Consider the following 55,151-nt stretch of genomic DNA (forward strand, 5'->3'; position numbering starts at 1 on the left):
CCCCAAGACCACTTCCGTGCCCGATTCCTTCTTCACGGCAACCCTCGCCGAGGCCGATCCCGAGATCGCCGCCGCGATCAAGGGCGAACTCGGCCGGCAGCGCCATGAGATCGAGCTGATCGCCTCGGAAAACATCGTCAGCCGCGCCGTGCTGGAGGCGCAGGGCTCGGTGATGACCAACAAATACGCGGAAGGTTATCCGGGCGCGCGCTACTACGGTGGTTGCGAATGGGTCGATGTCGCCGAGACGCTGGCGATCGAGCGCGCCAAGAAGCTGTTCGGCGCCGGCTTCGCCAACGTCCAGCCGAACTCCGGCAGCCAGATGAACCAGGCGGCGTTTCTGGCGCTGCTGCAGCCCGGCGACACCTTCATGGGTCTCGACCTCGCCGCCGGCGGTCATCTCACCCACGGCTCGCCGGTCAACATGTCCGGCAAGTGGTTCAAGGCCGCGCACTACACCGTGCGCCGCGAGGACCAGATCATCGACATGGACGAAGTCCAGAAGCAGGCCGAGCAGGTCAAGCCGAAGCTGATCATCGCCGGCGGCTCGGCCTATTCGCGCGCCTGGGACTTCAAGCGCTTCCGCGAGATCGCCGACTCCGTTGGCGCGTATCTCCTGGTCGACATGGCGCATTTCGCAGGCCTCGTCGCCGGCGGCGTGCATGCCTCGCCGGTGCCGCACGCCCACGTCACCACCACCACGACGCACAAGTCGCTGCGCGGTCCGCGCGGCGGCCTGATCCTGACCAATGACGAGACGCTCGCCAAGAAGCTGAACTCGGCGATCTTCCCGGGCTTGCAGGGCGGCCCGCTGATGCACGTCATCGCCGCCAAGGCGGTGGCGTTCGCCGAAGCACTGCGGCCGGACTTCAAGGTCTACGCCAAGAACGTGGTCGAGAACGCCAAGGCGCTGGCGGAGACGCTGCGCGGCCACGGCCTCGACATCGTCTCCGGCGGCACGGACAACCATCTGATGCTGGTCGACCTCAGGCCGAAGGGCCTGAAGGGCAACATCTCCGAGAAGGCGCTGGTGCGCGCCGCGATCACCTGTAACAAGAACGGCATCCCGTTCGATCCCGAGAAGCCGTTCGTGACCTCGGGTCTTCGCTTGGGCACCCCGGCGGCGACCACGCGCGGCTTCGGCGTCGCCGAGTTCAAGCAGGTCGGGGGCATGATCGCCGAAGTGCTGAACGCGCTGGCGCAGTCGCCGGACGGCAAGGCGCCGCTGGTCGAGGCCGCGATCAAGGAGCGCGTCAAGGCGCTGACCGATCGCTTCCCGATCTACTAAGAGGTAAAGGTCCCGTCGGATGCGCTGCCCGAGCTGCAATTCTCTCGATACGCAGGTCAAGGACTCGCGTCCGACCGAGGACTCCGCCGTCATTCGCAGGCGGCGTGTGTGCATGGCCTGCAACTTCCGCTTCACGACCTTCGAGCGGGTGCAACTGCGCGAGCTCACCGTGATCAAGCGCAACGGCCGCCGCGTGCCCTTCGACCGCGACAAGCTGGTGCGCTCGCTGCAGATCTCCTTGCGCAAGCGCCCGGTGGAGTCCGAGCGGGTGGAGAAGATGGTCTCCACCATCGTTCGCGAGCTCGAAAGCGGCGGCGAGGCGGAGGTCTCCTCGGAGGCGATCGGCGAGATCGTGATGGAGCATCTGCGCCAGCTCGACGACGTCGCCTATGTGCGCTTCGCCTCGGTCTATCGCAATTTCCGCGAGGCCAAGGATTTCGAGGCAGTGCTCGACGAGTTGACCGGCGAAGAGGATCCGCGGCTCGCAACGTTGCGAAAATGATCTTTCGCATTCTCGAAGACCAGTTCGCGCAGAAATCCAAAGAGGCCAAGGCCGCCGATCTGCGCTTCATGCAGCTTGCGCTGGCGCTCGGCCGCCGCGGGCTCGGGCGCACCTGGCCCAATCCGGCGGTCGGCGCCGTGATCGTCAAGGATGGCGTGATCGTCGGCCGCGGCTGGACCCAGCCAGGCGGCCGACCGCATGCCGAAGTCGAGGCGCTAAGGCGCGCCGGTGCTGCCGCGCGCGGCGCCACGCTCTATGTCACGCTCGAGCCGTGCTCGCATTTCGGCCGCTCGCCGCCCTGTGCGGACGCCGTGGTCGCAGCCGGGCTCGCCCGCGTGGTGTCGGCGATCGAGGACCCCAATCCTGACGTCGGCGGGAAGGGGCACGCGAAGCTGCGCGCCGCCGGCATCGCGGTCGATGTCGGGCTGTGCCAGGCGGAGGCCGCGCACGACCATGCCGGACATTTCCGTCGCATCACGGACAAGCGCCCGCATGTGATCCTCAAGCTCGCGGTGTCCGCCGACGACAAGATCGCAGCTCACGGGCACAAACCCGTCGCGATATCAGGCGAGGCGGCGCGGACCCGCGTGCATCTGCTGCGCGCGCAGTGCGATGCGATCCTGGTCGGCATCGGTACCGTCAAGGCCGACGATCCGCTTCTGACCTGCCGGTTGCCGGGCATGGCGGCGCGCTCGCCGGTGCGCGTGGTGCTGGATCGTGCGCTGCGGATCTCGGGCGACAGCCGAATGGTGCATTCCGCGCGCGAGACGCCGCTCTGGGTGATGACGTCTGACTTGGCGGAGGCGCCTGCCGCGGTGAAGCTTGGCGCAGCCGGTGCGCAGGTGATCCGCGTCGCCGCCGGCACGTCTGCGGGGCTCGATCTGCCCGCCGTCTTGCATGCGCTGGCGGAGAAGGGGATCACGCGGCTCTTGGTCGAGGGCGGGTCTCGCGTGGCAAATTCTTTCGTGGCGGCGGACCTTGTCGACGAAATCTGGCTGTTGCGGGGGCCTGACGCGATCGGCGCCGACGGCGTTCCCGCGCTGGACGCAATGCCGCTCGACGCAATCACGCAGTCGCCCGCCTTCGGCCTTCGTGCTAGCGAATCCCTCGGCAAAGACAGTCTCAATATCTATGAGCGTGCGTAATGTTTACCGGAATTGTCACCGATATCGGTGAGATCGTAAGCCTGAAGCCGGTGGCGCAGGGGCAGCTGCATCGGTTGCGGATTGCCTGCGACTACGACCAGACCACGATTGCCGACGGCGCCTCGATCGCCTGCAACGGCGTCTGCCTCACCGTGGTCGCCTCCGGCACCGCCGACGGCAAGACCTGGTTCGACGTCGACGCCGCGGCCGAGACGCTCGGCATGACCACCGCCAAGCATTGGGGGCAGGGCGGCAAGCTCAACCTCGAGCGCGCGCTCAAGATCGGCGATGAGCTCGGCGGTCACATCGTGGCCGGGCATGCCGACGGCATCGCCACCATCGTCAAGCGCGACGATCTGCCGGATATGGCGCGCTTTGAGCTCAGAACCACCCGCGAACTGGCGCGTTTTATCGCGGCGAAGGGGTCGATCACGCTGGACGGCGTGTCGCTGACCGTGAACACGGTCGACGACGTCACGTTTTCGGTGCTGATCATCCCGCATACGCTCAGCGTCACGACCCTGAGCGGCTGGAAGGCCGGCAGCGAGGTCAATATCGAGGTCGATCTGATGGCCCGCTACGCCGCGCGGCTGTCGGAGATGAAATAGCCTCGATCCGGGCATTGCGCCCAAGACCGACGTCCTTATGTGCCAATTCGGTCCGGGCGACTTCCGGCCGGATATCCCATGCATTGCGGACGAAGCCGACCTGAAAAATCAGGCCGATCGCGGTGACATCCGGGCCAGTATTGCCCTTGGCTTTACCGCCTGCTGCGCCTAAAACGCTGCACAAATCCTCCCCAAGTTCCGATTGGTTATTGCAATGGCTGACGCGCGGCGCGCACCCCTGAAGGACCAGACCGACATCACAGGCGCTCGCGTTCTGATCGTCGAGGCCCGGTTTTACGACGACATCCAGGATGCGCTGCTGGAAGGCGCGCTGGCGGAGCTGAAGAGCGCCGGCGCCAGCCACGACGTGATCACGGTGCCCGGCGCGCTGGAGATTCCCGCCGCGATCGCGATTGCGATCGATGCGGCCGAAACGAACGGCAAGCCCTATGACGCGGCGATCGCGCTCGGCTGCGTGGTGCGCGGCGACACCATCCATTTCGAGATCGTCTCGCAGGAATCCTCACGCGGCTTGATGGATCTGGCCCTGAGCCGGAAATTCCCGCTCGGCAACGGCATCCTCACCGTCAACACCGAGGCGCAGGCTTGGGCGCGGGCGCGCGCCAGCGAGCTGAACAAGGGCGGCGACGCCGCGCGGGCGGCGATCGCGATGCTGCGGATCAAACGCCGTCTGGCAAAGGCCTGACCATGGCTGACTCCAACAAATCCGGCAAAGCCCCTGAAAGAAAGGCCAACCGGCGCGGCGCGGCGCGGCTCGCCGCCGTGCAGGCGCTCTACCAGATGGACATCGGCGGCGCCGGCATCAACGACATCTTCGCCGAGTTCGAGAGCCATTGGCTCGGCAACGAGGTCGAGGGCGACAAATATCTGCCGGCGGAAGCTGCGTTCTTCCGCGACGTCGTCTCCGGCGTGGTGCGCGACCAGGCCAAGCTCGATCCCTTGATCGACGAGGCGCTGTCGAAGGGCTGGCCGCTGAAGCGGATCGACGCGATCCTGCGCGCGGTATTGCGGGCGGGCTCCTATGAGCTCGAGCATCGCAAGGACGTGCCTGGCCGCGTGGTGGTTTCCGAATATGTCGACGTCGCGCATGCCTTTGTCGAGAAGGACGAGACCGGCATGGTCAACGCCGTGCTCGACCAGATCGCGCGTCAGTTCCGCGGCGACGAGTTTGTGCGGAACTGAGTGGAGACATATGATTGCTTGACCGTCACCCTGAGGAGGCCGCGTAGCGGCCGTCTCGAAGGGCGACGGCCCGGCTGGGGCCGTGCATCCTTCGAGGCTCGCTCCGCTCGCACCTCAGGATGACGGGTATCGTGTCGCAGAGCGATAAACACACCTCCGGCGAAGACTCCCTGATCGCGCGCTATTTCAAGCCGCTGGCGACCGATCCGGGCGCGTTTGGCCTCGACGATGATGCCGCCGCGCTGCGGGCGGCCGGCGAGGACATCGTCGTCACCACCGATGCCATCGTCGAGGGCGTGCATTTCCTCCCCGATGATCCGCCCGACACGCTGGCGCGCAAGGCGCTGCGGGTGAACCTGTCCGACATCGCGGCCAAGGGGGCTGTGCCGGCCGGCTTCGTGCTGACGCTGGCCGTGCGCAAGGCCGATGAGAGCTGGCTGAAGCCGTTCGCCCGCGCGCTTGGTGAGGACGCTGCCGATTTCGGCTGTCCGCTGCTCGGCGGCGATACCGTCTCCACGCCAGGGCCGCTGATGATCTCGATCACCGCGTTCGGCCGGCTGCCGCAGGGCAAGATGGTGCATCGCGCCGGCGCGCAGGCGGGCGACCGCATGTTCGTCACCGGCACGATCGGCGATGCCGCGCTCGGTCTCGACGTGCTCCAAGGAGGTCCGGTCGCGGCGGCGCTGGCAGACGATGCCTCCGGGCGGGATTTTCTCGCCGCCCGCTACCGTGTTCCGCAGCCGCGCAACGCACTTGCCCATGCCGTCCGCGCCCATGCCAGCGCGGCGATGGATGTGTCCGACGGTCTCGCCGGCGATCTGGCCAAGCTTTGCGCAGCCAGCGGTGTGACGGCCGTGATCAACGTGCCGAGCGTCCCGTTGTCATCAGCGGCCGCGGGGCTCGTCGCACGCAAGGCGATCGGGATCGAGACCCTGGTCGCCGGCGGCGACGACTACGAATTGCTGTGCGCGGTGCCTGGCGATCGCGCAGACGCCTTCCTGCGCGAGGCACGCCAGGCCAAGGTCACCGTGACTGCCATCGGCGGCCTGATTGCCGGTTCGTCGCCACCAAGCTTCCTCGACGGGCAGGGCAGGGAACTGAAATTGCAGCAGCTGTCCTACAGCCATTTCTAGAATTCCCGGCGGACGGCGCCGATTTTCCTTCTAAATAGCTGCCGATATCGGCGTTTTCGGCCGCAGGTGGCGTTGCACAGCGGTAACGATTTTGGCAAGGTCGCGCCCGATTTGAGGCAATCCGTTTTTGGGGAGGGTTGTCCTCGCAAAATAAGCGCCTGCCGCCCCCTAGCGGCACAAGAAGGCGCGGGGGTTACATCAAGGATCTGAGGCAACATTCAATGACAGCTTTATGGTTGATTGTGCTCTGCGGGGCGCTTTCCATCGTCTACGCGATCTGGGCGACCCAGTCGGTCCTGAACGCGGATGCGGGTAATCCGCGCATGCAGGAAATCGCAGGCGCGGTGCGCGAGGGTGCACAAGCCTATCTGCGACGGCAGTACACCACGATCGGCATGGTCGGTATCGTGATCTTCGTGCTGCTGGCCTACTTCCTCGGCCTGCTGGTGGCCCTCGGATTTGCGATCGGCGCGATCCTGTCGGGCGCGGCCGGCTTCATCGGCATGAACGTCTCGGTGCGCGCCAACGTCCGCACCGCGCAGGCGGCGACCACTTCGCTCGCCGGCGGCCTCGAGCTCGCCTTCAAGGCGGGCGCGATCACCGGCCTGCTGGTCGCCGGTCTCGCGCTGCTCGGCGTCACCATCTACTTCATGGTGCTGGTCAAGTTCATGGGTCTGGAAGCGGGCAGCCGCACCGTGGTCGACGCCATGGTGGCGCTCGGCTTCGGCGCCTCGCTGATCTCGATCTTCGCCCGTCTCGGCGGCGGCATCTTCACCAAGGGTGCTGATGTCGGCGGCGACCTCGTCGGCAAGGTCGAGGCCGGCATCCCCGAGGACGATCCGCGCAACCCGGCCACGATTGCCGACAACGTCGGCGACAATGTCGGCGACTGCGCCGGCATGGCGGCCGACCTGTTCGAGACCTATGCGGTGACCGCGGTCGCCACCATGGTGCTCGCGGCGATCTTCTTCGCCAAGACCTCGATCCTGGTGAACATGATGACGCTGCCGCTCGCGATCGGCGGCGTCTGCATCATCACCTCGATCATCGGCACCTTCTTCGTCAAGCTCGGCGCCAGCCAGTCGATCATGGGCGCCCTGTACAAGGGCCTGATCGCCACCGGCATCCTGTCGCTGGTTGGCGTAGCGGCTGTCATCAACTGGTTGATCGGCTTCGGCCCGCTCGAAGGCGCCAAGTTTACCGGCATGGCGCTGTTCGAGTGCGGCGTGGTCGGTCTCGTCGTCACCGGCCTGATCATCTGGATCACCGAATACTACACCGGCACCGACTATCGCCCGGTGAAGTCGATTGCGGCGGCCTCGGTTACCGGTCACGGCACCAACGTGATCCAGGGCCTCGCGGTCTCGATGGAAGCGACCGCGATGCCCGCGATCGTCATCATCGCCGGCATCCTGGTCACCTACAGCCTGGCCGGCCTGTTCGGCATCGCGATCGCGACCGCCACCATGCTGGCGCTGGCCGGCATGATCGTCGCGCTCGACGCCTTTGGCCCGGTCACCGACAACGCCGGCGGCATCGCCGAGATGGCGGGCCTGCCCAAGGAGGTGCGCAAGTCGACCGACGCGCTCGACGCGGTCGGCAACACCACCAAGGCGGTGACCAAGGGCTACGCGATCGGCTCCGCCGGTCTCGGCGCGCTGGTGCTGTTTGCTGCCTACAACGAGGACCTCAAATTCTTCATCAGCGACCCCAGCGCCCATGCCTACTTCCAGGGCGTCAAGCCGGACTTCTCTCTGAACAACCCGTACGTCGTGGTTGGCCTGCTGTTCGGCGGCCTGCTGCCGTATCTGTTCGGTGCGATGGGCATGACCGCTGTCGGCCGCGCCGCCGGTGCGATCGTCGAGGAAGTGCGCCGTCAGTTCCGCGAGAAGCCCGGCATCATGCAGGGCACCGACAAGCCGGACTACGGCAAGGCGGTCGACCTGCTGACCCGGGCGGCGATCAAGGAAATGATCATCCCCTCGCTGCTGCCGGTGCTGTCGCCGATCGTCGTCTACTTCCTGATCTACTTCATTGCGGGCGGCGGTGCGGACGGCAAGTCGGCGGCGTTCTCGGCGGTCGGCGCCATGCTGCTCGGCGTCATCGTCACCGGTCTCTTCGTCGCGATCTCGATGACCTCGGGTGGCGGCGCATGGGACAACGCCAAGAAGTACATCGAGGACGGCCACTACGGCGGCAAGGGCAGTGATGCCCACAAGTCCGCGGTGACCGGCGACACCGTCGGCGATCCCTACAAGGACACGGCTGGCCCGGCGGTCAACCCGATGATCAAGATCACCAACATCGTGGCGCTGCTGCTGCTGGCGATCCTCGCGCACTGAGCGCGCGACATAGACGAATGCAAAACCCCGCGGTGCGAGCCGCGGGGTTTTTGTTTCAAGGGGGGCAGGAAATATCGCACCGTCATTGCGAGCGGAGCGAAGCAATCCATCGCTTCACAAGCGGGGACATGGATTGCTTCGTCGCTGTCGCTCCTCGCAATGACAGTGTATGCCGCCAACGATATCCGCCAAGAACCAGACGCCAACCAAACGGAGATCAATCGATGTCGCTCTCATCCGCCCGGAACTATGCGCTGCGCGCCGCCAAGTCGCAGGATCAGAAGGAAGCCATCGAGCTGCTGTCGCAGGCGATCATGGAGCTGGCGATGTCGATCGAAGCCACCGACGCCAAGGTCAAGAAGATCAACAAGTCGTCGTAGCATTGAAGGCGGCTGCTACTTGACCTCCATCTGCAAGCCTTCCTTCTCGATGATGGCGGCGAACTTCTTCGTCTCGGCGTCGACGAAATCGGAAAACTGCTGCGGCGTGCCGTAGTCGGCGCGCGCGCCCATGCCGGCGATGTTCTTCCTGACGTCGTCGCGTTCCAGCATCGTCTTGATCTGGCGGTTCAGCTCGTCGACCACGGGCGCGGGCGCGGTCTTCGGCAGGAACACGCCGAACCAGGACGCGACGTCGAATTTTGCGAGTTCCGGCGCGCCCTCGCGCATCACAGGCAGATTGGGCGCGGACTCGCTGCGATCCGTCGTGGTGACGCAGAGCCCGTTCAGCTTGCCGTCCAGCACCTGCGGCAGCGACGGATAGAGATTGTCGAACAGGATCTGGATGTCGCCGGCGAGCCCGGCCTGCAATGCCGGGCCGGCGCCACGGAACGGGACGTGCGTCATCTTCAGCCCGGTCAGTTGCAGGAACCAGGCGCCGGTGAGGTGAGGGCTCTGTCCGGTGCCGGACGAGCCGTAGGTGAGCTTGTCGGGGTTCTTCTTCAGAAAGGCGATCAGTTCGGGGATCGACTTGATCCCGGTCGATGGATGCGCCGAGACGATGTTCGGGATCCGGATCATGTTGGAGACCGCCTGCAACTGGTCGGCCTTGTAGGTCAGATTGCGAAAGATGCTGAAGGCGATCGCGTTCGGGCCGGGATTGCCGATCAGGATGGTGTGGCCGTCGCCCTTGCTGCGCGCGACCTCTGATATGCCGATGGTGCCGCCGGCGCCGGAGCGATTCTCCACCACCACCGACTGGCCCCAGAGCGGCTGCAAATGGGCGGTCAGCAGCCGCCCCATCACGTCGGTCGAGCCGCCGGCTGCCGCCGGCACGATGATCCGGACCGTCTCGGTCGGCCGCCAGTCGCCGGCCCCCAGGCTCGCGCGCGGCAGGATCGATGCGGCCGCCAACGCGGCCGTGCCGGACATTACCGTACGACGGGAAAAACTCTTGGCTCTCACGCGCTTACCCCCTGCTCAGGCTCTTGTTTGTGAGCAAGCCTAGGGGACCGCTTGCCCATCGGGCAAGCGCGACAACTTGGCGCAGTTTTTTCGCGCTAAAGCGCGATGCGTTGCGCGCGCTAATTGAAGCTCAGCAGCTTGAACAGCGGTGTCAGGTAGGACATTTCCTGGCCCGACGTCGGCGTGGACCGGCTGACGAAGTCGAAGATCTTGCCGTCCTTGAGGCCGTAATTGGCGAGGCGGCGCACCTGCCGGTTCTTGTCGAAATAGACCGCGATGACGCGCTGGTCGACCACCCGCTGATTCATGAAGGCGACCGGGCGTGAGGTCCGCTGCGAAATGTAATAGAACACCTCGCCGTCCAGCGTTGCGACCGTCGAGGGCGTGCCAAGCACGATCAGCACCTGATCCTGGCTCGCGCCGATCGGAATCTGCTCGAGCGCTCCGTCGGGCAGGATGTAGCCCTTCTGGAATTGCTCACCGGCGCACCCGCCGAGCGCGGTGCCGCAGACGAGGCCAACGACCGCGATGGCGCGGAAGCGCATGAAGAACCCGCGCGCGGAAGCCACGCGAGACGGTTTGGGAAGAGTGTGGTTCATCGGCGGAACTGATCCGTCCCCTTGCATCGGCCGGAGCATTGACGTACCGGGCAGCTCAATGGATTGCAATCATGCCGAGCTCCAATGGGTGAGCCCTCAACAGGCGTCCTTTGGGGGGCCGGCAGCCGGAACCCGCTATGCTTTGGCCGTTCAATCACTTCAAAAGACCCCGGGTGCCCGCGCGCAGCACCATTGAGACCATCTATGGCATGATCGTGACGCAGGCGCGAGAACCGTTGTTTTACCGTGACTTGGGCGTCCCGGACACGGTTAACGGCCGTTTTGACCTGCTTCTGATGCATCTATGGCTGGTGTTGCGGCTACTAAAATCCGTCGATGGTGGCGCGGCGCTGGCGCAGGCCCTGTTCGATCATTTCTGCATCGATATGGACGACAATCTCAGGGAAATGGGCGTCGGTGACCTCACGGTGCCGAAGCGCATGCAGGCATTCGGCGAGGCCTTTTACGGCCGCACCGCGGCCTATGATCTGGCGCTGACCGACAGCGACGAGGCCCTGGCCGAGTCGTTCTGCAAGAACATCCTCAATGGTCAGAACATCGACAAGGCCCGCGGACTGGCCGCCTATGCCCGGGAGGCACTGGCCGAATTGGCGCGCGCCGACCGCGCGGCGCTGACCCAGGGTGAATGGCGCTTTCCGGCGCCACAGCAAGCGGGGAGCGCGGCATGAGCGGCGGCAGCACAGGGCGGCCCGAGCGCGAGCGCGATCCGTGGCGGGTGCTCGTCAACGTCGCGCAGATTCCCGAGACCGGCCTGCATCGTGCGATCGTAGCCGACGAGGCGACGCGCAAGGCGATGGCCGACGTCGCGGAGCTGCGGGAAGTCATCTCCGCGCAGGCGGAGTTCGATCTGCAGCCCAAGCGTGATGGCAGCTATCATGTCACCGGCCGGGTTCAGGCGAGGGTCGGGCAGACCTGCGTGGTGACGCTCGATCCGATCGAGAACGAGATCGATGAGCCGATCGATGTGGTGTTCGCGCCGCCCGAGCAGATCCCGCAAATGGCCGACCTGGTCGACGACGCCGAGGAGAGTGACGAGGAGACCCCGGATCCGCCAGAGCCGATCGTCGGCGGCTTCATCGACATCGGCCGGCTCGCCACCGATGCGCTTTTCCTTGGCATCGATCCGTATCCGCGCAAGGTGGATGCGGTCTTTGAACAAGAGGTTGAAGCGCCTGACCCGGAAAATCATCCCTTCGCCGCCTTGAAGGCGCTGAAGGACAAGGCGGACGGCAAGAAGCCAAAGGGCAGCTGAAGGCAGCCGAGGGGCAGCCGGCGTCACATTTGCGGGGATGGCTTGCCTGCGGCGCTGCGCGAATGGCATTCGCGATCACTTCAAATAAGTGTCACAATACATTGAAATACAATGTATTTCTGATATATCTTAATGCGTTGCGTGACGGTTCGGCCACTGCCTCGTTTGTGGTCAAGAGGTTGTGTCGGACCGCGGACACGCTATTGTCGCGGCCCGGCCGGGACCCCAGTTGGTGTTTCGCCGGGCGCCGTTGACGGCGGTGACTTCAAGCTCGCGGTCTTCGTCTGAAGGGCTGCGGGAGAGCAGGCTTCCGGGACGTTCATGCCTCATAAGGTTCGAATCGCGCTTGACGCCATGGGGGGCGACGTCGGCGCATCCGTCGTCATTCCCGGCGCCGCGATCTCGTTGAGCCGTCATCCCGACAGCGAATTCCTGCTGGTCGGGGACCAGGCCCAGATCGAGCCGGAGCTCGCGAAACATCCCGCGCTGAGGGCGGTATCGAAGGTGATCCATACCGACGTCGCCGTGAAGAATGACGAGAAGCCGAGCCAGGCGCTGCGGCGGACCCGCCGTGCGTCCTCGATGTGGCTGGCGATCGACGCGGTGAAGCATGGCGAGGCCGATGTCGCCGTCTCCGCCGGCAATACCGGCGCGCTGATGGCGATGGGTGGGCTCAATCTGCGGACACTGCCCGGCGTCGACCGCCCGGCGCTCGCCGCGGTGTGGCCGACGCTGCGCGGCGATTCGGTGGTGCTCGATCTCGGCGCCTCGATCGGCGGCGACGCCCGCCATCTGGCGACGCTGGCGGTGATGGGCAGCGCCATGGCGAGCGTGCTGTTCAACCTCGAACGGCCGACCGTCGGCCTGCTCAATATCGGCTCCGAGGAGATCAAGGGCCACGGCGAAATTCGCGAGGCGGCCGAGATGCTGCGCGCGATGAACTCGAACCAGTTCAACTATATCGGTTTCGTCGAGGGCGACGCGATCGGCAAGGGGCTCGCCGACGTCATCGTGTCGGAAGGGTTCAGCGGCAATATCGCGCTCAAGGCCGCCGAGGGAACCGCGCGCCAGATGTTCACGCTGCTGCGCGAAGCGATGTCGTCGAGCTGGCTGGCGCGGATCGGCTACCTGTTTGCCCGCAGCGCGTTCCAGAAGCTGCGCGACAAGCTCGATCCCAACAAGTCGAATGGCGGCCTGCTGCTCGGCCTGAACGGCGTGGTGGTCAAGAGCCATGGCGGCATCAACGCGGAAGGCTTTGCCTATGCGGTGGATGTTGGCTATGAGATGGCCCACTACGATCTCCTCACCAAGATCAATCAGATGCTCAACCGCGACGGCAGCGCCCTGGTGCAGGCGCAGACCGCGCAGGAGGCTGTCTCGTGACTGCGATACGTTCGGTAGTGCTCGGCTGCGGCTCATATTTGCCGGAGCGGGTTTTGACCAATGCCGAACTGGCTCAGCGAATCGACACGTCGGATGACTGGATCGTGCAGCGCACCGGCATCAGCGAGCGGCACATCGCCGCCGATGACGAGTTCACCTCGCATCTTGCGATCAACGCGGCGCGCGCAGCGCTCGCCGATGCCAAGATCGACGCCCAGTCGATCGACCTGATCGTGCTGGCGACCTCGACGCCCGACAACACGTTCCCGGCGACCGCGGTCGCGGTCCAGCACGCGCTCGGCATCAACCACGGCGTCGCCTTCGATCTGCAGGCGGTGTGCTCCGGCTTCGTCTTTGCGCTGACCACCGCCGACAATTTCCTGCGCGCCGGCCATCACAAGCGGGCGCTGGTGATCGGCGCCGAAACCTTCTCGCGCATCCTCGACTGGAACGACCGCGGCACCTGCGTGCTGTTCGGCGATGGCGCCGGCGCCGTCGTGCTGGAGGCGCAGCAGCAGTCCGGCACGACCGACGATCGCGGCGTGCTGACGACGCATCTGCGCTCCGACGGGCGCCACAAGTCGAAGCTGTTCGTCGATGGCGGCCCCGGCTCGACCAAGACGGTCGGCTACCTCCGGATGGAGGGCCGTGAGGTGTTCAAGCACGCCGTCGGCATGATCACCGATGTGATTGTCGATGCGTTCAACGCCACCGGCTTCACGGCGGACGACATCAACTGGTTCATTCCGCACCAGGCCAACAAGCGAATCATCGATGCGTCGGCCCACAAGCTGCATATTGCGCCGCAGAAAGTGGTCTTGACGGTCGACAAGCACGGCAACACCTCGGCGGCCTCGATCCCGCTCGCGCTGTCGGTCGCGGTGAAGGACGGACGCGTCAAGAAGGGCGATCTGGTGCTGTTCGAGGCGATGGGTGGCGGCTTCACCTGGGGCTCGGCGCTCGTGCGCTGGTGAGCGCTTCGCTTAAAAATACGGATATTTCGTCAGGTTCTTTTCCAGCGTGCATGCTGGTCGCTGTTGACCATTGCGCGCTAAGCTTTTAATTTCAGTCAAGAAATTGTTCGCCGAGAGTGCGGGGCAGGCGATGACGACGGGAACCGGAAAAACAGTGACGCGCGTCGATTTGTGCGAGGCGGTCTACCAAAAGGTAGGTCTGTCGCGCACGGAATCGTCGGCGTTTGTCGAGTTGGTGCTGAAGGAGATCACCGATTGCCTGGAAAAGGGCGAGACGGTGAAGCTGTCCTCGTTCGGCTCCTTCATGGTGCGCAAGAAGGGCCAGCGTATCGGCCGCAATCCAAAGACCGGCACCGAGGTGCCGATCTCGCCGCGGCGTGTGATGGTGTTCAAGCCGTCGGCGATCCTGAAGCAGCGGATCAACGGCCACGTCGTCACCAATGGCGACGGCAGCAAGGCCGAGTAGGGCGTTTTCAAGCGAAGTGGATACCCGGTTCGCGTGAAGAAGACGCGCCAGCACCAGAGTCTGGAGTCCCGTTCCGATTCAACTGGAACGGACGAGGCTCCAGGCATTGAAGCCAGAGGAGCTTGCATTTGGACAAGGCGCCGGATGCGTTCCGTACCATCAGCGAAGTCGCGGACGAGCTCGATATTCCCCAGCATGTGCTGAGATTCTGGGAAACGCGCTTCGCGCAGATCAAGCCGATGAAGCGCAGCGGCGGACGCCGCTATTATCGTCCCGACGACGTCGACCTGCTGAAGGGCATCCGCCGGCTGCTCTACGGCGAGGGCTACACCATCCGCGGCGTGCAGCGGATCCTGAAGGAGCACGGCATCAAGTCGGTGCAGGGCATCGCCGACCAGACCGCGGCGGTCTCGTTCGGCGCGGTCGAGGAAGCGGTCGGCAACAGCATGGCCGAGCCCGACGACCTCGAGAGCAATGACGGCCTCGATTTCGACGGCGAGGAGGGCGACGGCGACGAGAAGGGCATCGACTACCGATTCGTCGATCCCGACGAGGATCCGATCCTGTCGACCTACAAGGCGCATGCCCAGCCGGGCAAGGCCTCCGTTGCGCCGCCGGTGCGTCCCTCCGTCCCGGCAGTGGACCGGGAGCGCCTCGAACGCGTGCTGCAGGAACTGGTCGCCTGCCGGCAGATGATCGATACGGCGATGAAGGACGGCTGATCCCGGGAACCGGTGCCCGGATTGCAGCCCTTAAAGGCCTGCTGCGCCTTGCGCGAACGCAGGATCGCAGCTAATGGAACGGCATCGGAGCGTGGCGCAGCCCGGTTAGCGCACTAGTCTGGGAGACTAGGGGTCGGAGGTTCAAATCCTCTCGCTCCGACCATTTTTCAAAGCATTCGGCTTTTCAAAACACGCAGCGGCGTTGATTTCGGCCCGATGCGGCCCGCCGCCTAGGTCTCGAAATCCATCGCGGCGATCAGGCACGCCTTTTCCAGGCGGTTGTTGAGCATCGCGAGCTTGCCGGTGAATTCGGCCAGCTCGTGCTCGCTGAATTCCTCGAACACGGTTTTCTTGAACGCCTTGTGCTGCTCGGCGAGGCCCGCCAGATGCTTTCGGGTCTTGTCGGTCAGCGACAGGCGGACCACACGCGCGTCGGCCGGGGAGGGCGAGCGACGCAGCAACTCCTTCTGCTCGAGCAGCTTCGACTGCGTGGTCACGAACGACGGATCGACATGCAGCAGCTTCGACACCACGTTGATCGGCACGCCATCGTCCTTGTCGAGATCCGAGATCGCGATGAGGATCATCCATTGCGGACCGCTGACGCCGAGCGCCTTGCCCCAGAGCTGGCGGACCCGTTCGAGATGCGAATTGATGGACGAGATCTCGAGCGTAAAGCGCTTGATGATGTCGAGATGCTCGATGGCGCGCAAACGCGCCTGATCCTTCCTGGTCACTGACACAGCTTCCCCTTCCCTAGGTGCCGACTCAGCTTTGTGCTGATTTATTTCTTGTTTCCCGCGTCGACGGGACGTTTTTTCTAGTAAGTCGCTCAGGAAGGCAAGTGAACGTAAAGCAATTATGATGCGTATGTGACGATTGGGCTATTTGGGGTGCGACAAATTTGCCCATGTGCGTGAGGTGGTTACATCGAGCGTTGCTGGCGGGACACAGTGTGGCCGCATTCGCATTCCTGACTTTATAAACTATTTTGTTTGGCGAACGTGCCAATGCATATTGAACCCGGCGGTAGGGGAATCTCGATCGTCCCGTTGCGGTGATCGTTCAAGTCCGCCGCACTCCAGAGATTGATCTGCGGGTGCGGGGTTTGGGGAAAACGGTCTTGGACAATGCGGGAGGATCACGGGGCGCTCGCGACCCGGACTCTACGCATATGAGCAACTTGGAGGTTTAATATGACATTGGCGAAGAGCCTTATTCTGGGCTCGGCCGCCGCGCTGGTCGCGGTCGGCGGGGCACAGGCGGCCGATCTTCCCGTTAAGGCCAAAGCGGTCGAATACGTGAAGGTTTGCTCCCTTTATGGTCCGGGCTTCTACTACATCCCCGGCACCGATACCTGCATCAAGCTGGGCGGCTTCGTTCGTGCCGACGTCGTTGTGAACGGCAACAGCGTCTACGGCCCGAACGTCAACGGCGCCAGCGGTGCGAACAACCGCTTCACCAACGGCTACACCTGGCGTTCGCGTGAAGACCTCAACATCGACACCCGCACCGCGACCGAGTACGGCGTGGTCCGCACCTACTTCGACGCGGTGTTCACCTGGACCTCGGACAGCTACGGTCCGGGCTCGGCTGCCGGTTCGACGATCTACTCGCCGATCGGCACGTCGTCTGCGCCGAACAACGCTGGTTCGGGCAACGTCGCTGCCGGTTCGGTCGGCGTCTACTACGCCTTCATCCAGTTCGCTGGCTTCACCATGGGTAAGGCGGTCTCGCAGTTCGCCGCTCCGTGGAACGGCTATCCGGGCAACAACTACGACGGTCTCGTCGGTGGCGTGAGCACCACCAACGGCATCAACCAGTTCACCTACACCGCGCAGTTCGGCAACGGCGTGTCGCTCGCCCTGTCGGCGCAGGACCAGGTTGCCTACATGCAGGCTGGCGTGAACAACCTGTCGGTTGCCGGCGCTTACGGCTCCAGCGACTATGCCGGCACCATCGCGCCGGACTTCGTCGCTTCGCTCAAGGTCGACCAGGCTTGGGGTATCTTCCAGGCGTCGATCGCGGCGCATGACAACCACGCAGCCTACTACGGCGCCACTGAGAACACCGGTCATCCGGACGACAAGTGGGGTTGGGCTGGTGCACTGGCCCTGTCGATCAAGAACATCCCGACCGGACCCGGCGACACCATCAACATCCAGGGCGTCTACACCGACGGTGCGACCCGTTACAATATCCAGGAACTGGCCAGCCAGTTCAGCTCGGTCGCCATCTACGGCGGTTCGGGCCTCCCGGGCGTTTATGGCAGCGTCGGCTTCGGCACTGCGCCTGACACGGTGTTCGGCCCCGGCGGCCAGCAGCAGACCGTCAAGACCTGGGGTATGCGCGGTGCGTACACCCACAACTGGGATCCCTACTGGAACACCAGCTTGTACGGTGCTTACGCTGCGATCATGTACAACGACACGTCCAAGGCCCTCATCTGCGGCGTTGGTGGTGTCGGCGGTACCTTCCGCGCTGCCTTCGCCGGCGGCGCTGGCGTGACCAGCTGCAACCCCGACTACAACATCGCGCAGATCGGCGTGATCACGCGTTGGACCCCGGTCAAGAACCTGACCTTCTCGGCCGACGTGACCTACATCAATCTCGATCAGAAGTATGCCGGCACGATCACCACGTCGGCTGCCTCGGTCGGCAAGCCCTCGGCGGTCTACGAGCTGAAGGATCAGAACACTGTCCAGATGCTCTTCCGCGCTCAGCGCAACTGGTAATACCGGTTGATCTGATCACGATCGAACAGAACCCCGGCAGGCAACTGCCGGGGTTTTTTCTTGGACCGGAATAGGTGGTCGTGGACGATTGGCTGCGACATTTCGGTCTACGCGAAGAACGAAGACGAGCCATGCGATTCATCGGCGGCAAACTTATTTACTTAGCTGATCTACTAAACTATATACACCGAGGCCAACACATTGAATGATGGCTCTTAGCTTATGCTAAGCCTCCCAAACCTCCGGCAATGCCCTGCCGGAGGTTTTTGATTCATGGCCACGAAACCGGCGCTGGAGATCGCGATGCGCGTGGTGCCGCCCGCCGCGTCGATTCGACGCCGTCAAGATTTGACGGAATCGGTCCGCAGTGCATTCTCGTCATTCATGGGACGCTTCAAGAACAGCCGTCTGGCTCGGATGAGCAGCGGCCATTACTGCCTGATCCGGGATCTCGGGCTGGTGAAGGGCGGCAAGGGATTGCGGCACCATGAGGTGGTCATCGACTTCTCGTGGCGCGGTCTGCTCAAGCTCGTCGTGAGCGCCGGCACCGCCGTCCTGCGCCGGCGCGCGCCGGTGCGGATCGAAACCGCCGAATAGCGCAGATCAATCCCGGGAGTTGAGCCGATCATTCGTGGCGCCACGCGCTGCGCGACCAGGTCTTCAGGCGGCGTGATCTCGATCAGGTCAAAGCCTGCCCACGGCGAGGGCGTGTTGCGCCAGACCGCTGCAGCGCTGGTCTGATCTGATCAGCGCGAGCGGTCGGCGCAGATGCCGTTGCGCGGCTTCGGCGGCGTGAGCTCGGCGGCCGCGGCTGCATTGGAAATTCCGGCCGCGATCGCCATCAGCGTCGTCGCGACCAATCTGTTCACGATGTGCATGATCGTCTCCGGTTGTCGATGTCAGATTGTTCGCAACGCGGAATGATTTCGTTACGTCATCCTCTGCCTCGATCTGCCACACGCGGCTCAACTGCGCGTGAGCAGCGGGCGCCGTTGCTGGGCGATAATTCGGTGATGTACAGTGCCGCAGTCAAACGGCCGGGACTGCGATCCGCGCTCCAGCCGAAAGCAAGAAAAAGCAGGGAAGGAACGGATCTCTCATGAAGGATTTCGCCGGAAAGATTGCCGTCATCACGGGTGGCGGCACGGGCATGGGGCGTGAGCTCGCACGGCAGCTCGTTGCCGAGGGATGCAATGTCGCGATGTGCGACGTCTCGGCCGAGGCGATGGCCGAGACCAAGCGGCTCTGCGAGGTCGAGAAGCTGCCGCAGGGCCTGCGCATCACCACCCACATTGCCGACGTCTCGATCGAGGATCACTACAAGCGCTTCCGCGACGAGCTGATCGAGCAGCAGGCGACCGACAAGATCCACTTGCTGTTCAACAACGCCGGCATCGGCGGTGGCGGCAGCCTGTTCACCAACACCCGCGAGCAGTGGGAGCGCACCTTCAACATCTGCTGGGGCGGCGTCTATCTCGGGGTCCGCACCTTCCTCCCGCTGCTGGTGAAGGCCGATGAGGCGCACATCGTCAACACGTCGAGCGTCAACGGCTTCTGGGCCTCGGTCGGCCTCGGCGTGTCGCACACCGCCTACAGCGCGGCGAAATTCGCGGTGAAGGGATTCACCGAGGCGATGATCAACGATCTCCGCCTCAACGCGCCGCATGTCAAATGCTCGGTGGTGATGCCTGGTCACATCGGCACTTCGATCGTGTCGAACTCGCGTAAGGTGCAGAACGGCTCCGAGCAGCTCAATCCCGACGAGCTCAAGCAGGCTCGCCAGCGTCTGCAAGGGCAGGGCATCGACGTCGCCAAGATGTCGGATGCCGATATCCAGCAGCTCGCGCTCGATCGTGCCCGCATCTTCCACGACGAGGCGCCGACCTCGGCCGCCGCCGCCGCCAAGATCATCCTCGACGGCGTCAAGGCGGATCGCTGGCGCATCCTGGTCGGCGACGATGCGCATATGCTCGACGAGCGTGTGCGCAACACGCCGGAGCAGGCCTACACGCCTGAGTTCTATCAGGACCTCGTGGCGGCGACCGGCTGGAAGGTCGGCTGATCACGCAGGACCCGTCATGCCCGCGCAACGGCGCCGTTGTCGCTGGAGGAGCGCGGAACGCGCGTCTCGAAGCATGCACGGCCCGGCTAGCGGCCGTCGATCCTTCGAGACGGCCGCGTTGCGGCCGCCTCGGGATGACGGGATCGGCGCTTCCAGTGTTGCTACCAAGCTACCCGCGCATCGCGCGCTGGCGGGACCCTGTCTGATAGGCGAGGCGGTAATGCCCTGAGCAATAGGGCATGCCGCCGAGCGGGGTGTTGCCGCAGAAGCAGAAATCATCGGCGCCCGGGCTGCTGATCGGCCAGCGGCAGCGCTGCTCGCTCAATTCGAACAGCGAGCAGCTGTTGACGCTGACAACAGGCGCATCGTCGGGCTCCCGCTCGTAGACCGCCCGTAGCAGCTGGAGCTGCTGCTTCGCGGTCGCCCGTTGCGCGGTGTGCGCGGTGGCTTTCTTCCGCCGCGCGCGGCGTTCGTCTGGCGTCGTGCGCACGAGGTTCAGCCGCGACAGCTTGCCGATCACCGCATTACGGCTGACGCCGATATTGACGGCGATGTCGCGGCAGGAGAGGCCGGCTTCAAAGTAGATCTTGAGTTGGTCGACGCGCTCCGGCGTCCAGGTTGGTTCGATCGCAATCATCTGACGGTTCCACGTTCTGTGTTGAACCGCCGCGTCGACGCGTGCGCCGTCAGGGCGCGCGACCGTTGTCGCGGATTGCAAGCAACCCGTCCTTGATGGCGAGTCGAATGCCTTCCTCGATCAGTGTCCGTGCGACGCCCGGGACGCTCGTACCGTGGGTGCCCTGTCTCACCAGCTTCTCGAGGTAACCAATGGTCGAGAGCGCCAGTGTGACCGGGACGCGGTCGGTTTCGGCCTTTTCCGTAGCCATGAAGAAACGCTTAACCCTGAACGCTCGTACTGAAAAGTATCTATTTAGAGTCTATTTAGGGATGTGGCAGTTCGTCAAGCCATCGGCCGAAAAATGCGAACAGCCGCGCCGGAGATCGATTCCGGCGCGGCGTTTGGACTGGAATATTTAAGTATATTAATAGGTTAGGCGCGTAACTCGACCTTGACCGGGAACTTCTTGAGAAGCCGCTCAGCCGTTTCGGCCTTGTCCACAGGCGCGGTCACGCTCAGGTACAGGCCCCGGGACGGGTCGGTGATGGCCTCGACACTGACCTCGCCGGACAGTCCTTCCCGCGCCAGCAGCTCGCGCGCGGCCTCGCCGGCGGCGATCTCGCGCAGCTTTGGCTTGAAGATCTTGCCGACCGGCGTGACCGGCATCTCCGGGATCACCGACACCACGCGTGGCCGCGCCGGCGGCTCCAGTATGTTGTCCTGCACGAAGGCGGCGAGCGCCTGCGGATCGATCTGCGCGCCGGGCTGCGCCGAGACGAACAGCATCGGCACTTCGCCGGCATAGCTGTCGGGACGTCCGACCGCCGCGGCCAGCGCGACGCCCGGAAACGCCAGCGCGGCGTCCTCGATCGCGCGCGGGTCGATGTTGTGGCCGCCGCGGATGATGACGTCCTTGGCGCGGCCCATGATGTAAACGAAGCCGTCGGCATCGATCCGGCAGATGTCGCCGGTGCGCAGCCAGCCGTCGCGGAACGCCTCTTCGGTCTGCTTCTTGTCGACGTAACCGGCGAACACCTGCGGGCCTCTGGTCAGGAGCTCGCCGACCGGCGAGGGCCACGGCCCGGTGTGCAGCTTGCCGCCCTCGAGGATGGCGAGCTCGACCAGCGGATTGCGGGTGCCGACGCTCTCGGCGCGTGGTTTCACGCCGTGCACGTCATGGGTGATGGCGCCGGCAAGCTCGGTCATGCCGTAGAGCTGCTGGATGCAGTCGCCGCCCCAGGTCGCGAGATAGCGCCGTTCGATTTCCGGCGGGCAGATCGAGGCGCCGGTGGCGGTGACGCGCAGGGTCGAGATGTCGCTGTCCGCGACCGGGATGTCGGCCAGTGCGCCGAGCGTGGTCGGCACGTTGCCCGAGATATTGACGCGGTATTTCTCGATGATCTTCCAGAAATGCGTGATCAGCGCCGGATCGCGCGCGCCGGCGGGGCCGGGGATGAAGATCGTCGTGCCGGCCGCCAGGCAATTGGCCGTCGTGCAGAACAGGCCGCCGACATGGAACAGCGGCATCGTGATCATCGCGCGTTCGCCACGGTGGAAGTCGAGCGCTATCCGCGAGGATAGAGTGGAGGCAACCATCGCGCGGTTGGTGAGCCGCGCCACCTTGGGATGACCGGTGGTGCCCCCGGTCGGCAGCATCACCGCGACACGGTCGGCCTCGCTCATGTCGCTCGACTTGCCGTAGTCGTCGCGCCAGGCCGGGTCAGGCCGCAGCACCTCGCCGTCGAAGGAAATGCTGCCGTCGAGCGGCGCGATCACGATGCACTTGAGCGACGGCACCTCGCGCTGCAGTCCCTCGACCCGCTCATAGAGCCCGCCCGGCATTCCCGGCGGCGGCGCGATCAGCAGCTTCGCATTGATGGCATTGAGCTGGGCTGTGATCGCTTCCCGCGTGAACAGCAGGTTAAGCGGCTCGGCGACGCCGCAGGCGGCGGCGCCGAAGATCGCGACGATGCTGGCCGGACAGGCGGGCAGCAGGATCGCCACCGCATCATCCTTGTCGATGCCTTGGCCGCGGAAATAGGTTTCGGCCGCCTTGATCGAGCCCATCAGCTGATCGTTCGAAATCACGACCGGGTTGGGATCGAGCGGCGATCGCAAATAGATCGCGGCTTCGGCGTCCGGCGCCCCCTGCGGGCCGCGGGCGATGAGATCGAGGATCCGCGGGCAGGCGGCGAGCGTCTCCTGCATCTCCTTGTCGCGCGCAGCCTCGTCGGCCGGCGAAAGCCTGTCCTTCAGCATATCCGTCCCCGTCCATTTTTGTTTCGTTGGGACGGAGATTGTATCGAGCCGCGCTTGCCGAACACAAGTGCGGCTTATCGACCGGCTGTCAGCCGTGAACCACCGATTTGGCGATCATGCAGTGAATACCCTTGGAGCCGTTGACCGTCTGGGTGACCCGCAGGTCGGCGGCCAGGCTGCACAGCGTGTAAGCGTCCTCGCGGGAGAGATTCCGCTTCTCGCCGAGCAGCACGATCATGTCGCGCAGCGCCCGCACCACGCATTGGTCGAGATCGGGATCCATCGCCATGGTCATGTAGTGATCTGCGGTCTCTGCGCGCGGGTAGGCGAGCTTGAGGTCCTTGCGCAAGGTCAGGCGGAAGCGGCCGGTGAGCGCGGTCTCGATCGCGGTGACGCAGACCTCGCCGTCGCCCTGCACGCCATGGCCGTCGCCACAGGAGAACAGCGCGCCCGGCACGAACACCGGCAGATACAGCTTGGCTCCGGCGCCGAGCTCCTTGTTGTCGAGGTTGCCGCCCATCGCGCGCGGGATCAGCGAGGAGATGCGGCCCCAGGCCGGCGGCGGCGACACGCCCATCACGCCGAAGAACGGCTTCAGCGGCAGATCGAGCCCCCAGGGCATGCGGCCGACCATGCGCGTGCGATCGAGCGGGATATTGAGGATGCGGGTCTCGTGGAAATCGTCGGGCAGGGTGCCTGACAGCGGCTTGATCAGATTGTAGCCCCAGTCCTGGCGAAGCTGGACGTCGAGAATATCGACCTCGAGCACGTCGCCGGGCTCGGCGCCGCTCACTGCGATCGGGCCGGTCAGGATGTGCCCGGGCACCATCCGCTCGCTCTTCGCATGGATGTCGTCGAGCTCCGGCGGGATATGGAATTTGCTTCGGTCCGGCACCACGTCGGCGCCACCGCTGACGGTCTCGATCGTGACCTCGTCGCCGCTCGCGATCGTGAGGACCGGCTTCAGCTTTGCTTCAAAGAAGCCCCAATGGCAGGTTTCGGGACTGGACTTCAGGTGATGATGGGTCATGTGACGTCTTTTGATTAGTTTCCCAGCAGCGTATGACCCTGTAGCAGAACTTCGCAGAGGCTTCCCTTGTTTTTTGTGCTCTCCAAGACGCTCGGCATCATGCTGCTGCCGATCAATTTCCTGATCGGGATCGGCGTGATCGGCGCCGTGCTGCTGCTGACGCGGTTTGCGCGTCTCGGCCGCAGGTTGATGGTTGTCTCGCTGCTGCTGCTCGCGATCTGCGGCTTCTCGCCGCTCGGCAATGTCCTGATATCAACGCTGGAGCAGCGCTTCCCGCCATGGGATGCCTCGCGCGGCGCGCCCGACGGCATCATCGTGCTCGGCGGTTCGATCGATGCCGATCTGTCGGTGGCGCATGGCACACCTGTCGTGCGCAGCGCGGCCGATCGCGTCATCGCAGCCGCCGCGCTTGCGCGCAGATATCCGAATGCGCGCCTCGTGTTCACCGGCGGCAGTGCCAACCTGATCTCGAATGATGCGCGCGAGGCCGACTATGCCGCCGAGATGTTCGAGAGTCTCGGGATTGCCAAATCGCGGCTGATCATCGAACGCCGCTCGCGCAACACGGTGGAGAACGCCGAGTTCTCCAAGGCGTTGGTCGATCCCAAGTCGGGCGAGCGCTGGCTGCTCGTCACCTCGGCCTATCACATGCCGCGCTCGATCGGGCTGTTCCGCAAGGCGGGATTCAACGTCGAGGCCTATCCGGTCGATTGGCGCGTCGGCAATGTCATGAGCTTCGCGACGCTTGCGATCGAGGGCCTGTCGCGCACCGATCTCGGCACACGGGAGTGGATCGGGCTGCTGGCGTATCATCTGGCCGGAAAAACCGACGATTTGCTGCCGGGACCGGTCGCACGCTGAGCCGTCACGTGCTTGTCGCTTCGCCCCGACAATCCGGCTAACATCGACACAACAGGCGGCGCCAAGCTGCCGATCACGGGAGTTCACGCCATGCAACAGCAGACACCGCCGGAACAGTTCGACCTCGGCGCAATCGTCGCCGATCTGAACAATCTGCTGCGGCTGAAGACCACGGTCATCGGCATCAAGATGTTTGCCCGCGTCGAGGAGATGGAGGCGATCCCGAAGATCCGCCGTCCGTCGGCGGTTCACACCACGGACCAGATCGTCAGCATGGCCTCGCGGCTCGGCTGGACCGTCGGCATCACCGGCGACGACCTGGTCGGCGCGCAATGCCGCGCGGTGATCGGGCTCGCGCCGCAGGACGAGAAGTGGCTGGCCGGCGAGAACTATGTCGGCGTCTGGCACGGCACGGCCGAAGACGCGCGCAAGCGCCAGGAGGCGCTCGACGTGGTGCCTTACGGTCAGTATCAGGCGATGGCGGTGAGTCCGCTGACCAGCGGCCGTCTCAACCCGCCGGACATCTGCCTCGTCTATGCAACGCCGGGGCAGATGATCATCCTGATCAACGGGCTGCAGTATACCGGCTACAAGAAGTTCGAATGGGGCGTGGTCGGCGAGACCGCTTGCGCTGACTCGTGGGGGCGGGCGCTGAAGACCGGCGAGCCGAGCCTGTCGCTGCCGTGCTTCGCCGAGCGCCGCTATGGCGGCGTGCCCGACGAGGAGATGCTGATGGCGCTGCCGCCGGCCTATCTGGTGAAGGCGATCGCAGGCATGAAGCAGCTCGCCAAGAACGGCCTGCGCTATCCGATCGCACCCTATGGGATCCAGGCCGACGTACGCGCCGGCATGGGGGTGTCTTACAAGAAGTAGGGGCATCTTCCGTCATTGCGAGGAGCGGAGCGACGACGCAATCCATCGCTCCGCACACGCGGTGAAATGGATTGCTTCGCCGCGCTCGCAATGACAAAACGGGGCAATTTCGTTGTGTGGGAGCCTGATCCATGTCCTCGTCGAAACTCGACATCGTCGTCTACGGTGCGACCGGCTTCACCGGCCAGCTCGTCGCCGAATATCTCGCGGCGCATTATCGCGACGGCAGCCTGAAATGGGCGATGGCCGGGCGCAGCAAGGACAAGCTTGCCTCGGTTCGCGATGCGATCGGCGCGCCCGCCGACACGCCCTTGATCCTCGCCGATGCCAGCGACGCCGCATCGCTGAAGGCGATGCTGGCGCAGACCAAATCTGTCATTTCGACGGTTGGCCCGTATCAGCTCTATGGCAACGAGCTGATCGCCGCCTGCGTGGAAAGCGGCACTGACTATTTCGATCTTTGCGGCGAGCCGGTCTGGATGCGCCAGATGATCGACAAGCATGAAGCCGCGGCAAAGGCCAGCGGCGCGCGCATCGTGTTCTCCTGCGGCTTCGACTCGGTGCCGTTCGAGCTCGGCGCGTTCTTCGTGCAGGAGGAAGCCAAGCGCGTGTTCGGTGCGCCCGCCGCGCGCGTCAAGGGCCGCGTGCGCGACATGCGCGGCACGCTGTCCGGCGGCACGGCCGCGAGCGCCAAGGCAACCTTCGATGCGGTCGCCAAGGACTTGAGCCTGGTCGCAATCCTCAACAATCCCTTCGCGCTGACGCCGGGCTTCGAGGGTGCGAAGCAGCCGCGCGGCAGCAAGCCGGCCTACGAGGAGGATCTGCAATCCTGGACTGCGCCGTTCATGATGGCGCTGATCAACACGCGCAACGTCCACCGCTCCAACATGCTGATGGGCTTTCCGTACGGGAAGGACTTCATCTACGACGAGATGGTCCTGACCGGCCCGGGCGAGAAGGGCGAGGCCAATGCAAAGAAGGTGATGGCGCTGAATTCCGAGAAGACTGGTCCCAGCGCACCGAAGCCGGGCGAGGGGCCGTCAAAGGAAGAGCGCGAGAACGGCCGCTACGATCTGCTCTATCTCGCGGTCGCGCCCGACGGCCGCATGGTCCGCGCCGGCATCAAGGGCGATCGCGATCCCGGCTACGGCTCGACCTCGAAGATGATTTCGGAATGCGCGATCTGCCTGTTGCGCGACACGCCCGACGTCGCCCCCGGCTTCTGGACGCCGGGAGCCGCGATGCAGGGTAAGCTGATCAAGCGCCTGGTCGATCACGCCGGGCTGACGTTTGAAGTCGAGAAGTAGCTTTCTTACCTCGCCCCGCTTGCGGGGAGAGGTCGGATCGCATCGCAGATGCGATCCGGGTGAGGGGGTACAGGTCCGTCCAATTGCATTGCTCGTGGAAAGAGCCCCTCACCCCAACCCTCTCCCCGCAAGAGCGGGGAGAGGGAGAAGGCCCTATGCCGCCCGCGGATTATACGCGTACATGAAGTCCATGCCCTTGGACGACACCGGCAGCAGCAGCTTCAGCATGTGATCGCGCAGCCAGGCGCCGGTCGCGCTGAACTCGCGCTTGCTGTTGCCGTTGCGGCGGGCGATCGCGACGATCTTCTCGGCGCGCGGGCGCCGCTCGTGCTCGAAGGCCTGGAATGTCAGGCCGAGCTCCTGGCCGTCGCGCATCAGGATGCCGAGCCGCAGCGCGTCTTCCAGCGCGAGCGATGCGCCCTGGCCGGCATGTGGGCTGGTCGCGTGCGCGGCATCGCCGATCAGCAGCGTCCGCTTGCGCGACCAGGTCGGCAGCGTCGCGACGTCGAGCGTGTCGGTGACCACGATGTTGTCGGCGGCCTCGATGATGTCGGGGATCGGCGCGTGCCAGCCGGCGTGGAATTCGCGCAGATGCTGTCTGATGGCGTCCTGGCTTTGCAGGCGATACGCCGCCGCGGTCATGCCGTGCGACGGCTGCGTGCTCCACCACATCCCGCCGGTGTTCGGATCGGGGCTGCACAGGCCGTAGCCGAAGAACCCGCTTTGCCCGAACGTGGTCTCCACCTTCTGGCCGATCGAGAGGCGCTCGAACATGGCGCGTGGCACGAATCCGCCGAAACCGATCAGCCCGGTGTCGAACGGCGTCGGGCCGTCAGGGATGACGTGACGCCGCACCGCCGAGTGCACGCCGTCGGCGCCGATCACGAAATCGCCCTCGGCGGTGGTGCCGTCGTTGAAATAGGCGATGACCGGCTGGTCGCCGCGATCTTCGATCTTCACCAGCTTCTTCTCGAAGAACACCGAGACGTTGGAGCCCCACGCCTTGTCGATCAGCGTCTCGTTCAACGTCGCGCGGCACATGTTCACCGCGGGCTGGCCGAAGCGCTGCTGCATGTTCTGGTTGAGCGAGCCGAGCTTCTTGCCGCTCTGCGAATAGAAGTCGAACGATTCCGCGATCGAGCCGTTGCGGATCAGTTCGTCGGCGAGGCCGAGCTCCGCCAGCACATGCATGCCGTTGGGCGCGATCTGCAGGCCGCCGCCGATCCCGATGGAATAGGGCCAGGCTTCATAGAGTTCGGCCTCGATGCCGGCGCGGGTCAGGAACATCGCGGTCACCGGACCTGCGATGCCGGCGCCAATGATCAGAGCTTTACGGGGACGTTTCGTCATGCCTTGCTCCATGCATCCGTGTGGGCTACGAAAGGTTAGTTGCTAATTATCTTAGCATATAAGATATTAGGCGAGTAAGATATAGGAGTAGCTTTGTCAAGTGCGAAGTCGCGCGAAGCGCTGATGCAGGAACTCGAGGAGGCGATGCGCCGGTCATCCGCGCAGGGTGTGATGTACGGCCAAGCAGTTGCGGAAGTTGCCGGAATCGCCAATTCCGACATGGAATGCATGGACATCCTGCTGCTCGAGGGGCGGGTGACCGCCGGCCGCCTTGCCGAGGTGACCGGGCTGACCACGGGCGCCATCACGGGCGTGGTGGATCGGATGGAGAAGGCGGGATATGTGCGCCGCGAGCGGGACGAGAGCGACCGCCGCAAGGTCTTCATCTCGGTGATCGAGGAAAAGGCCGCCGAGATCGGCAAATTCTACGTGCCGATGCAGGAGGCGATGCTCAAGGTCTGGAGCGGCTACACCGAAGACGAGTTGCGGCTGCTGCTGCGCTTCGCCAATGACGGCTACAAGGGGGTGCTGGAGGCGACCGCCGCGCTGAAGAGCGTGATCGACACGCCGCCCGAGCAGCGCGCCCAGCTCAAGATGCCGCCGAAGCCTCGTCGCTGACCCCGAGCGATGTCGCGCGGTGGCGCTCGGCCGCCGCGTACATGCCCCACATCGTGCCCAGCATCATCCAGAAATGCCGCCAATGGTCGGTATCGATGATGAAGCTCTCGCCGGCGATGCCGAGGAAGGCCGAGAAGATCGCCAGATAGTCGCGCTGCCACGGCACCCGCATGTAGATGTAGCGGAATCCGATGATCGCGCTGACGAACACCAGCGCCGGATAGCAGATGCCCGAGATCCAGCCGCCCGACATAAAGGCGTTGAGGAAGGAGTTGTGGGTGTCCTCGGGGAAATAGGTATGGAACTGGAGCGGGCCGATGCCGAACGGCAATTCCAGTGCCATCTGGGCGCCGAGGATGTGGCGGCCGAACCGGCCGAAGCGGCCTTCATCGTAGCTCTGGTCGAAGCTCGCGCGCTGCTTGAACATGTCGGCGACCGTGCCGATCGACAGCAGCACCGCGATCAGCGCAACGGCCAGGATCGCGGCGATCAAGGTCATCACGATGATGCGCGAACGCTGCGCCTGCGAGCGGCTGGTGAACACCATCAGCGCCAGCATGAACGCCGCGGTGATCACGAAGCCGCCCCAGGCGGCGCGGGAGAACGACAGCAGGATCGCCAGCGAGATGATGCCGAAGGCGATGGCGTTGCGGAACGCCTTGCCGAAGCGGTCGGAGACCACGCTTTGCAGCGTGAACAGCGCGGGCAGGATCAGGAACGCGCCGAGCACGTTCGGATCCTTGAAGGTGCCGCGGGCCCGATCATACAGCGTCAGCAGGTCGTAGCCGCCGGGCACCAGATGGAAGTAGCCGGCGATGCCGGCGAGCGAGGCGATCATCGCACCGACGATAAGCCCGCGGCGCAGCATGTTGAGCCGCGCCTCGGTGTCCTCCGACATCACCATCGCGAAGAAGACGACGGTGACGGCCATGTACCAGGAGGTGAGGACCCAGTTCACCACCTCCGGCTTGTCGAGGAACGGCACCGCGCCGACGCTGTAGCCGACATTGAGCACGATCAGCGCGAACAGCAGCGGCATGAACACAAGCTGCATGCGCAGGCCCGTGGCGAAGAACAACACGCAGGCGGTCAAGGTGACGAGCTCATACGGGCTCGGCTCGATGAACACGATGGCGATCGACGCACCGGCCAGCCATACCAGCGCCCGCTGCAGCGCCAGCACGCCCGGCGGCGCCGATGTCAGCGATTGGGACGTCCCGGCTGTCGCCGCATAGGCCATCGGATACTCACGCAACTCGGTACAAACACTGGCTCCGTCCTTCTCCGTCATTGCGAGAAGCGAAGCGACGAAGCAATCCATCTATCCCCGAGCTGCAGCGTGGATTGCTTCGCTGCGCTCGCAATGACGCGCGGTCCGATTCTCGCCAATCTCAGTACGCGTTCTCGTTCTTTGTAATCAGCGAGAACGGGGTCTTGAGCAGGATGTAGAGGTCGAACAGCACCGACCAGTTCTCGATGTAATAGAGGTCGTATTCGACGCGCTTCTGGATCTTCTCGTCGGTGTCGACCTCGCCGCGCCAGCCGTTGATCTGCGCCCAGCCGGTGATGCCGGGCTTGACGCGGTGGCGCGCGAAGTAGCCGTCGACGGCTTCGTCGAACAGGCGGTTCTCCAGCTTGCTCTGCACGGCGTGCGGGCGCGGGCCGACCAGCGAGAGATTGCCCTTCAGTACGACATTGAACAGCTGCGGCAATTCGTCGAGCGAGGTCTTGCGGATGAAGCGGCCGACGCGGGTGACGCGCGGATCGTTCTTGGTCACGACCTTGGAGGCGGTCGGATCGGCCTGATGGTGGTAGAGCGAGCGGAACTTGTAGACGTCGATCCGCTCATTGTTGAAGCCGAAGCGCTTCTGGCGGAACAGCACCGGGCCGGGGCTGTCGAGCTTCACCGCGACTGCCACCAGTCCCAGCACCGGGAGCGCCGCAAGCAGCGCGAGGCCGCCGACCACGCGGTCGAACAGCCATTTCAGCACCAGATCCCAGTCGGTGATCGGCGCCTCGAACACGTCAAGCGTCGGCACCTTGCCGACATAGGAATAGGAGCGGGGCCGGAAACGCAGCTTGTTGGTATGGGCCGACAGGCGGATGTCGACCGGCAGCACCCAGAGCTTCTTCAGCATTTCCAGGATGCGGGTCTCGGCCGAGATCGGCAGCGCGAACAGCACGAGGTCGACGCGGGTGCGGCGGGCGAACTCGACGATGTCGTCGACCTTGCCGAGTTTCGGCGAGCCGGCGCAGGTCTCCATCGCGCGAGCGTCATTGCGGTCGTCGAACACGCCGAGCACGTGGATGTCGGTGTCGTCGTCGGCGTTCAGCGCCTCGATCAGCTTCTCGCCGTTCTGGTCGGCGCCGACGATGATGGTACGGCGGTCGAGCCGGCCGTCATGTGCCCAGGCCCGCACCATCGAGCGCAGCGCCAGCCGTTCGGCGATCAGGACCGCAAGGCCGACGCAGAAGAACGACGACAGCCAGACCCGCGACACCTCGCCGCCGAGCTTGACCAGGAAGGAGATGCCGATGAACAGCAGGAACACGAAGGCCCATGACGAGATCATCCGCGTCATCTGGCGAAGCTGGCCGCGGAAGATCTGCACCTGGTAGATGTCGGCGGACTGAAAGCAGACCACGGCTGCTGCAGACATGCCGAGGATCGATGCGATGTATCCCCAATGGATGCCGCCGCCGGCGAGCGGCCTGACATAAGCCAAATAGAGCCCGACGCCGACCAGGCTGAGCAGCACGAAATCGGCGAGGCGAACCACGCCGGCGATCACGACCGGCGAGTAGGCGCCGCGAACCTTCTGATTGGTGACGGCGAGCGCGGCCGGCGACAGGCGGCGGCGGCGTTCGACCTGCGGCTGAGCGGCCGTCGCAGACGTAGCCGCATCCAGCATCGAGCGTGCGTTAAACGGTTCCACGAGTCCACGTCCATTCCTGCGCCTGCAGATGGGCATCCGCGCGCAGCAGCGAAATTCCCCCGGACGTGACTTAAGGGGACAAATCGGAAGAAACGGTTACGTGTGCAAGAAATGGTTAACGTTTGGCAAATGCATCGCGATAGCCGGCCAGCACGCCCTCGACCATCGCGCTCTGCGAGAAATGTTCGGAAATCCGCTCGCGCAGTTTTTGCGCGCGCGTCGCGGTCGCGGCGGGATTGTCGAGCGCCGCCTTGATTGCATCAGCCATCGCAGCGGCATTGCTGGGCGCGAACAGGGCGTCGGTGTGGGTATCGAAGATCTCCGGGATGCCGCCGACATTGGCGGCGATCATCGGAATTCCCGCTGCACCCGCCTCGATCACCACATAGGGCATCGAATCGCCGCGCGAGGGAACCACCAGCAGGCTGCCCTTGGAGAAACCGAAGCGCGCCTTGACGTGGCCGATGAAGCGAACGGCATCGGCGAGCGACAGCCGCTTCACCTGCTCCTTGAGCCGCTCGAACTCCTCGCCATCGCCGCCGAGCGTCAGCGTCACCGGCTTGCCGTCGGCGCGCAACTTGGCGACCGCGTCGATCAGGAGGTCGGCACCCTTGATGCGGCGGAATTCGCCGACATAGGCGACGTCAGTGGCGTCATCGGCCTTGGCAACCGGTTCGAATTCCTCGGAGGTGACGCCGTTGAAGACGCAGCGGACGAGGCCTGAGGGCGTGCCGACGGTGCGCTGATAGGTGTCGCGCGCGAATGCGCTCTCGAACAGGAACAGGTCGGTGCTGTTCATCAGCGTGCGCTCGAGCTGGCTGTAGAAGCGGCCCTTCCAGGTGTCGAGCGGGTAGTGCAGCGAGCCGCCATGCGGCGTGTAGACCCGGATCACCTTGTTGGAGCGCCGGCGCAGGCGGACATAGGCGCCGGCCTTGGCGCCATGGCCGTGCACGACATCGGGTTTCAGCTTGCGGATCAAGCCGACGATATGTGCCCAGACCATGAAGTCGGCGAAGCGCGGTTCGCGGCGGATCGCGACCCGGTGGACGCCGAGCTTGAGACGCGGCTCGATCTCGGCGAGCACCGCGTCGGCACGCGTGCCGCCGGTCAGGCTGTCGGCGACGATTCCGACATGGTGGCCGCGCTCGATCTGGCCGTTGGCGACGTCGAGGATGTGACGGATGATGCCGCCGACCGGGGCACGGACGACATGCAGGATGCGGAGCGGCTGGTCCTGATTGTGATCCTGCGCCATCGATCAGAACCAGCGTTCGCCGACGAACACGGTGTCACCGGGGCCGATCGGCGTGCCCAGGGGGGCGACGAAGCGGCCGGCGCCCGATGCATCGGTGTGGGTGAGGGTGACCTCGTCGCGCCGGGCGCGCGGCGAGAAGCCGCCGGCGATCGCCACCGCGCTTTCGACCGTCATGTTGGGCACATAGGGATATTGGCCCGGAGCCTGGACTTCACCGAGGATGAAGAACGGCCGGTAGGATTCGATTTCGACCGCCACCGACGGCTCGCGGATGAAGCCGTTGCGCAGCCGTGCGGTGATCTCGCCGGCAAGCCCGGCGGGCGTGCGGCCGCGCGCCGGCACCGAGCCGATCAGCGGCATCGTGATGGCGCCGGCTGCATCGATCGCATAGGAGTTGGTCAGGCCTTCCTGGCCATAGACCACGACGCGGAGCTTGTCGCCGGGGCCGAGATTATAGGCCTCGCGCGTCGGCGCAGGCTCGGCATAGGCGACCGGCCCGGCAAAGGAGGGCTGCCCGTACGCCATCGAATCGAGGGCCGGGTCGCCGGCGAACGGCGAGGTCCGTCCCATGCAGCCCGACAGCGCGAGCGCAGCAATCAGACAAACAAGGGGAGCGCGCAAATCGCGCATGTGAGGAATCCCACGAAATTACCGGCCCCGATTAACGGCACCCATGGTTAACAAAGCATGACGGAGCGGTGGTGGAAGCCGCATCCGTCAACCGCGCCGATTAACCCCGCAGCAACCTTAATGGACTGTAATCGCCCGCATTGAGGTGGAATCGCGGCGTCCGCGGGAGTTCGTTATGCGTTTTGCATTCTGGCGTAGAGGCAACGAAAAGGCCGTCGTGCAGCGGGCGCTGCCGAAGTCTGCGCCCGTCGCCGACGAGGCCGTTGCGAAGACAGCTTTGCCGATGTCAGCTCCTGACGAGCCGGCGCGTGCGGCGCCGGCAACCGATCTCGATCTGCATGTGCTCGGGCGCGCGCTGGCGCGCAAGCGGAGCTGGATCGTCGTGCCGACCGTGCTGGTGTTCGCGCTGTCGCTCGCTGCCGTCAACGTCGTGACGCCGCGCTACAAGTCGGAAGCGCGAATCCTGATCGACAATCGCGAGAACGCCTTCCTGCGCCCGAACGGCGAGCGCGACCTCGAACGCACCTCGCTCGATGCCGAGGCCGTGACGAGCCAGGTGCAGCTCGTGATGTCGCGCGATCTCGCGCGCGACATTATCAAGAAGAACAAGCTCGCCGAGCGTCCGGAGTTTGATCCGGTGCTGCGCGGCTTCTCCCCAATGAAGTCGCTGCTGGCGCTGTTCGGCATCGGCCGCGATCCGTTCAGCCTGACGCCGGAAGAGCGGGTGCTCGACGCCTTCTACGAGCGCTTCCAGGCCTATGCGGTCGACAAGTCGCGCGTCATCGTGATCGAATTCCAATCGGAGGATCCCGATCTCGCCGCCCGCGTCGCCAACTCGATCGCGGACGGCTATCTCGTGCTGCAGCAGGCGGCGCGGCAGGACCAGGCCAAGTCCGCCAGCACGTGGCTGCTGGGCGAGATCGACAAGCTGCGCACCAAGGTCGCCGACGCGGATTCGCGTGTCGAGGAATTCCGCTCCAAGTCGAGCCTGTTCGTCGGCACCAACAACATCCCGCTGTCCAACCAGCAGATGGGCGAGCTGAACACGCAGCTCAACAATGCCCGCGCGCTGAAGGCGGATGCCGAGACCAAGGCGCGGCTGATCCGCGAAATGCTTCAGAGCGGCAAGCCGATCGAGGCATCGGAAGTGCTCAATTCCGAGCTGATCCGCAGGCTCGCCGAGCAGCGCGGCACGCTGCGCGCCCAGCTCGCCGAGCAGTCGTCGACGCTGCTCGACAACCACCCGCGCATCAAGGAATTGAAGGCGCAGATCGCCGATCTCGACCGGCAGTTGCGCGAGGAAGCCGGCAAGATCTCGCGCTCGCTCGACAATGATGCGCGCGTCGCCGACGGCCGTGTTCAGGCGTTGCAAGCGAGCCTGGACCAGTCGAAGAAGCAGGCGGCATCGAGCAATGGTCAGGATGTGCAGCTGCGCGGGCTGGAGCGTGAAGCCAAGGCGCAGCGCGATCTGCTGGAAGCCTATCTCGCCAAGTATCGCGAGGCGACCGCCCGCGAGAACATCGAGGCGGCGCCGACCGACGGACGCATCATCTCGCGCGCCACTGTCTCCAACACGCCGGCCTATCCGAAGAAGCTGCCGATCGTGCTGATCGCAACGCTGGCGACGCTGTTGCTGTCGTCCGGCATCATCATCACCGGCGAATTGCTGCGCATCTCCGCGCCCGGCGCGGTGGGCCGCGCCTTCGCGCCGGCCGCCGCAGTGATCAGGCGCCGCGAACCGGTCATGGAGACCGCAGCTATGGACGAGCCGGCACTGATGCTGCCGCCTGAACCCGAGCTCGCATCGCCGCTCGCTCCCAGCCTGTCGCCGGAGCCTGAATTGTCGCCGGAGCCCGCAATGGCCTACGAGCCCGTCATCAGCGAGCCGCAGCCTGCGCCAGCCCAAGCGGTCGACGAGATCGACGCGCTGGCCGCGCGTCTCGTCGCGGCCGGTCCCGCCGCCCACAAGGTCACGGTGCTCGGCCCGGCCACCGGCGAGAGCGTCACGTGGACCGCGCTGACGCTGGCCCGCCTGATGGCGCGCCAGGCCAAGGTCGTGGTGGTCGATCTCGTCGCATCCTCGCCGGTGCTGACGGCGGCGAGCGTCGATCCCACGGCGCCCGGCCTGGCCGAGCTGATGCAGGGGGAGGCGACGTTCGCGCAGATCATCACCAAGGATCGGCAATCGCGCGTGCAGATCGTCAGCGCCGGACGCCCGGGCTTCGATCGCAGCCATCTGCAATCGCCGCGGCTGGCGCTTGCGATCGATGCGCTGCTCCGGGTCTACGATCACGTGCTGCTCGACGCCGGCTCGGCCGTCGACCTGCCGGCCGAGCTGCTGACCACCAAGGCGCAGGCGGTCGTCGTGCCGGACGCCGGAATGCCGCAGGATGCCCGCCGCTCAATGGTCGATCAGCTGAGGGCCGTCGGCTTCTCCGAAGTGACGATGCTGAGCAAACCCTGCGCGCCGTCGGAAGCGTCCGTGACGGGTCCGCGGGTCGTCGCGGCCTGAACCAGACCTCGAAAGCGCGATGAGATCAGATTGATCGCCATCGCGCTTCTGTTCGGAAAGCCGCTATACGCCTTTCCAGATGACGCGCTAGTGCGCCAGCATCGGCTCGCGTGCGGCCCGCTCCAGCACCGGATCGATCCGCAGCCGGATCGTGACCAGGGCGCCGATCAAGCCGACCACCGCGAGCAGCAGCAGGCCCGCGGTGAAGCTGCCGGTCAGGTCCTTCAGGTAGCCCATGGCAAACGGGCCGGCGAAACCCGAGAGATTGCCGAGCGAGTTGATCGCGGCGATGCCTGCCGCGGCCGAAGCGCCGTTCAGGATGCTGGCCGGCATCGGCCAGAACATCGGCGGCACCGCCGAAACGCCGATCTGCGCGAGGCAGAGCAGGCCGACGATCAGCACCGGACTGGAGACGAGGCCGGCGAGGCCAATGCCGACGGCTGCGAGCACCAGTGCTCCGGCGACGTGGTAGCGCCGCTCGCCGGTCTTGTCGGAATGGCGGCCGAGCAGCACCATGCCAACCGCGCCGAACACGAAGGGCAGCATGGCGATCAGGCCGGTCTGGGTGTCGGTGACGCCAAACGCCTTGATGATGGTGGGCAGGAAGAACGCGACGCCGTAGCTGGCGGCGTTCAGGCAGAAATAGATGAAGGCGCAGGCGAGGACGCGCGAATCGGTGAGCGACTGCAGCACCGAGATGTGCTCCACGGCTTCCTTCTTCTGCCGCTCGATCTCGAGGGTATTCTGCACCCACTTGATCTCGTCGGGCTGCAACCAGCTCGCCTGACGCGGGAAGTCGGGCAGCATGGCCAGCACGGCGAAGCCGACCAGGACCGACGGCAGCGCCTCGCAGATGAACAGCCATTGCCACCCGGTCAGGCCGGCGCCCGACAGGTTGAGCAGCAGGCCCGAGATCGGCGCTCCGATTATGCTGGAGATCGGGATCGCCAGCATGAACAGGCTGATGACGCGGGCCCGATAGATCGTCGGGAACCAGAGCGTCAGATAGAAGATGATGCCCGGGAAGAATCCCGCCTCGCAGGCGCCGAGCAGCAGGCGCAGGAAGTAGAAGATCCACTCGCTCGAGAGGCCGCTCGCCGCCGACATCTGCGGGATGAACGCGAATGCCGCCGAGACGATGCCCCAGCTGATCATGATGCGGGCGATCCAGCGCCGCGCGCCGAACCGTTCCAGCAGGATGTTGGAGGGGACTTCGAAGAAGAAGTAGCCGACGAAGAACAGGCCGGCGCCGAGCCCGTAGGCGGCCTCGCTGAGGCCGAGCGCCGTGTTCATGTGCAGCTTGGCGAAGCCGACATTGACGCGATCGAGATAGGCCACGAAGTAACACAGGATGAGGAACGGAATCAGCCGTCGCATCATCTTTCCGACCGCGCGCTTCTCGACATCGTCGCTCATCGTTCCCATCCCTTCTGGCTTTTCGATTTGCCGCGCGGCCACCTCGCTGTCCGGAGTGATACCATGTCCACCCGCAGCGGTCCGTCGCTCTGCCCTTGCAAGTCTTCTTGCAAGCCTCGCGTTCATTGTTGTGTAATTGACGGCCGCGTGACTAATGGCATTTGGGAATGGAGCCACGGCGAAACTGTCATGATGCACCGCGGTATAACCGCGGGAACCCAAGTGTTTTCAGCGAGGTGGATCCCGGGTCGCGTGTAGAAAGCGCGTCGAGACGAGAAGCTGGAGTTCTGTTCGTTCCGATTCAGTCGGATCGGACGGCGTTAGCCGGGCAGGATGGTGACGGGCCGTGATCAATAACCTGAAATTGCGCCAGTTGCGCCTGCTGGTGGCGCTCGACAGCGAGCGCAAGCTGCAGCTCGCTGCCGAGCGGCTGAATATTACCCAGTCGGCGGCATCGAAGATGCTGGCCGAGATCGAGGCCGTGGCGCGGGTTCCGCTGTTCGAGCGAACGGCGCGGGGCGTCGAGCCGACTGCTTATGGTTCGATCTTGATCCGTGGCGGCCGGAGCGTGCTCGCGGACCTTGACCGGGTGACCAATGAGTTCGCAGGCTACAGGTCGGGCGAGCTCGGCACAGTGTCGGTCGGGACGGTCGCCAAGCCCAGCATCGACCTCGTCGTCGACGTCATGCAGTACCTTGGCGAGAAACTGCACCGGGTGAACATTTCGCTCGACGTCAGCACCAGTCCGCCGCTCGTTGCGCGTCTTCTGGCGCTTGAGCTCGACTTCGTCGTGGCGCGAATTCCGGCCGGCGTCGATCCCGGACAGTTCGACTATCACGAGATCGGTGCCGAGCAGGCCGGCTTGCTGGTTCGCGCCGAGCATCCGCTGGCCGGCCACGACAGCGTCAATCTCGAAGACACGGTCGACCTGCAATGGATCATCCAGCCGCGGGAATCCTTCATGCGCCAGGGGCTGGAGCGGCTGTTCTACAGCCGGGGCATTGCGCCGCCCCAGCGCATCATCAACACCGAGTCGTTCTTCGCGTCGATCGGAATTGCGGCGGGCATCGATGCGATCGTGCCGGTGCCGCTCTTGATCTTCGATCTGCTCGATCCGCAGCGCTTCAAGATGCTTCGCATCCGCGACCAGCTGATGCTCGAGAGCTACGGGCTGATCAAGCTGCGCAAGCGAGCGCTGTCGCCTGCCGCGACGCTGGTGTTCGATGCGATGATGCGGCTTGGCGTCGCGAGCGGCCGCGCGGTGCCGGATGGCTCGTCCGCGTAGCGTCGCCCGCGGTCGTGCTCAGCGGAACATGCTGCGCAGGTTCTGCGCGATCTCGAACAGCGCCGGATTTTGCTTCACGGCGCGTTTGGCGCGGCTGATGGCCGAAAGCGCGGTGGCCGCCGGCTTGCCGCGCAGGCTGAGCGGAATGAAGCTGTCGACGATCGCTTCGTCGTCCTTGCAGAACAGCCGCTTATACTCGTCCGAGCCGATGCCGAGGTCCAAGGCGCGGTAGTTCAGGCCGGCGTGACGATCGATGATGTCGCGCATCAGGATCAGGCCGGGGCTGAACTTGGAATTGGCCGACATCGTGTAGGTGTTGAACATCATCGAGAAGCGGTGACCGTCGGACACGCCGGCGAAGATCGCGATCACTTCCTCGTCGCACTCCAGCGCGTGGATGTCGATCGCATACCCCTTGCCGTCGGCGCGCGGTGCGAGGCAGGCGGTGCGGATGAACTGCTCGATGCCCGGCTCGGCGAACACGTTGGGCAGCTTCTGCTCGGCCATGCGCTGCGGCTTGACGCGGAAGAACCAGTCGAGCAGGCGGCAGACGTCGGCGCTGTTATCAGCGACATGATAGCGGTAGCCCGGCAGCGCCTGCAGCTTGCGCTCCTTGCCCTTGAGGCGGCGGCGGAACGAATTGCTGACCAGCGACGCGGGTGCCGCGCCGGGCTCGATGACCAGCAGCGGGCAATCGTTCACCGAAGCCTGATGCGGCAGCAACACCATCGGATTGGGCTGGTCCTGCCAGCGCAGCGGCTGCTGACACAGCATCAGTGCGTCGACGCGGGACCGCTCGGCGATCGAGCCGATCAGGGCCGTGATGTCGGCTTCGGTCGCGTTGGCGGCGAAGTCGCGGTCGTACAGCGCCATGTTGAAGGTCGCATGCTTGCCGCCCATGAAACTTGCGCAATTGGCGCCCAGGCGCTGCTCGACGGCGAGCGGCAACAGCAGCAACGGACGGCGTTCGCCGTCATGGGCCACGACGATGAAGGGCCGCAGGCCTTCGCGCTCGCCGACCTGGCGTTGCCAGGAGGCAAGGAAGTCGAAGCGCTGATAGGGCGTGTAGCTGTGTTGCGGGGTCTCGAGGCTGCGCCAGGTCGCCTCGGCTGCAGTGAGGTCGTGAAAGATGTCGACGCCGGCGACGCGAATTGCGTTCGGCCATGTTCGCGTGCCCGCCGTCTGGCCTTCAATTGCCGCCGCCATGGTCATCTCGGAACCTAAATTTTTTAAGGTATTAATTTACAGGTCTCGGCTGGGGCCGACCTTCGCAGGGAAATGTCAACAAAGAGTAATAAGTATTGGCTTGGGGGCGTGCTTGGCGGTGGTGGGAACCGCCTGGACGGGACAGGGACGGGTAAGGGGATCTTGGCGCCGGACAATCGGATTTTGCGGCGGGCTCGGGCCGAGCTCGCCTATTTCAGTGGTGCCTTCAGGTTGCGGGAACGCGAGGCCGGCGGCGCCGGAGTGATCCTGCGCTTCGCGCGCGTCCGTCCCGCTCAACGTGGCCGGTTCCAACCGCTGCAATCCCAGGAGATCACGCCGGCTTTCCTGGATCGCACGATCCGCGGGCTGAAACGCTGGAAGTACGACATCGTCGGGATCGACGAGGCCTGCCGCCGCGCGGTGACCATGCCGGAGCGCCGCCGCTTTGCCTGCCTGAGCTTCGACGGTGCCAGCAAGGACATCGTCACACATGCCTATCCCGTGCTCGCCAGGCATGGCGTCCCGTTCACGCTCTATTTGCCGACCGCTTTTCCGGACGGCGTGGGAGCGGCGTGGTGGCTGGTGCTGGAGGACATCATCGCCCGCGAGGGCCGCATCAGCCTTGTCATCGATGGCAGGGAACGGCATTTCGTGGTCTCGGCCCTGTCGGACAAATACGAGCTGTTCGATTTCCTGTCCGGCTGGCTGCGCAAGCTGTCGCCGCCTGATCTGTCCTATGCGGTGAACGATCTCGCGCGGCGCTATTCGGCCGATGCTGCGCGATTGTCACGCAGCGCGTCGCTCGACTGGCAGGATATGGCGACGCTTGCCGCGGATCCGAACGTGACGTTCGGCAGCGCCACGGTGAACTACTCTGTTCTGTCGAGCCTCAGGGATGCGGACGCGCAGCGTGAGATGGCGATGGGAAAGGCCGTGGCCGAGAGCGCGCTGCGGCGGCCGGTCAGGCATTTCGCCTATCCCCTCGGCGACCGCGACGCGTTCGCCCGTCCGCATGTCGTGATGGCGGAGGAGGCTGGTTTTGCCAGCGCGGTGACGACCATCTCCGGCATTGTCGAGGCACAGGGACGCACCAACCTCTATGCGCTGCCGCGGATCGCGTGGGACGGCCGCGTGCGCTCGCTGCGGATCTTGCGGGTGCTGCTGTCGGGCGTGATGTTCGCGCCGGTTCGGCCGACGCGGAGCGCACGGGAGCAGGGCGCGCTCTAAGCGCGATCGGGGCGCGACATCCAGGACACGATCGGCATCGCGGGCAGCACCCAGCCGAGCCCCGCGACGACGTAGAAGATCGCCTGGAGCAGGCCGGAATTGGCAAGCCACGGCGTTTGGGCGATCGTCATGCCGAGCAGAGACCACACCACGACCAGGATGAGCAGGAAGATGGTTCCGAGCAGTTTGCGGGTGCGTATCGCCATGGCTTGTATGTGTAACTCGTGATCTCAGCGGTGCTTGCGCCGCGGGCGCGGCGGACTATAAGGGGCCCGAAAATCCAATCAAGTCAGGGCGAAATGGCCGGTATTTCCGCAAAGACATCGCAGCTCCGCGCCGTCAGGGTCTGGCTGATCGCGGTCGCCGGTCTGATCGCGCTGATGGTGCTGGTCGGCGGGGCCACGCGGCTCACCGAGTCCGGCCTGTCGATCGTCGAATGGAAGCCGGTGACCGGCGCGCTGCCGCCGCTGACCGAGACGCAGTGGAGCCAGGCCTTCGAGGGCTACCAGAAGATTCCGCAATATCGTGAGCTCAACGCCGGGATGACGCTCGCCGAGTTCAAGACGATCTTCTGGTGGGAGTGGAGCCACCGGCTGCTCGGCCGGGTGATCGGCGCCGCCTATCTGCTGCCGTTCCTGTATTTCCTGTGGCGCGGCGCGGTGAGCGGTGAGCTCGGCCGCCGGCTCTGGGTGATCTTCGGCCTCGGCGCGCTGCAGGGCGGCGTCGGCTGGTGGATGGTGGCGTCCGGCCTCTCGGAGCGTGTCGAGGTGTCGCAGTATCGGCTGGCGACGCATCTGGTGCTGGCGCTCCTGATCTTCGCGGCGATCGTCTGGACGTTGCGGCGCCTGACCGATCGTCCATCCGTGATCGCGCCGCTCAGGCTGAAGATCACGAGCGCGGTGCTGCTCGTGCTCACCTTCGTGCAGCTCTATTTCGGCGCGCTGGTCGCGGGCCTGCGCGCGGGCAGGGTTTACAACACCTGGCCTGACATCGACGGCGGATTTATCCCGTCGGCTGACCGGCTCTGGTTCGAAACGCCGTGGTGGCGCAATCTGTTCGACAACACGCTGACGGTGCAGCTCGAGCATCGCATGACCGCCTATCTGTTGTTCGCGCTGGCGATCGCGCATGCGATCGATGCCGTGCGCTCGCGCGCAGGCGGTGCCGTCATCGCGGGCGCCTGGTGGCTGGTCGCGGCCATCACGCTGCAGGCGACGCTCGGCATCCTGACACTGCTGCATCAGGTGCCGATCGATCTGGCGCTGACGCACCAGGCGGTCGCGATTGTCGTGCTGACGCTCGCGGTGTTGCAGGCCGAGCGCTTCGCGGCGCGCCGCACCGAGCGGGACCAGCCGACCCTCATTCCGGCCGGCCAGTCCGTTTGATCGATCAGGACAGATAGTCGAGCCCGATATCGAGCGCGGCGGAGCTGTGGGTGACCCAGCCGACCGAGATCAGGTCGACGCCGGTCGCGGCAATCGCCGCGGCGGTCGCCGCCGTGATGCGGCCAGAGGCTTCGGTGATCGCCTTGCCGCGCGCCATCTGGACCGCCTGGCCGAGCTGCTCGGTCGTCATGTTGTCGAGCAGCACCGCGTCGACCCCGAGCGCCAGCGCTTCCTCGAGCTGCGACAGCGTGTCGACTTCGACCTCGATCTTGACCAGATGACCGGCGTTGGCCTTGGCGCGCTCGATCGCGGTGCGGATGCCGCCGGCGAGCGCGATGTGGTTGTCCTTGATCAGCACGGCATCGTCGAGCCCGAAGCGGTGGTTGCCGCCGCCGCCGGCGCGCACCGCATATTTCTCCAGCGCCCGCAATCCCGGCGTGGTCTTGCGGGTGCAGACGATCTGCGCACTCGTGCCCGCGACGGCCTTGACCAGCGTGGCGGTCGCGGTGGCGACGCCGCTCAGATGGCAGAGGAAGTTGAGCGCGGTGCGCTCCGCGGTGAGCAGGCTGCGGGCCGGGCCGTCGATGATCGCGATCACCTGGTCGGGCTCGACCGGGCTGCCGTCGGGCCGCTCGGCGCGCAGCGCGACGGAAGGCGACACCGTCTGGAAGGCTGACCGCGCGACGTCGAGCCCGGCGATCACGCCAGGCTGTCGCGCCCGCATCACCAGCCGCGCCTGCTGGCCGGCCGGGACGATGGCATCTGCCGTGATATCGCCGGCGCGGCCGAGGTCCTCGCGCAGGGCGGTCTGCACGATCGGCTCATACAGCAGCGGCAACAGGGGATTGAGGGTCATGACAGGGCACTCCTGGCGAATGTGTTGGCTTCAACGATGTCGCGTGCGGCGGCGAGCGCCTCGGCACGGGTGAGGGAGGACGGCGCCGCCGACAAAGCGGTGTGCGGGAAATCGGTGCGGAAATGACCGCCGCGACTTTCCTCGCGCTGGATTGCCGCGACCGCGATCATCAAGCCGACCAGCGCTGCATCGGAAGCCGCGCCATGGCTGCGCACGAGTGGGTAGAGGCTCCGGATTGCGCGTGCGATGCCGTCGCGGTCGCGCAGCACGCCGAGCCCCTGCGTGAGGATCGGTCGCACGGCGGATGGATCGGAGGCCGGCGGCATCGTGTCGGCGCGCAGCATGGCGCGTGGACCTGCGCTCACGCCCTCGATGCTCTCGGCGACCCAGCGTGCGCAGACGATTGCTTCCATCAGCGAGTTGCTGGCGAGTCGGTTGGCGCCGTGCAACCCGGTGCGCGCGGCCTCGCCGCAGGCCCACAGGCCCTGCACCGTGCTGCGGCCAAAGCCATCAACCGCGATGCCGCCCATGTGGTAGTGAACCGCCGGCCGGATCGGGATCGGATCACGAGCGGGATCGATGCCGGCCATCTTGCAGAATGCGCTGATCACGGGATAGCGCTGCGCAAAGTCTGCCCCCGGATGCTGGCGGGCATCGAGGAAGGTGCGATGCCCCGCGGCGCGGTGACGCCACACCGCGCGCGCGACGATGTCGCGCGGCGCGAGCTCGGCCCCTCGCTGATCGGCCATGAAGCGTAGGCCGGTCTCGTCGATCAGGATCGCACCGTCGCCGCGGATCGCCTCGGTCAGCAGCGGCATCGGCCGCGACGGCCCGTCAAAGGCGGTCGGATGAAACTGGACGAATTCGATGTCCGACAATCTTGCGCCGGCATGGGCCGCGAGTGCGAGCCCCTGGCCGAAGCAGCCGCCCGGATTGGTGCTGTCGGCGAACAGTCCGCCGATGCCGCCGGTCGCGATCACGACGCGGTTGGTCGCGATCGTCAGCGCGCCGCGGTCGCTCGCCGCGAGCACGCCCCTGACTGCATTGTCCTCGACCAGCAGGCGGCGCGCCTCGACGCCTTCCAGCAAGGTGATCGACGGCGTCTGACGGACCGCGGCGATCAGCGCGCGCATGATCTCGCGGCCGGTGCCGTCGCCGGTGGCGTGCACGATGCGGTTGCGGCCATGCGCGGCCTCGAGCCCGAGGCGCCAACTGCCGTCGGCGCGGCGGTCGAAGGCGACGCCGAGTTCGGCGAGATGCTCCACGGCGGCAGGCGCCGCGTGGACGATCCGGGATGCTGCCGCCGCGTCGCAAAGGCCGGCGCCGGCCGCGAGCGTATCGGCGAGATGCAGGGCAGGGCTGTCATCCGCGCCGACCGGCGCGGCGAGGCCACCCTGCGCCCACATGCTGGAGGCTTCGGCGCCGAGCGGCGACTTCGACAGCAGTACGACCGGCTCGGGCGCGAGTTGAAGTGCGGTCATCAGCCCCGCGGCGCCGCCGCCGATGATAACAGGGCGGCCGTGGAGATCGGAGAGATCGATGCTCATATCGCCAGCATCCTTTCAACGCTCCGGCGCGCGCGCGCGGCGATCGCGGGGTTGATCGTGACCTCGTGCTGGTTGGTCTCCAGCGCGTGGCGGATGTTCTTCAGCGTGATCCGCTTCATGTGCGGGCAGAGATTGCAGGGACGGACGAAGTCGACATCGGGATTGCGCGCCGCGATGTTGTCGCTCATCGAGCATTCCGTCAGCAGCACGACGCGCGGCGGACGCTTGGTCTCGACGAACGACTGCATCGCTGCGGTCGAACCTGCGAAGTCGGCTTCGGCGACGACCTCGGGCGGGCATTCCGGATGCGCCAGGACGGTGACGTCGGGATAATTCTCGCGCAGCTGGCGCACGTCATCGGCGGTGAACAGCTCGTGCACCTCGCAATGGCCCTTCCAGGCGATGATCTTCTTGCTGCTCTGCTTGGCGATGTTCTGCGCCAGATATTCATCCGGCAGCATGATGACGCGCTCGGCGTCGAGTGATTCCACCACCTTGAGCGCATTGCCCGACGTGCAGCAGATGTCGGACTCAGCCTTCACCGCGGTCGAGGTGTTGACGTAGGCGACCACAGGCGCATCCGGATAGCGCGCGCGCATCAGCCGCACGTCTTCCGCCGTGATGGAATCCGCCAGCGAGCAGCCTGCCTTGAGATCGGGGATCAGCACGGTCTTGGCTGGGTTCAGCAGCTTCGCCGTCTCGGCCATGAAGTGGACGCCCGCGAGCACGATGACGTCGGCGTCGACCTTGGTCGCTTCGCGCGCAAGCAGGAGACTGTCGCCGACGATATCGGCGACCCCGTGGAAGATCTCCGGCGTCTGATAATTGTGCGCGAGCACCACCGCATTGCGGCGGCGTTTCAGCTCCAGGATCGCGTCGACGTCCTCGGCGAAGGTCGCCCATTCGAATGGCGGGATGACGCGTTTGACGCGCTCATAGAGCGGCGCGGTGCGGGTAAGCAGATCGGTATCGAGCAGGGCCATTTATACTCTCCGTGAGCATAAGATGGCTTATACTTATCCTGAGCATAAGGCGTGTCAAGTGCGCGAAAGCGGAAGCTTGGTGCCGGCGACAGCCCGTTCGGCCAATACGGCATGGCGGAAGCGGAACAGCTTGGCCGGCCGTCCGACGGTATCGGCGGCCATTGCACCAGTCTCTTCAACGAGTTCCTGCTGCTCGATGAGCCGGCGGAAGTTCTGCTTGTGGACCAGCCGGCCTGCGAGCGCCTCAACACTGCGTTGCAGTTGCAGCAGGGTGAACTCGGCCGGCATCAGCTCGAATACCACCGGACGGTATTTGATCTTGGCGCGCAACCGCGCGATTCCGGTCGCGAGGATGCGGCGGTGATCCGCCGTCATCGGCTTGCCTGGCACGACCGACGCTTCGCGGCCACGCGAATGGTTGGCTTCCGGTATCAGCGACGCCTCCCAGAGCAGCTCATAGCGCTGCAACACCAGTTCTTCGTTCCAGTCGCGATCGTCGAGACCGAAGGTGATCGCGCAGCGCTGCCAGCGCTCGCGCTGCAGCGCCGGTGACGGCGCCGCCTTCGCCCATGCCTTCAGTTTCGGTGCGATCGACTTGGCAATGAAGCCCGGCGCACCGGCGCGATGATCTTCCCAGGGGAAGTAGTCATACCAGCCGGACCAATGCGCCTCGAAACCTTCACCGACCTCGTCCTCGCGGGTCAGGCCGAGATAGCTGATCGAGACGCTGTGCGGCGACCTGGCGTCGCCGGACCGGCCGCGGTCGGCGAAGGTGTAGAGCTGCTCGACATAGCCGAGCGGGTGGCCGGTCTGCGCCTCGACCCAGGCCCGCAGCGCGGTCTGCAGCGAGCGATGGGTGAACTCGAACGGGCCGCTCGGCAGCGCGGAGCCGCCGGCGATGGTCATGATATCAGGCGTGCCGTCGGTGACGGCGACCAGCACCGCGACGAGGTCGGCGGTGACGGCATTTCCCGAAGCCGGTGTGCTGGATTTCTGCGGCGATCTGGCCACGCGATCGTCCCGGGCTAGCAGTAGCCGTAGACGCCGCAGGCGTAGGGCAGGCGGTCCCAATAGGTCACATAGGCGCCGCCGTAGTATGGGCCGAGATAGCTGTAGGAGCGGTGGTCGCCGTAATAGCCCGGCAGCGCCGCCGATCCCGGCAGCAGTGGTTCGCCGGGCGGGAACACGATGTACGGCTCTGAATTCAGCGGGATCACCACGGGCTCGACGACCACGAGCTGGCGGCCGCGTCGCACATAGGTCGGCCCTGTGATTGACGTGCGGTAGGCGTAGTGCCGGCGCGGCAGGCCCGCCGGCAGCTGGCGCGCAGCCTTCACGGTGGCGCTCTTCGGAGGGACGGGGCCGTCGGCAGCATCAGCAGGCGACATCGCAAACAGTGCGATCGCGAGCGGCAATATCCAGCGCAGCATCAATGGTCTCCCGAATCATCCGGAGCCTATCACTGCCACTTTAAGCCGGATTGAACGTTAACGAGAGGCCCGTCGGTATTAAGCGTTAACGGGGCACTCGCTTTGGGCAAGTTGCCGGAGCGGTGCGGTCGCGCCGCTCCGGAACCAGCCGCGCGATCAGGCGCGCAGCGCCTGGTCGAGGTCGGCGATCAGGTCTTCCTTGTCCTCGATGCCGATCGAGAGCCGCACCACCTCGGGCGCCGCGCCCGACTTCACCTTGGCGGCGTCGTCGAGCTGGCTGTGGGTGGTGGAGGCCGGGTGGATCACCAGCGAGCGGGTGTCGCCGACATTGGCGAGATGCGAGAACAGCTTCAGGTTCGACACCAGGTTGACGCCCGCGTCGTAGCCGCCCTTGAGGCTGAAGGTGAACACCGCGCCGGCGCCCTTCGGCGCGTATTTGCGCTGCAGGGCGTTGTACCGATCGCCGGGCAGGCCGGCATAGTTGACCGCCGAGACGGCCGGGTGGGTGGAGAGGAATTCCGCCACCGCCTTGGCGTTGTCGCAATGCTTCTGCATGCGCAGCGGCAGCGTTTCGATGCCGGTCAGGATCATGAAGGCGTTGAACGGCGACAGCGCGGGACCGAGGTCGCGCAGGCCGAGCACGCGGCAGGCGATCGCGAAGGCGAAATTGCCGAACGTCTCCTGGATCCGGATGCCGTGATATTCGGGGCGCGGCTCGCTCAGCATCGGATATTTGTTGTCCTTCGACCAGTCGAAGGTGCCCGCGTCGACGATGATGCCGCCGAGCGAGTTGCCGTGACCGCCGAGGAATTTGGTCAGGGAGTGCACGACGATGTCGGCGCCATGGTCGATCGGCTTGATCAGATAGGGCGAGGCCAGCGTGTTGTCGACGATCAGCGGCACGCCGGCCTTGCGCGCAACGGCGGCGATCGCCTCGATGTCGGTGATGCTGCCGGCGGGATTGGCGATCGACTCGATGAAGATCGCCTTGGTGTGCGGCGTCACCGCGCGCTCAAAACTTTCGATCTCGTCAGGATCGGCCCAGGCCACATTCCAGCCGAACGCCTTGAAGGCGTGGGTGAACTGGTTGATCGAGCCGCCATACAGCTTCCGCGCCGCAATGATCTCGTCGCCGGGCTTCAGGAGTTGCTGCAGCACGACGAGCTGTGCCGCGTGACCGGAGGCGACGGCGAGCGCCGCGGTGCCGCCTTCGAGGGCTGCGACGCGTTCCTCGAGCACGGCGTTGGTCGGGTTGCCGATGCGGGTATAGATGTTGCCGAATGCCTGCAGGCCGAACAACGAAGCCGCATGGTCGGCATCGTTGAAGACGAATGACGTGGTCTGGTAGATCGGCGTCGCCCGCGCGCCGGTTGTGGGATCAGGCTGTGCGCCGGCGTGCACGGCGAGGGTGGAAAATCCCGGAAGGCGATCGGTCATTCTTTGTGTCCTGTTGTGGCCTGGTCGAAACGCGCGGCATGCTGATGGCGGCAGCGTCCGGCGTCAAGCGAGTTGGCGCGCCGTCGGTTTTGGGAGGGGCATCCCGGCTATACCGGACGATCGGAGCGATTATTCCGCCGAGCTGTCAGGTCGTCTCGGTCTTGTTTTTTGCCGCGCGGTCGGATGCCGCAGTCTGGCCGCCGCCGAAGCTCGTGCGGTTGAGCGACAGCCGCATGCCCTGGGTCGGGATCGGCGCGCGCTTGGAGCTCAGCGTGCGCGAGTTGACGCCCATCCAGGATATCTCGGACGACAGCCGGCCATACTCGATCTTGGGGCAGCGGTTCATCACCACCTTGAGGCCCGCCGCTTCCGCCTTCTCGGCCGCGGCATCGTCGCGCGCGCCAAGCTGCATCCAGATCACCTTCGGCGGCGGTGACAATTTCAGCGCCTCCTCGACGACGGGCATGATGTGGCTCGAATTGCGGAAGATGTCGATCATGTCGATCGGCCGGCCGATGTCCGCAAGCGAGGCGACGAACGGCTTGCCCATCAGCTCCTTGCCGACATGGCCGGGATTGACCGGGATCATGTCGTAGCCGCGCTGCGCCAGATATTTGAAGGCGAAATAGCTCGGCCGCACATTGACCGGCGAGGCGCCGACCATCGCGATCGATTTGACGTTGTTCAGGATGCTGCGGATGTAGTTGTCGTCGTAGGCGTCGTGGTTCATTGCTCATCTATTTCAGTTGCGTCATTGCGAGGAGCGAAGCGACGAAGCAATCCATACTTCCTGGTGGCGCGATGGATTGCTTCGCTTCGCTCGCAATGACGGAAGTCATCTATCCTGCCACTTCGGATCGCGCTTCTCGATGAAGGCGCCGATGCCTTCCTCGGCGTCGCGCGCCATCATGTTCTCGGTCATCACCTCGGCGGCGAAGCGATAGGCGTCCGCGAGGTTCATCTCGGCCTGGCGATAGAATGCCTCCTTGCCAAGCTTGACGGTGTAGGCCGATTTCAGCGCGACTTTCTCGGCCAGCGCGATCGCGGCGTCGCGCTCGGTGCCGGCGGGTACCACGCGGTTGACGAGGCCGATGCTCTGCGCCGTTGTCGCGGCGACCGGCTCGCCGGTCAGCAGCATCTCCATCGCCTGCTTGCGCGGAACGTTGCGCGACAACGCCACCATTGGCGTCGAGCAGAACAACCCGATGTCGACGCCTGGCGTCGCAAACGATGCCGCATCAGAGGCGACCGCGAGGTCGCAGCTTGCGACGAGCTGGCAGCCGGCTGCGGTCGCGACGCCCTGGACGGATGCGACCACGGGCTTCGGCAACTGCACGATCGCCTGCATCATCGCGCTGCAGGCGTTCATGATCTGCGCAAAATAGGCGCGACCTCGGTCGGCGTCGGTGCGGCGCGCGGTGAGCTCCTTGAGGTCGTGGCCGGCGCAGAACGCCGGGCCGTTGGCAGCGAGCACGACGGCACGGATGCTCTTGTCACCGCTGATCTCGTTCAGCGCAGCGTGCAGCTCGCCGATCAGCCCTTCGGAAAGGCTGTTGCGCGCCGCGGGGCGATTGAGCGTCAGTAGCGCGATACTGCCAACGCTCTCCCGCAGCAGGATCGGCTGATGTTGCGGCGCTTCCGCGCGGGCGGCCTGGGCGGACATGACGAAATTCCTCTATCGTGTCTGTGACAATTTAATGTAACAGGCAGGCTGAAGCGAGGGGCAGGGACCGCATGGCGATTGCGAAAATGAGCGTGGCTGAGCTGGAAGAGTTCCTGCGCAAGGAATTTCCGCAGGCGTTCACCCACGACGACATCAGGATCGAAAGCGCCGACGGTGAAACGGCCCTGCTGCGGCAGCGCTTCAGCGAGCGCATGCTGCGGCCGGGCGGCACGGTGTCGGGACCGACCCTGATGGGTTTGGCGGATTTCGCCATGTACGTGGTGCTGCTGTCGGCGATCGGGCCGATCGGCCTGGCCGTCACCACCAACCTCAACATCAACTTCCTACGCAAGGGCCAGCCGGGGCAGGACGTGCTCGCGGTGGCCAAGCTGCTCAAGCTCGGCAAGCGGCTTGCGGTCGGCGAGGTCAACCTGCTGTCCGGCACCTCTCCGGACCCGATCGCCCATGTGACGGCGACCTATTCCATTCCAAATCAATAGACTTTTTCACGGTATTATTGCACCATATTTATAAGCCGCTGTTTTTGCTGATATAATTCCGGTGCATCGACGTTGACGCAAGGCCGCGGCTTCTCTAGAAAGCCGCCAGTTCGGCGCATACGGCGCCGATTTCTTTTTCACGGATTTCACACATGAGCACGTTCTCGGCCAAGCCCGCCGAAGTGACGAAGAAGTGGGTCGTGATCGACGCCAAGGGTCTGGTGGTCGGTCGTCTCGCCACCCTCGTCGCGATGCGCCTGCGCGGCAAACACCTGCCTACCTACACCCCGCATGTCGATTGCGGCGACAACGTCATCATCGTCAACGCCGCGCATGTGGTGCTGACCGGCCGCAAGCGCGACCAGAAGACCTACTACAAGCACACCGGCTTCATCGGTGGCATCAAGGAGCGCACCGCGAAGCAGATCCTCGAGGGCCGCTTCCCCGAGCGCGTCGTCGAGAAGGCGATCGAGCGTATGATCCCGCGCGGTCCGCTCGGCCGCATGCAGATGGGCAATCTGCGCGTCTATCCGGGTGCCGAGCATCCGCATGAGGCCCAGAGCCCCGAGAAGGTCGATATCGCTTCCCTGAACCGCAAGAACACGAGGGCCGCATAATGTCCGATACGTTGCAGTCCCTCGACCAGCTCTCGCAGGTCAAGCCGGCGGCCCCCGACGCGCCGAAGTACGTCAAGAAGGTCGACAAGTACAATCGCGCCTACGCCACCGGCAAGCGCAAGGACGCGGTCGCTCGCGTCTGGGTCAAGCCCGGCTCGGGCAAGATCTCGGTCAACACCCGCGAGTTCGAAGTCTACTTCGCCCGCCCGGTGCTGCGCATGATGATCCAGCAGCCGCTGGTCGCGGCCGCTCGTAACGGCCAGTATGACGTGATCTGCACCGTCGCCGGCGGCGGTCTCTCCGGCCAGGCCGGTGCTGTCAGGCACGGCATCTCGAAGGCGCTGACCAACTTCGAGCCCGAGCTGCGCGGCGTCCTCAAGAAGGGCGGCTTCCTGACCCGCGACAGCCGCTCGGTCGAGCGTAAGAAGTACGGCAAGGCGAAGGCCCGCAAGTCCTTCCAGTTCTCGAAGCGCTAATTCGAGACTTACAATTTGCGGCAATTGCCGCGTGCATCGAGTTGCAGAGGGCGCCGCGAGGCGCCTTTTTGCTGCGCCTTACGGTTGCGTGCTTCGACGCGAATTAGCGCAGTTTTTCATGAAAACTTGCGTGTGCGTGCAAACGAAATTGGAACTCGGGGCTTCTAGCGTGCGGTCTCGCACTGGCGCTGCATCACCGTATTAATTGCGCCTGCGAACGTTGCATCACACCGGGCTGGGGTGACTTATGTCGTTCGATCCATCGACGCTTTATCTGTTCGCCACCATGGTCGCGGGCATGCTCGGCGCCATGCTCTGGTTATTTGGCAGGCAGGAGAAAATTCCCGCGCTGAAATGGTGGGGCACCGCCTATCTGCTCGGCGCCGCCTCCGTCGCGCTCTGGACGGTCGGCGGCTCGACGCTCGATCCGCTCGTCTTGCTGGGTCTCAACGCCATCGGCTTCGCTGCCTGCGGCATGGTCTGGAATGCTTCGCGCATCTTCCACGGCCGCAAGGCCAATCTGCCGGGCCTCGTGCTCGGCCCGGTCGCATGGATCGGCGCGGTGACGACGGTCGAGGATCCTGCGATGCGCCTGACGATCGGCGCGGGGATCGTTGCGGTCTACGCCGCGCTGACCGCCTCCGAACTCTGGAGCGAGCGCCGTCGCGCGATGCAACGGCGCTGGATCGCAATGGTCATCCCGGTCGCCCATGGCTGCGTCCTGATGCTCCCGATCCTGGTCGGCGACCTGATGCGGCTAAACGGCCAGAACTTCGTCAGCAACTTCTGGGTGACGCTGTTCTCGATCGAGCTCGTACTGTATGCGATCGGCACGGTGTTCGTGATTTTCATGATGGTGTCGGACCGTGCGGTGGCGGTGCACAAGACCGCTGCCTCGATCGATCCCCTGAGCGGCATGCTCAACCGCCGCGGCTTCTCCGAAGCCTGCGCGCGCGTGATCGAGCGCGAAGCTGATGGCGGCCGGCCGGTCACGGTGATGATCTTCGACATCGATCACTTCAAGTCGATCAACGACCGCTTCGGTCATCCCGCAGGCGACGAGATCCTGAAACTGTTCTCCGCCGTGGTGGTCAACAATCTCAGGATCAGCGATCTGTCCGGCCGGATCGGCGGCGAGGAATTCGCGGCGCTGCTGCCGTGCTCGCTGGAGGAGGGCGTGCTGGTGGCCGAGCGCGTGCGCGAGGCGTTCGAGAACAGCAACATCACCTGCGAGGAAGGCGCGGTCGACACCACGGTCAGCATCGGCGTCGCCGGCGGACCCGCCGGGACCGAGCTCGAGGTGCTGCTGGCCGCGGCCGACACCGCGCTGTACCAGGCAAAGCGCGGCGGTCGCAACCGCGTCGAGGCGGCCGAGGAATTGCCGCTCTCGCTGGAGAATTGGCGGCGCAAGACCGCGGGCCTGCCGGCATCGGCGCGGCAAAAGCCTGTCAACGCCGGCGCATGAGTGCGGTAACGACTGGTTAACCATTCGATCCCATGCTTTCGGGCATGGAGTCGATCCGCAGCCGCAATCCGCAGTCAGCCCTGATGTCGCTCGAAGCCGACGCGGTTTCGGCGCGCAGCGGCTTCGCCTGCCTGTTCTCGGACTCCGATGAGTACGAGACCGCGTTGATCGCCGAACGGCGCGCGCAAGGGCGATACGAGCAGCCGAAGCGCCACTGGCCGATCGCGCTGCTGCTCGGCGTGATGCTGATTGTCCTGGGGACGGCGCTGCTGTTCTCCTGAGCCACCGTCGTCATTGCGACGAAGCACTCCATGCTCCCGCGTATGCCGCGCGATGCTTCGCGTCGCTCGCAATGACGGGGATGGAGCATGGATACGCAGTCCATCATCGTCATCCCGGGGCGAGATCAGGCTGCTTTCGCGGCCGCCTGGTCCTCCGCCTTGAAGTGATCGATCATCACCTTGGCGATCGCCATCAGCGGCAGCGCCAGCGCCAGCCCCCAGATGCCGAACACGACGCCGAGCAGGATCTGGAATGCGAACAGCGTTGCCGGCGGGATGTCGAGCGCCTGGCGCTGGATGATCGGGGTCAGCACGTAGCTTTCCAGGGCGTGGACGCCGAGGAACAGGATGAAGGCCGACAGCGCCGCGATCCACCCGGTCGCGAGGCTCGCCAGCACCACGATCAGTCCGCCGAGGATCGCGCCGACCGTCGGGATGAAGGCGAGCAGGCCGGCCTGGATGCCGAGGATGAACGAGCTCGGAATGCCGATGATGGCAAGCCCGATCCAGGTGACGAGGAATACCGCGGCCATCGTGATGATCTGCGCGATCAGCCAGCGCTCCAGCGTCTCGCCGATGCGGTCGACGATGACAGTCGCCTGCGCGCGGTATTTGGCCGGCGCGATGAACAGCAGTCCGGCGCGGTAGATGCTCGGCTGGGCTGCGAAAGCGAGCCCGAGGAACAGCACGATGAAGAAATTGCCGACAACGCTGACGGTGCCGAGCAGCACCTTCAGGGTCTGACTGATGATGGCGCCGCCGCTGGAGGCCAGCGCGCCGGCGCCGGGGATGCCATGGGATTGTGATGTTGCGGGCGTCGTCGTTGTCGTCGTGGTGGTCGGCACCGCTGTGCCTTCCGGCTTGGCTTCGCCGGCGGCATTGGTGAAATCGAGATAGCTGGTATCGACACCGTGCTGCTCGAGGAACTCCTTGACGCTGCCGAGCTGCGATTTGATCGTGTTGCTCAGCACCGTGGCCTGCTGTGCGATGGTGGTGCCGCCGAGGAACACGATGCCGGACAATAGTCCCGCCAGCGCCAGGCAGACGATGGCAAGCCGCAACGCATGCGGCAGCCCGGTCAGCCGGCCGAGCAGGGTGGTCATTGCGTTGAGGCCGACGCCGAGCAGCATGCCCGAGAACAGCAGGAACAAGGTCGCCGCGAATTGCCAGGCGAACAGCAGCAGGGCGGCGAACAGCACGATGCCGATGCCGCCGACGGCGATCGCCCACGCCATGTCGTTGCGGGCCTCCAGGCGATTGTCAGCCGGGTCTGTCACGGGTGATTCCCC

At 65.1% G+C, this 55,151-nt stretch carries 56 protein-coding genes and 1 tRNA gene (1 of these 57 cut by a window edge); 32 read left to right on the forward strand and 25 right to left on the reverse strand.

What is annotated here, in order from left to right; all coding sequences use genetic code 11:
- From glyA to FBZ93_RS40540, 9 genes are all read left to right on the forward strand, one after another.
- Positions 1 to 1,288 carry the 3' portion of a serine hydroxymethyltransferase gene (gene glyA, locus FBZ93_RS09230; protein WP_146985609.1) on the forward strand. It extends 11 nt beyond the left edge of the window, so the window shows 1,288 of its 1,299 coding nt (coding positions 12-1,299); the start codon falls outside the window, past its left edge; it ends in the stop codon at positions 1,286 to 1,288.
- A gap of 19 nt (positions 1,289 to 1,307) precedes the next feature.
- Positions 1,308 to 1,790 (forward strand): transcriptional regulator NrdR, encoded by a 483-nt coding sequence (nrdR, locus tag FBZ93_RS09235; protein WP_016844999.1) that lies wholly within the window; start codon positions 1,308 to 1,310, stop codon positions 1,788 to 1,790.
- Complete coding sequence (ribD, locus tag FBZ93_RS09240) at positions 1,787 to 2,935, forward strand: bifunctional diaminohydroxyphosphoribosylaminopyrimidine deaminase/5-amino-6-(5-phosphoribosylamino)uracil reductase RibD (RefSeq protein ID WP_146985610.1); 1,149 nt, start codon at positions 1,787 to 1,789, stop codon at positions 2,933 to 2,935. The genes nrdR and ribD overlap by 4 nt, the downstream gene beginning before the upstream one ends.
- The gene (locus tag FBZ93_RS09245; RefSeq protein WP_146985611.1) at positions 2,935 to 3,543 is read left to right on the forward strand and encodes a riboflavin synthase; all 609 of its coding nucleotides are present in this window, start codon (positions 2,935 to 2,937) and stop codon (positions 3,541 to 3,543) included. The genes ribD and FBZ93_RS09245 overlap by 1 nt, the downstream gene beginning before the upstream one ends.
- Positions 3,544 to 3,757: 214 nt before the next feature.
- Positions 3,758 to 4,249, forward strand: coding sequence for a 6,7-dimethyl-8-ribityllumazine synthase (ribH, locus tag FBZ93_RS09250; protein ID WP_146985612.1), 492 nt, complete (start codon positions 3,758 to 3,760; stop codon positions 4,247 to 4,249).
- A 2-nt stretch (positions 4,250 to 4,251) separates the two neighbouring features.
- The gene (gene nusB / locus FBZ93_RS09255; RefSeq protein ID WP_146985613.1) at positions 4,252 to 4,746 is read left to right on the forward strand and encodes a transcription antitermination factor NusB; all 495 of its coding nucleotides are present in this window, start codon (positions 4,252 to 4,254) and stop codon (positions 4,744 to 4,746) included.
- 119 nt (positions 4,747 to 4,865) lie between these two features.
- Positions 4,866 to 5,879, forward strand: a complete 1,014-nt coding sequence (thiL, locus tag FBZ93_RS09260; protein ID WP_146985614.1) for a thiamine-phosphate kinase — start codon at positions 4,866 to 4,868, stop codon at positions 5,877 to 5,879.
- A 221-nt stretch (positions 5,880 to 6,100) separates the two neighbouring features.
- A complete protein-coding gene (locus FBZ93_RS09265; RefSeq protein WP_146985615.1) occupies positions 6,101 to 8,221 on the forward strand; it encodes a sodium-translocating pyrophosphatase in 2,121 nt (706 codons plus the stop codon).
- Positions 8,222 to 8,445: 224 nt separating this feature from the next.
- Positions 8,446 to 8,601, forward strand: coding sequence for a hypothetical protein (locus FBZ93_RS40540; RefSeq protein ID WP_167528976.1), 156 nt, complete (start codon positions 8,446 to 8,448; stop codon positions 8,599 to 8,601).
- Between the two features lie 15 nt (positions 8,602 to 8,616).
- Here the strand turns inward: FBZ93_RS40540 and FBZ93_RS09270 are convergent, their stop codons facing one another.
- On the reverse strand, positions 8,617 to 9,591 hold the full coding sequence (locus tag FBZ93_RS09270) for a Bug family tripartite tricarboxylate transporter substrate binding protein (RefSeq protein ID WP_146986001.1): 975 nt from the start codon (positions 9,589 to 9,591) through the stop codon (positions 8,617 to 8,619).
- A gap of 152 nt (positions 9,592 to 9,743) precedes the next feature.
- Positions 9,744 to 10,169, reverse strand: a complete 426-nt coding sequence (locus FBZ93_RS09275; RefSeq protein ID WP_246667442.1) for an outer membrane protein assembly factor BamE — start codon at positions 10,167 to 10,169, stop codon at positions 9,744 to 9,746.
- Between the two features lie 191 nt (positions 10,170 to 10,360).
- Here FBZ93_RS09275 and FBZ93_RS09280 point away from each other — a divergent pair, with 191 nt between their 5' ends.
- The 7 genes from FBZ93_RS09280 to FBZ93_RS09310 all read left to right on the forward strand — a co-directional run bounded on the left by FBZ93_RS09280 (position 10,361) and on the right by FBZ93_RS09310 (position 15,204).
- Positions 10,361 to 10,912: a ubiquinol-cytochrome C chaperone family protein gene (locus FBZ93_RS09280; protein ID WP_146985617.1), complete on the forward strand. Its 552-nt coding sequence runs from the start codon at positions 10,361 to 10,363 to the stop codon at positions 10,910 to 10,912.
- Positions 10,909 to 11,496 carry a YceD family protein gene (locus tag FBZ93_RS09285; protein ID WP_146986003.1) on the forward strand — a complete coding sequence of 196 codons (588 nt, stop codon included), beginning with the start codon at positions 10,909 to 10,911 and terminating at the stop codon, positions 11,494 to 11,496. Before FBZ93_RS09280 ends, FBZ93_RS09285 begins: the two co-directional genes overlap by 4 nt.
- Before the next feature lie 321 nt (positions 11,497 to 11,817).
- On the forward strand, positions 11,818 to 12,879 hold the full coding sequence (plsX, locus tag FBZ93_RS09290; RefSeq protein ID WP_146985618.1) for a phosphate acyltransferase PlsX: 1,062 nt from the start codon (positions 11,818 to 11,820) through the stop codon (positions 12,877 to 12,879).
- On the forward strand, positions 12,876 to 13,853 hold the full coding sequence (locus tag FBZ93_RS09295) for a beta-ketoacyl-ACP synthase III (protein ID WP_146985619.1): 978 nt from the start codon (positions 12,876 to 12,878) through the stop codon (positions 13,851 to 13,853). The genes plsX and FBZ93_RS09295 overlap by 4 nt, the downstream gene beginning before the upstream one ends.
- A gap of 130 nt (positions 13,854 to 13,983) precedes the next feature.
- Entirely contained in the window at positions 13,984 to 14,319 is a 336-nt protein-coding gene (locus FBZ93_RS09300; RefSeq protein ID WP_146985620.1) for an integration host factor subunit alpha, read from the forward strand.
- A 128-nt stretch (positions 14,320 to 14,447) separates the two neighbouring features.
- Complete coding sequence (locus FBZ93_RS09305) at positions 14,448 to 15,041, forward strand: MerR family transcriptional regulator (protein ID WP_146985621.1); 594 nt, start codon at positions 14,448 to 14,450, stop codon at positions 15,039 to 15,041.
- 85 nt (positions 15,042 to 15,126) lie between these two features.
- A tRNA-Pro gene (locus tag FBZ93_RS09310) sits at positions 15,127 to 15,204 on the forward strand.
- A gap of 67 nt (positions 15,205 to 15,271) precedes the next feature.
- Here FBZ93_RS09310 and FBZ93_RS09315 read toward each other — a convergent pair.
- Positions 15,272 to 15,784, reverse strand: a complete 513-nt coding sequence (locus tag FBZ93_RS09315) for a MarR family winged helix-turn-helix transcriptional regulator (protein ID WP_146985622.1) — start codon at positions 15,782 to 15,784, stop codon at positions 15,272 to 15,274.
- Between the two features lie 453 nt (positions 15,785 to 16,237).
- Here FBZ93_RS09315 and FBZ93_RS09320 point away from each other — a divergent pair, with 453 nt between their 5' ends.
- A complete protein-coding gene (locus tag FBZ93_RS09320; protein WP_146985623.1) occupies positions 16,238 to 17,776 on the forward strand; it encodes a porin in 1,539 nt (512 codons plus the stop codon).
- A gap of 417 nt (positions 17,777 to 18,193) precedes the next feature.
- Entirely contained in the window at positions 18,194 to 18,373 is a 180-nt protein-coding gene (locus FBZ93_RS41910) for a hypothetical protein (RefSeq protein ID WP_146986005.1), read from the forward strand.
- Between the two features lie 149 nt (positions 18,374 to 18,522).
- On the opposite strand, the gene FBZ93_RS41730 is transcribed toward FBZ93_RS41910, so the two are convergent.
- Positions 18,523 to 18,654, reverse strand: coding sequence for a hypothetical protein (locus FBZ93_RS41730; RefSeq protein WP_283810817.1), 132 nt, complete (start codon positions 18,652 to 18,654; stop codon positions 18,523 to 18,525).
- A 221-nt stretch (positions 18,655 to 18,875) separates the two neighbouring features.
- Between FBZ93_RS41730 and FBZ93_RS09330 the strand changes: the two genes are divergently transcribed.
- A complete protein-coding gene (locus tag FBZ93_RS09330; RefSeq protein WP_146985624.1) occupies positions 18,876 to 19,838 on the forward strand; it encodes an SDR family oxidoreductase in 963 nt (320 codons plus the stop codon).
- Between the two features lie 169 nt (positions 19,839 to 20,007).
- Here FBZ93_RS09330 and FBZ93_RS09335 read toward each other — a convergent pair whose 3' ends face one another.
- The 4 genes from FBZ93_RS09335 to FBZ93_RS09350 form a co-directional block, all read right to left on the reverse strand.
- The gene (locus tag FBZ93_RS09335; RefSeq protein WP_146985625.1) at positions 20,008 to 20,475 is read right to left on the reverse strand and encodes a GcrA family cell cycle regulator; all 468 of its coding nucleotides are present in this window, start codon (positions 20,473 to 20,475) and stop codon (positions 20,008 to 20,010) included.
- A gap of 49 nt (positions 20,476 to 20,524) precedes the next feature.
- Positions 20,525 to 20,725: a hypothetical protein gene (locus tag FBZ93_RS09340; RefSeq protein ID WP_066514059.1), complete on the reverse strand. Its 201-nt coding sequence runs from the start codon at positions 20,723 to 20,725 to the stop codon at positions 20,525 to 20,527.
- A gap of 164 nt (positions 20,726 to 20,889) precedes the next feature.
- Positions 20,890 to 22,716: an AMP-binding protein gene (locus FBZ93_RS09345; RefSeq protein WP_146985626.1), complete on the reverse strand. Its 1,827-nt coding sequence runs from the start codon at positions 22,714 to 22,716 to the stop codon at positions 20,890 to 20,892.
- 88 nt (positions 22,717 to 22,804) lie between these two features.
- Complete coding sequence (locus FBZ93_RS09350; RefSeq protein ID WP_146985627.1) at positions 22,805 to 23,746, reverse strand: acetamidase/formamidase family protein; 942 nt, start codon at positions 23,744 to 23,746, stop codon at positions 22,805 to 22,807.
- A 66-nt stretch (positions 23,747 to 23,812) separates the two neighbouring features.
- On the opposite strand from FBZ93_RS09350, the gene FBZ93_RS09355 reads away from it, so the two are divergent.
- The 3 genes from FBZ93_RS09355 to FBZ93_RS09365 all read left to right on the forward strand — a co-directional run bounded on the left by FBZ93_RS09355 (position 23,813) and on the right by FBZ93_RS09365 (position 26,787).
- Entirely contained in the window at positions 23,813 to 24,607 is a 795-nt protein-coding gene (locus tag FBZ93_RS09355) for a YdcF family protein (RefSeq protein WP_146985628.1), read from the forward strand.
- 90 nt (positions 24,608 to 24,697) lie between these two features.
- Positions 24,698 to 25,480: a DUF169 domain-containing protein gene (locus FBZ93_RS09360; RefSeq protein WP_146985629.1), complete on the forward strand. Its 783-nt coding sequence runs from the start codon at positions 24,698 to 24,700 to the stop codon at positions 25,478 to 25,480.
- Positions 25,481 to 25,611: 131 nt separating this feature from the next.
- Positions 25,612 to 26,787 (forward strand): saccharopine dehydrogenase family protein, encoded by a 1,176-nt coding sequence (locus FBZ93_RS09365; RefSeq protein WP_146985630.1) that lies wholly within the window; start codon positions 25,612 to 25,614, stop codon positions 26,785 to 26,787.
- 153 nt (positions 26,788 to 26,940) lie between these two features.
- Here FBZ93_RS09365 and FBZ93_RS09375 read toward each other — a convergent pair whose 3' ends face one another.
- Positions 26,941 to 28,137 (reverse strand): FAD-dependent oxidoreductase, encoded by a 1,197-nt coding sequence (locus tag FBZ93_RS09375; RefSeq protein WP_146985632.1) that lies wholly within the window; start codon positions 28,135 to 28,137, stop codon positions 26,941 to 26,943.
- A 123-nt stretch (positions 28,138 to 28,260) separates the two neighbouring features.
- Between FBZ93_RS09375 and FBZ93_RS09380 the strand changes: the two genes are divergently transcribed.
- On the forward strand, positions 28,261 to 28,755 hold the full coding sequence (locus FBZ93_RS09380) for a MarR family winged helix-turn-helix transcriptional regulator (protein WP_208763992.1): 495 nt from the start codon (positions 28,261 to 28,263) through the stop codon (positions 28,753 to 28,755).
- On the opposite strand, the gene FBZ93_RS09385 is transcribed toward FBZ93_RS09380, so the two are convergent.
- The 4 genes from FBZ93_RS09385 to FBZ93_RS09400 form a co-directional block, all read right to left on the reverse strand.
- On the reverse strand, positions 28,727 to 29,995 hold the full coding sequence (locus FBZ93_RS09385; protein WP_146985634.1) for an O-antigen ligase family protein: 1,269 nt from the start codon (positions 29,993 to 29,995) through the stop codon (positions 28,727 to 28,729). The genes FBZ93_RS09380 and FBZ93_RS09385 overlap by 29 nt on opposite strands.
- Before the next feature lie 151 nt (positions 29,996 to 30,146).
- Positions 30,147 to 31,691, reverse strand: coding sequence for an undecaprenyl-phosphate glucose phosphotransferase (locus FBZ93_RS09390; protein WP_146985635.1), 1,545 nt, complete (start codon positions 31,689 to 31,691; stop codon positions 30,147 to 30,149).
- A gap of 115 nt (positions 31,692 to 31,806) precedes the next feature.
- Positions 31,807 to 32,946: a glycosyltransferase family 4 protein gene (locus tag FBZ93_RS09395; RefSeq protein WP_146985636.1), complete on the reverse strand. Its 1,140-nt coding sequence runs from the start codon at positions 32,944 to 32,946 to the stop codon at positions 31,807 to 31,809.
- Positions 32,947 to 32,949: 3 nt separating this feature from the next.
- Positions 32,950 to 33,576, reverse strand: coding sequence for a polysaccharide biosynthesis/export family protein (locus tag FBZ93_RS09400; protein ID WP_146985637.1), 627 nt, complete (start codon positions 33,574 to 33,576; stop codon positions 32,950 to 32,952).
- Positions 33,577 to 33,751: 175 nt separating this feature from the next.
- Here FBZ93_RS09400 and FBZ93_RS09405 point away from each other — a divergent pair, with 175 nt between their 5' ends.
- On the forward strand, positions 33,752 to 36,088 hold the full coding sequence (locus tag FBZ93_RS09405; RefSeq protein ID WP_146985638.1) for a GumC family protein: 2,337 nt from the start codon (positions 33,752 to 33,754) through the stop codon (positions 36,086 to 36,088).
- Positions 36,089 to 36,175: 87 nt separating this feature from the next.
- On the opposite strand, the gene FBZ93_RS09410 is transcribed toward FBZ93_RS09405, so the two are convergent.
- The gene (locus FBZ93_RS09410) at positions 36,176 to 37,513 is read right to left on the reverse strand and encodes an MFS transporter (RefSeq protein WP_146985639.1); all 1,338 of its coding nucleotides are present in this window, start codon (positions 37,511 to 37,513) and stop codon (positions 36,176 to 36,178) included.
- Between the two features lie 337 nt (positions 37,514 to 37,850).
- On the opposite strand from FBZ93_RS09410, the gene FBZ93_RS09415 reads away from it, so the two are divergent.
- The gene (locus FBZ93_RS09415) at positions 37,851 to 38,789 is read left to right on the forward strand and encodes a LysR family transcriptional regulator (protein ID WP_146985640.1); all 939 of its coding nucleotides are present in this window, start codon (positions 37,851 to 37,853) and stop codon (positions 38,787 to 38,789) included.
- A gap of 18 nt (positions 38,790 to 38,807) precedes the next feature.
- Here the strand turns inward: FBZ93_RS09415 and FBZ93_RS09420 are convergent, their stop codons facing one another.
- Positions 38,808 to 40,001 carry a GNAT family N-acetyltransferase gene (locus FBZ93_RS09420; protein WP_146985641.1) on the reverse strand — a complete coding sequence of 398 codons (1,194 nt, stop codon included), beginning with the start codon at positions 39,999 to 40,001 and terminating at the stop codon, positions 38,808 to 38,810.
- A 156-nt stretch (positions 40,002 to 40,157) separates the two neighbouring features.
- On the opposite strand from FBZ93_RS09420, the gene FBZ93_RS09425 reads away from it, so the two are divergent.
- Complete coding sequence (locus tag FBZ93_RS09425) at positions 40,158 to 41,222, forward strand: polysaccharide deacetylase family protein (RefSeq protein WP_146985642.1); 1,065 nt, start codon at positions 40,158 to 40,160, stop codon at positions 41,220 to 41,222.
- On the opposite strand, the gene FBZ93_RS09430 is transcribed toward FBZ93_RS09425, so the two are convergent.
- Positions 41,219 to 41,428: a DUF2842 domain-containing protein gene (locus FBZ93_RS09430; protein ID WP_050422561.1), complete on the reverse strand. Its 210-nt coding sequence runs from the start codon at positions 41,426 to 41,428 to the stop codon at positions 41,219 to 41,221. The genes FBZ93_RS09425 and FBZ93_RS09430 overlap by 4 nt on opposite strands.
- A gap of 93 nt (positions 41,429 to 41,521) precedes the next feature.
- Between FBZ93_RS09430 and FBZ93_RS09435 the strand changes: the two genes are divergently transcribed.
- On the forward strand, positions 41,522 to 42,607 hold the full coding sequence (locus FBZ93_RS09435) for a COX15/CtaA family protein (RefSeq protein ID WP_146985643.1): 1,086 nt from the start codon (positions 41,522 to 41,524) through the stop codon (positions 42,605 to 42,607).
- Positions 42,608 to 42,611: 4 nt separating this feature from the next.
- Here FBZ93_RS09435 and nadC read toward each other — a convergent pair whose 3' ends face one another.
- From nadC to FBZ93_RS09475, 8 genes are all read right to left on the reverse strand, one after another.
- A complete protein-coding gene (gene nadC, locus FBZ93_RS09440; RefSeq protein WP_146985644.1) occupies positions 42,612 to 43,463 on the reverse strand; it encodes a carboxylating nicotinate-nucleotide diphosphorylase in 852 nt (283 codons plus the stop codon).
- Complete coding sequence (locus FBZ93_RS09445) at positions 43,460 to 45,010, reverse strand: L-aspartate oxidase (protein WP_146985645.1); 1,551 nt, start codon at positions 45,008 to 45,010, stop codon at positions 43,460 to 43,462. The genes nadC and FBZ93_RS09445 overlap by 4 nt, the downstream gene beginning before the upstream one ends.
- The gene (gene nadA / locus FBZ93_RS09450; protein ID WP_146985646.1) at positions 45,007 to 45,993 is read right to left on the reverse strand and encodes a quinolinate synthase NadA; all 987 of its coding nucleotides are present in this window, start codon (positions 45,991 to 45,993) and stop codon (positions 45,007 to 45,009) included. Before nadA ends, FBZ93_RS09445 begins: the two co-directional genes overlap by 4 nt.
- A 54-nt stretch (positions 45,994 to 46,047) precedes the next feature.
- On the reverse strand, positions 46,048 to 47,004 hold the full coding sequence (locus FBZ93_RS09455; protein WP_146985647.1) for an NUDIX hydrolase: 957 nt from the start codon (positions 47,002 to 47,004) through the stop codon (positions 46,048 to 46,050).
- Positions 47,005 to 47,018: 14 nt separating this feature from the next.
- Positions 47,019 to 47,423: a hypothetical protein gene (locus FBZ93_RS09460; RefSeq protein WP_146985648.1), complete on the reverse strand. Its 405-nt coding sequence runs from the start codon at positions 47,421 to 47,423 to the stop codon at positions 47,019 to 47,021.
- 156 nt (positions 47,424 to 47,579) lie between these two features.
- Positions 47,580 to 48,860: an O-acetylhomoserine aminocarboxypropyltransferase gene (locus tag FBZ93_RS09465; RefSeq protein WP_076857824.1), complete on the reverse strand. Its 1,281-nt coding sequence runs from the start codon at positions 48,858 to 48,860 to the stop codon at positions 47,580 to 47,582.
- A 145-nt stretch (positions 48,861 to 49,005) separates the two neighbouring features.
- On the reverse strand, positions 49,006 to 49,590 hold the full coding sequence (locus FBZ93_RS09470) for a CoA-binding protein (protein WP_146985649.1): 585 nt from the start codon (positions 49,588 to 49,590) through the stop codon (positions 49,006 to 49,008).
- 105 nt (positions 49,591 to 49,695) lie between these two features.
- Positions 49,696 to 50,523 (reverse strand): enoyl-CoA hydratase, encoded by an 828-nt coding sequence (locus FBZ93_RS09475; protein ID WP_146985650.1) that lies wholly within the window; start codon positions 50,521 to 50,523, stop codon positions 49,696 to 49,698.
- Positions 50,524 to 50,594: 71 nt separating this feature from the next.
- Between FBZ93_RS09475 and FBZ93_RS09480 the strand changes: the two genes are divergently transcribed.
- The 5 genes from FBZ93_RS09480 to FBZ93_RS09500 all read left to right on the forward strand — a co-directional run bounded on the left by FBZ93_RS09480 (position 50,595) and on the right by FBZ93_RS09500 (position 53,862).
- Entirely contained in the window at positions 50,595 to 51,023 is a 429-nt protein-coding gene (locus FBZ93_RS09480) for a PaaI family thioesterase (protein ID WP_076857819.1), read from the forward strand.
- Between the two features lie 152 nt (positions 51,024 to 51,175).
- On the forward strand, positions 51,176 to 51,640 hold the full coding sequence (gene rplM / locus FBZ93_RS09485) for a 50S ribosomal protein L13 (protein WP_021079117.1): 465 nt from the start codon (positions 51,176 to 51,178) through the stop codon (positions 51,638 to 51,640).
- Entirely contained in the window at positions 51,640 to 52,116 is a 477-nt protein-coding gene (gene rpsI, locus FBZ93_RS09490; protein WP_028333930.1) for a 30S ribosomal protein S9, read from the forward strand. The genes rplM and rpsI overlap by 1 nt, the downstream gene beginning before the upstream one ends.
- Positions 52,117 to 52,363: 247 nt before the next feature.
- On the forward strand, positions 52,364 to 53,581 hold the full coding sequence (locus tag FBZ93_RS09495; RefSeq protein ID WP_146985651.1) for a GGDEF domain-containing protein: 1,218 nt from the start codon (positions 52,364 to 52,366) through the stop codon (positions 53,579 to 53,581).
- A gap of 44 nt (positions 53,582 to 53,625) precedes the next feature.
- Positions 53,626 to 53,862: a hypothetical protein gene (locus tag FBZ93_RS09500; protein WP_146986007.1), complete on the forward strand. Its 237-nt coding sequence runs from the start codon at positions 53,626 to 53,628 to the stop codon at positions 53,860 to 53,862.
- 125 nt (positions 53,863 to 53,987) lie between these two features.
- On the opposite strand, the gene FBZ93_RS09505 is transcribed toward FBZ93_RS09500, so the two are convergent.
- Entirely contained in the window at positions 53,988 to 55,139 is a 1,152-nt protein-coding gene (locus tag FBZ93_RS09505; RefSeq protein ID WP_146985652.1) for an AI-2E family transporter, read from the reverse strand.
- Between the last annotated feature and the right edge of the window lie 12 nt (positions 55,140 to 55,151).

It is taken from the genome of Bradyrhizobium macuxiense (assembly GCF_007993935.1).
Classification (GTDB): Bacteria; Pseudomonadota; Alphaproteobacteria; order Rhizobiales; family Xanthobacteraceae; genus Bradyrhizobium; species Bradyrhizobium macuxiense_A.

Bases quoted from the DNA above. Each gene is read 5' to 3' on its own strand.
- nrdR (WP_016844999.1), top strand. From the start codon at position 1,308: ATGCGCTGCCCGAGCTGCAATTCTCTCGATACGCAGGTCAAGGACTCG.
- ribD (WP_146985610.1), top strand. From the start codon at position 1,787: ATGATCTTTCGCATTCTCGAAGACCAGTTCGCGCAGAAATCCAAAGAG.
- FBZ93_RS09245 (WP_146985611.1), top strand. From the start codon at position 2,935: ATGTTTACCGGAATTGTCACCGATATCGGTGAGATCGTAAGCCTGAAG.
- ribH (WP_146985612.1), top strand. From the start codon at position 3,758: ATGGCTGACGCGCGGCGCGCACCCCTGAAGGACCAGACCGACATCACA.
- nusB (WP_146985613.1), top strand. From the start codon at position 4,252: ATGGCTGACTCCAACAAATCCGGCAAAGCCCCTGAAAGAAAGGCCAAC.
- thiL (WP_146985614.1), top strand. From the start codon at position 4,866: ATGACGGGTATCGTGTCGCAGAGCGATAAACACACCTCCGGCGAAGAC.
- FBZ93_RS09265 (WP_146985615.1), top strand. From the start codon at position 6,101: ATGACAGCTTTATGGTTGATTGTGCTCTGCGGGGCGCTTTCCATCGTC.
- FBZ93_RS40540 (WP_167528976.1), top strand. From the start codon at position 8,446: ATGTCGCTCTCATCCGCCCGGAACTATGCGCTGCGCGCCGCCAAGTCG.
- FBZ93_RS09270 (WP_146986001.1), bottom strand. From the start codon at position 9,591: ATGTCCGGCACGGCCGCGTTGGCGGCCGCATCGATCCTGCCGCGCGCG.
- FBZ93_RS09275 (WP_246667442.1), bottom strand. From the start codon at position 10,169: ATGCGCTTCCGCGCCATCGCGGTCGTTGGCCTCGTCTGCGGCACCGCG.
- FBZ93_RS09280 (WP_146985617.1), top strand. From the start codon at position 10,361: ATGCTTTGGCCGTTCAATCACTTCAAAAGACCCCGGGTGCCCGCGCGC.
- FBZ93_RS09285 (WP_146986003.1), top strand. From the start codon at position 10,909: ATGAGCGGCGGCAGCACAGGGCGGCCCGAGCGCGAGCGCGATCCGTGG.
- plsX (WP_146985618.1), top strand. From the start codon at position 11,818: ATGCCTCATAAGGTTCGAATCGCGCTTGACGCCATGGGGGGCGACGTC.
- FBZ93_RS09300 (WP_146985620.1), top strand. From the start codon at position 13,984: ATGACGACGGGAACCGGAAAAACAGTGACGCGCGTCGATTTGTGCGAG.
- FBZ93_RS09320 (WP_146985623.1), top strand. From the start codon at position 16,238: ATGACATTGGCGAAGAGCCTTATTCTGGGCTCGGCCGCCGCGCTGGTC.
- FBZ93_RS41910 (WP_146986005.1), top strand. From the start codon at position 18,194: ATGAGCAGCGGCCATTACTGCCTGATCCGGGATCTCGGGCTGGTGAAG.
- FBZ93_RS41730 (WP_283810817.1), bottom strand. From the start codon at position 18,654: ATGCACATCGTGAACAGATTGGTCGCGACGACGCTGATGGCGATCGCG.
- FBZ93_RS09330 (WP_146985624.1), top strand. From the start codon at position 18,876: ATGAAGGATTTCGCCGGAAAGATTGCCGTCATCACGGGTGGCGGCACG.
- FBZ93_RS09335 (WP_146985625.1), bottom strand. From the start codon at position 20,475: ATGATTGCGATCGAACCAACCTGGACGCCGGAGCGCGTCGACCAACTC.
- FBZ93_RS09340 (WP_066514059.1), bottom strand. From the start codon at position 20,725: ATGGCTACGGAAAAGGCCGAAACCGACCGCGTCCCGGTCACACTGGCG.
- FBZ93_RS09345 (WP_146985626.1), bottom strand. From the start codon at position 22,716: ATGCTGAAGGACAGGCTTTCGCCGGCCGACGAGGCTGCGCGCGACAAG.
- FBZ93_RS09350 (WP_146985627.1), bottom strand. From the start codon at position 23,746: ATGACCCATCATCACCTGAAGTCCAGTCCCGAAACCTGCCATTGGGGC.
- FBZ93_RS09360 (WP_146985629.1), top strand. From the start codon at position 24,698: ATGCAACAGCAGACACCGCCGGAACAGTTCGACCTCGGCGCAATCGTC.
- FBZ93_RS09365 (WP_146985630.1), top strand. From the start codon at position 25,612: ATGTCCTCGTCGAAACTCGACATCGTCGTCTACGGTGCGACCGGCTTC.
- FBZ93_RS09375 (WP_146985632.1), bottom strand. From the start codon at position 28,137: ATGACGAAACGTCCCCGTAAAGCTCTGATCATTGGCGCCGGCATCGCA.
- FBZ93_RS09380 (WP_208763992.1), top strand. From the start codon at position 28,261: ATGCAGGAACTCGAGGAGGCGATGCGCCGGTCATCCGCGCAGGGTGTG.
- FBZ93_RS09385 (WP_146985634.1), bottom strand. From the start codon at position 29,995: ATGGCCTATGCGGCGACAGCCGGGACGTCCCAATCGCTGACATCGGCG.
- FBZ93_RS09395 (WP_146985636.1), bottom strand. From the start codon at position 32,946: ATGGCGCAGGATCACAATCAGGACCAGCCGCTCCGCATCCTGCATGTC.
- FBZ93_RS09400 (WP_146985637.1), bottom strand. From the start codon at position 33,576: ATGCGCGATTTGCGCGCTCCCCTTGTTTGTCTGATTGCTGCGCTCGCG.
- FBZ93_RS09405 (WP_146985638.1), top strand. From the start codon at position 33,752: ATGCGTTTTGCATTCTGGCGTAGAGGCAACGAAAAGGCCGTCGTGCAG.
- FBZ93_RS09410 (WP_146985639.1), bottom strand. From the start codon at position 37,513: ATGGGAACGATGAGCGACGATGTCGAGAAGCGCGCGGTCGGAAAGATG.
- FBZ93_RS09420 (WP_146985641.1), bottom strand. From the start codon at position 40,001: ATGACCATGGCGGCGGCAATTGAAGGCCAGACGGCGGGCACGCGAACA.
- FBZ93_RS09430 (WP_050422561.1), bottom strand. From the start codon at position 41,428: ATGGCGATACGCACCCGCAAACTGCTCGGAACCATCTTCCTGCTCATC.
- FBZ93_RS09435 (WP_146985643.1), top strand. From the start codon at position 41,522: ATGGCCGGTATTTCCGCAAAGACATCGCAGCTCCGCGCCGTCAGGGTC.
- nadC (WP_146985644.1), bottom strand. From the start codon at position 43,463: ATGACCCTCAATCCCCTGTTGCCGCTGCTGTATGAGCCGATCGTGCAG.
- FBZ93_RS09445 (WP_146985645.1), bottom strand. From the start codon at position 45,010: ATGAGCATCGATCTCTCCGATCTCCACGGCCGCCCTGTTATCATCGGC.
- nadA (WP_146985646.1), bottom strand. From the start codon at position 45,993: ATGGCCCTGCTCGATACCGATCTGCTTACCCGCACCGCGCCGCTCTAT.
- FBZ93_RS09460 (WP_146985648.1), bottom strand. From the start codon at position 47,423: ATGCTGCGCTGGATATTGCCGCTCGCGATCGCACTGTTTGCGATGTCG.
- FBZ93_RS09465 (WP_076857824.1), bottom strand. From the start codon at position 48,860: ATGACCGATCGCCTTCCGGGATTTTCCACCCTCGCCGTGCACGCCGGC.
- FBZ93_RS09470 (WP_146985649.1), bottom strand. From the start codon at position 49,590: ATGAACCACGACGCCTACGACGACAACTACATCCGCAGCATCCTGAAC.
- FBZ93_RS09475 (WP_146985650.1), bottom strand. From the start codon at position 50,523: ATGTCCGCCCAGGCCGCCCGCGCGGAAGCGCCGCAACATCAGCCGATC.
- FBZ93_RS09480 (WP_076857819.1), top strand. From the start codon at position 50,595: ATGGCGATTGCGAAAATGAGCGTGGCTGAGCTGGAAGAGTTCCTGCGC.
- rplM (WP_021079117.1), top strand. From the start codon at position 51,176: ATGAGCACGTTCTCGGCCAAGCCCGCCGAAGTGACGAAGAAGTGGGTC.
- rpsI (WP_028333930.1), top strand. From the start codon at position 51,640: ATGTCCGATACGTTGCAGTCCCTCGACCAGCTCTCGCAGGTCAAGCCG.
- FBZ93_RS09495 (WP_146985651.1), top strand. From the start codon at position 52,364: ATGTCGTTCGATCCATCGACGCTTTATCTGTTCGCCACCATGGTCGCG.
- FBZ93_RS09500 (WP_146986007.1), top strand. From the start codon at position 53,626: ATGGAGTCGATCCGCAGCCGCAATCCGCAGTCAGCCCTGATGTCGCTC.